Genomic DNA, 43,536 nt, shown 5'->3' with positions numbered 1-43,536 from the left:
AACGCCCGGTCCCATTCCGAACCCGGAAGCTAAGCCCTCCAGCGCCGATGGTACTGCACTCGACAGGGTGTGGGAGAGTAGGACACCGCCGTACACAATTTCACGAGAGCCCCCCGACCATCGGTCGGGGGGCTCTCGTCGTTTCCCGCCCCTCCACCCTTCCCCGGGGTGAGGGTGGCCTTCGTACGCGTGACCCGCACGAAGGCCACCGTCAGCCGGAAGGGTGGGGGCGGAAACTGCGCGTATCTGTTGGCACTGTCCGGCTGTAGCGCGGATACTGGCGAAACCGGCACGAGGGGGCACTCAGATGACGTTGACATCGAGATCCGTTCCGGAATCGCTGACGCCCCGGCCGTGCCGCGAGTATCTGATGTGTCCACCGACCTATTTCGACGTGACGTACAGCATCAACGACTGGATGGATCCCGGAACACCGGTGGATGTCGAACTCGCGCAGCGTCAGTGGCAGACGCTCGTCGACACCTATCGCGACCTCGGGCACCATGTGCATCTGATCGACCCCGTCCCCGGTCTGCCCGACATGGTGTTCGTGACCGACAGCGGGGTGGTTGTCGACGGCGTCGCGTTGGGGGCCAGGTACCGCACCGAGCAGCGCGGTCCCGAGGCGGCACACGTGCTGCGCTGGTTCGAGGAGAACGGCCTGCGGCGGATCGTCGCACCGAACTACGTCAACGAAGGAGAAGGAGACCTTCTCGTCGTCGGCGACATGATCTTCGCGGGAACCGGATTTCGAACGGACGAGCGGGCGCACGCGGAAGCCGAGTGGCATCTTCGCCGGCGTGTGGCGACGGTGAGGCTGACGGACCCGCGCTACTACCACCTCAACACCGCGATGGGTGTCCTCGACGACCACACGATCGCCTACCTGCCGTCGGCCTTCGACGACCGTAGCGTCACGCTGCTACGCGCGATGTTTCCGGACGCGATCATCGCGACCGAGGACGACACCCGTTTCCTCGGGCTCAACCTGGTCAGTGATGGCCACAACGTCGTATTGGCCTCGCAGGCAACCGGTCTCGCTGAGCAGGTGCGCTCCCGCGGGTACAACCCGGTGCCCGTGGACATGTCGGAGTTCCTCAAGTCGGGTGGCGGGATCAAGTGCTGCACCCTGGAACTTCGGGGGTGGACGCCGCCGGCCCCAGCGGAGCGGATCCAGCCGTGAGCGGCGCGGCGGCGCCCTCGCGGACCGCGGCGGAGCTCGCCCGCGCGGACGGGCACAGCGCCCACAACTACCACCCGCTGCCCGTGGTGCTCGCGTCGGCGCGCGGCGCCTGGGCCCGGGACATCGACGGCGTCGAGTACCTGGATCTCCTGGCGGGCTACTCCGCGCTGAACTTCGGGCACGCCCACCCGAGGCTCGTTACGGTGGCACAGGCTCAAGTCGGTCGGTTGACGCTCACCAGCCGTGCGTTCCAGCACGCCCTGTTCGCGGACTTCTGTGCGGCGGTCACCGGATTGTGTGGGAAAGACGCTGTGCTGCCGATGAACACCGGTGCCGAGGCCGTGGAGACGGCGATCAAACTGTCCCGCAAGTGGGGATACGACGTCAAGGGCGTCGAACCCGACCGCGCGGAGATCATCACGTTCGACGGCAACTTCCACGGCCGGACCATCGCCATCGTCGGTTTCTCCACCGACCCGGACGCCCGCGGGGGCTTCGGCCCGTACCCTCCGGGGTTCCGGACCGTTCCGTACGGCGACATCGACGCAGTCGCCGCTGCCGTCACCGCGAACACGGTGGCGGTTCTCCTCGAACCGATCCAGGGCGAGGCGGGGGTGCTCGTGCCCCCGGACGGCTTTCTCGCGGCGGTCCGTGCGCTGTGCGACGAGCACGGCATTCTGATGGTGGCGGACGAGATCCAGAGCGGGCTCGGGCGCACCGGCGAGACCTTCGCTTGCGAACACGAGGGGGTCGTCCCGGACGTCTACATCCTCGGGAAAGCCTTGGGCGGTGGCATCGTTCCGGTCTCGGCCGTCGTCGCGGACTGGCCGGTGATGGGTGTGATCGGTCCGGGCCAGCACGGCAGCACTTTCGGTGGTAACCCCCTCGCCTGCGCGGTGGCCACCGAGGTGGTGCGGATGCTCGAGACCGGCGAGTTCCAGAGCCGCAGCCGGGAGCTGGGGGAACACATGCATTCGTTGCTCGCCACACTGCCCGCGGACGTGGTGACGCAGGTGCGTGGGCGTGGGCTGTGGGCCGGTGTCGAACTGGCGCCGGGTGGGCCGTCGGCCCGGACGGTGTGCGAACGCCTCCTGGCGCGGCGGGTCCTCGCCAAGGACGCACACGAGGGCACGATCAGGCTGGCGCCGCCGCTCGTGGTCGAGCGCGACGAGATCGATTGGGCAGTTGAGCAATTGGCGGACAGTCTGCGACCGACCGGGTGAAAACCACCGTCCCCTCGGCCCGTCGGGGGACGAGGGGACGGTGGTCTCGACCGCGCGCCGCTACTTGCCGCGGATGGCGTCGAAGACCTTGGGGTCGACGAGGGTGGAGGTGTCGCCGAGGTCGCGTCCTTCGGCGATGTCGCGGAGCAGGCGTCGCATGATCTTGCCGGAGCGGGTCTTCGGCAGTTCGGGGACGACGGTGATCTGGCGGGGTTTGGCGATGGGGGAGATCTCGGTGGAGACCTGGGCGCGCAGTTCCGCGATGAGGGTGTCGCCGGTGTTCTCGGCGCCTTCGCGGAGGATGACGAACGCGACGATGCCCTGCCCGGTGGTCTCGTCGGCGGCGCCGACGACGGCGGCTTCGGCGATCGAATGGTGCCCGACGAGTGCGGATTCGACCTCGGAGGTGGAGATGCGGTGGCCGGAGACGTTCATGACGTCGTCGACGCGGCCGAGGACCCACAGGGCGCCGTCGTCGTCGTACTTGGCGCCGTCTCCGGCGAAGTACCAGCCCTCTTCGGCGTAGCGGGACCAGTAGGTGTCGCGGTAGCGGTCCATGTCGCCCCAGATGCCGCGCAGCATCGACGGCCACGGCTGGTCGAGGACGAGGTATCCGTTACCGCCGGCGCCGAGCGGCTTCGCTTCGTCGTCGACGATCTTGGCGGAGATGCCGGGCAGTGGTGCCATCGCCGAGCCGGGCTTGGTGGCGGTGACACCCGGCAGCGGGGAGATCATGATGGCGCCGGTCTCGGTCTGCCACCAGGTGTCGACGATGGGGGCGGTGCCGGCGCCGATGACGTCGCGGAACCAGCGCCACGCCTCGGGGTTGATCGGCTCGCCGACGGAGCCGAGGAGGCGGATCGAGGACAGGTCGTGGGCGTCGGGGATCTCGCGGCCCCACTTCATGAAGGTGCGCACCAGCGTGGGGGCGGTGTAGTAGATGGTGACGCCGTACTTTTCGATGATCTCGAAGTGCCGGTGCTCGGTGGGGGAGTTGGGGGTGCCCTCGTAGACGACCTGGGTGACGCCGTTCGCCAGCGGCCCGTAGACGATGTAGGAGTGGCCGGTGACCCAGCCGATGTCGGCGGTGCACCAGTACACGTCGCGCCCGGCCTTGTGGTCGAAGACGTTGTGGTGGGTGTAGGAGGCCTGGGTCAGGTACCCGCCGGAGGTGTGGATGATGCCCTTCGGCTTTCCGGTGGTGCCGGAGGTGTAGAGGATGAACAGCGGGTGTTCGGCGTCGAACGCCTGCGCCTCGTGCTCGGGCGACGCCTTCTCGACGGTCTCGTGCCACCACAGATCCCGGCCGTCGGTGATGTCGGTGTCGATGCCCGTGCGCTTGACGACCAGGACGTGCTGCACGGAGTCGGCGCCGTCGACCGCTTCGTCGACGGCGGGCTTGAGGGGCGCGGCCTGTCCGCGTCGCCACTGTCCGTCGACGGTGACGACGAGCTTGGCCTGCGCGTCGTCGATGCGTGAACGCAGGGCGGTGGCGGAGAACCCGGCGAAGACCACCGAGTGGGTCAGGCCGAGGCGGGCGCAGGCGAGCATGGTCACGATCGCCTCGGGGATCATCGGCATGTAGATGGCGACGCGGTCGCCGGCGACCAGGCCGAGGTCGGTGAAGGCGTTCGCGGCCTTCGAGACCTCGGCGAGCAGATCGTTGTAGGTCAGGGACCGGGAATCACCGGGTTCGCCTTCGAAGTGGATGGCGACGCGGTCGCCGTTGCCGGCCAGCACGTGGCGGTCGACGCAGTTGTACGCCACGTTCAACGAGCCGCCGACGAACCACTTCGCGACCGGGGCATCCGACCAGTCCAGCACCTGCGACCACGGCGTCGCCCAGTCCAGACGCTTGGCCTGGGTGTCCCAGAAGCCGAGCCGGTCCGCATCCGCCGCCGCCTGCAACTCCGGTCCGGCATTCGCCTGCGCGGCGAACTCGGGGCTCGGCGGGTAACTCTCGGACCCGTGCTCGGTGGAGTTGGTGTCGGCGGTGCTCGTCATGTCGCCCGTACCCTCATTTCGGTGTCGTAGTGCGTCCGTCGGCGCAGTTGTGAGGGTAGTCACATGGGATGACGAGCGCATCGTTGCATCCCGCTGCAACCCTCGCTCCTGCGGCGACCGGTCGGTTTCGCGCGACCGGCGGTGGCCGTTCGCGACGAGTGACCGAAACTTACAAGAACGTCCGGGGTGGTTGGGTGGGAGTATGCGACAACATGTGAACGTCATCACGCTCGGCGTCGCCGACGTGGAACGCGCGTACACCTTCTACGTCGACGGCCTGGGATGGGTGCCGACGCTGCACGTGCCGGGAGAGGTGCTGTTCCTTCAGGTGGGAGGCGGCGTCGTGCTGGGGCTGTGGTCGGCTTCGGCGATGGTGGCCGAGGCCGGTCCCACCGCACCGGCATCCGGTGAACAGGGCCGGGCTCCGATCACCCTCGGCCACAACGTCGCCGACGAGGCCGAGGTCGACGCGGTGCTCGCCGCGGCGGCCCAGGCGGGAGGTTCGGTCCTCGTACCCGGTGCCCGGCGCGACTGGGGTGGCTACAGCGGGTACTTCGCGGACCCGGACGGGTACCGCTGGGAGATCGCCCACAATCCGGGCCTCGTCGTGCATCCGGACGGTCGGGTCACGATCGGCGCGGTGGGGGAGACCGACGGCACCGGGTAGCGTTGACCGGCGTGACCGACCCTCTCCAGCCCCTGGTGGACCTGCCCGGTGTACGCGACGCCGCGGATCGTGCCCGCGATGCGCTCGGGGAGGTTCATCGGCACAAGACTAATCGTCGTGGATGGCCGACGACGGCGGCCGAGGCCTCCGTGCGTGCCGCCCGGGCGTCGGCGTCCATCGACGGCGGCAGCACCGAACTGCCCGCGGCGGGTGAGGTCGGGGACCCGATCCTGACCGGTGCGCTGCGGGTCGGGCAGGCGCTCGACGGCGACGCGCTGACGAACACGGTCGCGACGTGGCAGCGGGCACCGCTGCAGACGCTGGCCAGACTGCACCTGCTGGCCGCGGCGGGCCTGGTCGACGACGAGTCCGAACTGGGTCGGCCGAGGTCCGCGCCGGACATCGGAGAGCGGCTCGACCTCCTCGGGCAACTGGTCACCGGCGGGACGCAGGCACCCGCGCCGGTGCTCGCCGCGGTGGTTCACGGAGAATTGCTGGCGCTGCGACCGTTCGGTACGGGTGACGGTGTCGTCGCCCGCGCCGCGTCCCGGCTCGTCGCGGTCTCCACCGGGCTCGATCCGCACAATCTGGGTGTCCCCGAGGTCAGTTGGCTCCGTCGCCAGGCTGCCTACCGGGACGCCGCGGCCGGGTTCGCGTCGGGCACGGTCGAGGGCGTCGGCGGCTGGGTGATCCTGTGTTGCGGTGCACTCGAAGCTGGTGCCCGAGAAGCGCTTTCGATCGCGGAGGCCGCTGCGGGCTGACAGGTCCGTCGTCGGCGGTGGTGTGGCTCGGCGAGCGACCGTTGGTCAAAAGCGTTGCGGCACACGACGTTGCGGCCACATACGAAGCGGGCGGCGATACCGACTGTCGCCGGTCTCGTCGCCCGCTAGCACGGACTACCTGGTTACCAAGCGTGCAATATGGCCTGTGATCCGGCCTCGGCGTGGGCTCGTGTACCGTCGGTTCGCCTCTGCAACTTGTGCAAGGTTCTCGCCAACGTGTGCCCGAGTCACGCAGGCCCACAACGACTCTGCCCTTATAGTGGCTTGTGCTCCGCGTGGGTGCCTGGTGTCCGTGCTGGGATTTCCCGTTCGGGGGATCGACTCTTCTCTTCCGATTCGATCCTGGCCTCTCGTTCGTCCGTAACTCCTTTGTACCCTGTGACCGGTCGTACATCAAGAGGAAACTGCGCTTGATCCGGACTGGATTTTCGGGGTGTGTCAGCGCTTGCGGCGTAGTACTCCGTACGTAAGCGCGCCGGCGAGAACGGCGGCGACTCCGACTGCGAGGGTGGTCGTCGTGGTCGGGGACGAGGTGGCCGGGATCCGTGCGCGCAGCGGGACCGGGTTCGAGAAAGTCAGCATAGGCCAACCTTTTTCGGCTGCGATCTTGCGTAACGAGCGGTCCGGGTTGACAGCGGTGGGATGTCCTACCGCGTCGAGCATCGGCAGATCCGTCGACGAGTCGGAGTAGGCGAAGCAGCGCGTGAGATCGTATCCGTGGACGGCGGCGAGTTCCCGGATCACATCGGCCTTGCCGTCGCCGTAGCAGTAGAAGTCGAGGCCTCCGGTGAACTTCCCGTTCTCGACCGTCATCCGGGTGGCCGCCGAGTGATCGGCACCGACCATCCTGGCGATCGGCGTCACCACCTCCTCGCCGGACGCCGACACCACGACCACGTCATGGCCGCGCGCCTTGTGGTCGGCGATGAGATCCGCGGCTTCCGCGAACACGAGGGGGTCGACGATGTCGTGGAGGGTCTCGGCCACGATCGCCCGAACCTGGTCGACGTCCCATCCGGCGCACATGTTGGTCAGGTGGGTTCGCATCCGTTCCGTCTGGTCGTGGTCGGCGCCGGAGAACAGGAAGAGGAACTGGGCGTAGCTGCTCTTGAGCACCGAACGTCGGTTGATCAGGCCCTGGTCGAAGAAGGGCCGGCTGAACGCCAGGGTGCTGGACTTCGCGATGATGGTCTTGTCGAGGTCGAAGAAGGCGGCCACCGGCCGATTTGCGGAAGATACGTGCGTATTCGCCGTCACACGTACAGGATAGGCGGTTGCGGTGTCGACGCCGTCCGGGCGGCGCCGACCCGGGCCGGTCGTCGACGTTGCGTCGATCAAACACCTGGACGTACGACCAGTTGAAGTTGCGACTTTTTTCGAGATGGGGTGTAGTATCGAAAACACCTGGACGTGATCTAGGTGTGTTCAGTCCGACCCCCCGGGACTGAACTCCGAAGACCCCCGCCTCCTCCCCCCCCTGGCGGGGGTCTTCTCTGTCTCCAGCCGTGACGTGCTCTGTCGGAGAGTGCATCTCGCCGCCCGTCGACGGAGCGTCGGTAGCAGGACTCGGGCGGCCCGGCAACAGACCTCGCTGTGCTGTGGACAAACCCGAGAGTTGTCCACATTCAGGCATCCGCCCCTGTCGGGCGGCGGCGTGGACGAGCACGCTCGGTCCATGAAGACGATCACGGACGGACCACCCCCACAGGTTCTCGCTCTGATCCGGGACGCCGACCTGGCGGCCGGTGTCCGCCGGGCTGCCGCCGCAGCGGACCGCGACGTCCTCGAACTCGTCGCACCCGTACCGCGCCGGACCTGGGTCGACGCCCCGCGCATCGTGCTGGACCCGGCCTCCGCGCACGACAGCGCGGAGGCCGGCCTGCCGCGACGCGGCGCGGTCCACCTGGTCTGCCCGGCGACCCCGGGACTGATCGAGTGGCGGGCCGCCGCCGCGGTCGGTGCGGAATCCGTCCTTGCCCTGCCCTCGGGTGAGGCGGATCTGGTGGCCGCCCTCACCCGCCGAGCGGAGGGACGCGTGGACGGCCGGGGCGCGGTCGTCGCGGTGATCGGTGGACGCGGCGGCGCGGGCGCGTCCACCCTGTCCGCGGCGCTCGCCCTGACCTGCCGGTCACGCCACCCGGGGAGGCGGGCGCTGCTCGTCGACTGCGACCCGCAGGGCGGCGGGCTCGATCTGCTGGTCGGGGCCGAACACCGGCCGGGGCTTCGGTGGCGGTCCCTGGTCATCGAAGGCGGTGCGGTGTCGGCCGATGCGCTGCACGGTGCGCTGCCGAACGCGGGTGACGGGATATCGGTCCTGTCCTTCGGCCGCGGCCGCACCGCAGCCGAACCGGGCGCGGCGGCGCTGACCGCCGTCGTCGATGCCGGTCGCGCCGCCGGTGACGTCGTGGTGTGTGACGTCCCGCGCCAGGTCGACGGAATCACGCAGGTCGCGCTCGGGCTGGCCGACCTCGTCGTCGTACTGGTGCGAGCGCAGGTCCGCGCCGTCGCTGCCGCGGAGGCGTTGATCGCGACGGTCCGGGAGATCCACCCGAACGTCGTCGCGGTGGTCAGGGGGCCGTCCCCGGGTGGGCTCCGCGGACCCGAGATCGCCGGGTTGCTGGGGGTCCCGCTGCTCGCGACACTCCGTCCGGAGTCCGGTCTCGACGCCGCGCTCGAGCGGGGTGGACTGCGACTGGGCCGACGTTCGCCGCTGCGCCGGGCTGCCGGCGCGATCCTCGACGTGCTCGACGCCGGAGGGACCGCGGCATGAGCGCACTGGTCTCCGCCGAACTCCTCGACCGGGTCCGCGGACGTCTCGCCCAGAACTCCGACACCCCCACGCCGGCCGCGGTGGCCGCCGCGATCCGCGCGGAATCGTCCGGCGTACTCGGAGACACCGACCTCCTCGCCGCGTTGCGCACGCTGCAGACCGAACTGACCGGGGCGGGTGTGCTCGAACCGCTGCTCGGCCAACCCGACGTCTCGGACGTGTTGGTCACCGCGCCCGACGCGGTCTGGGTCGACCGCGGACACGGACTCGAACGCGCGGACGTGGAATTCGCGGACGAGGCCGCCGTCCGCAGGCTCGCCCAGCGGCTCGCCCTCGCCGCCGGCCGGCGCCTCGACGACGCGCAGCCGTGGGTGGACGGGCGGCTACCCGGCACTCCCGGTACCGATTTCGGGGTGCGGTTGCACGCGGTGCTGCCCCCGGTGTCGCAGGCGGGCACCTGCCTGTCGCTACGGGTGCTGCGTCCGGCCACCCAGGGTCTCGATGCGTTGCTCCGGACGGGTACGCTGACGCCGGAGTCGTACCGGATCCTGCGGTCCGTCGTGGCGGGCAGGCTCGCGTTCCTGGTCGTCGGCGGCACGGGCGCCGGGAAGACGACGTTGCTGGCCGCGCTGCTCGCGACGGTGTCGGCGCGCGAGCGGATCGTGTGCGTCGAGGATGCGGCGGAGCTCGCGCCGGCACACCCGCACGTGGTGCGCCTGGTCGCGCGTGCGGCCAACGTCGAAGGTGCCGGCGAGGTTTCGGTTCGCCACCTGGTTCGCCAGGCGCTGCGGATGCGACCGGACCGCATCGTGGTCGGTGAGGTTCGGGGCGCCGAAGTCGTCGACCTGCTGACGGCGCTGAACACGGGGCACGACGGCGGCGCCGGCACCGTGCACGCCAATTCGCCGGAAGAGGTTCCGGCCCGACTGGAGGCGCTCGCGGCGCTCGGCGGGATGGATCGCGCCGCCCTGCACAGTCAGCTCGCGGCCGCGGTCCAGGTGGTGTTGCACTGCCGTCGTGACCCGGACGGAAGCCGTGCTCTGGTCGAGATCGCCGTGCTGGAAAGACCTTCCGTGAACGAGGTGATCGTGGTACCGGCGTGGAGCAGGCAGTCCGGTCGGGGGCCGGGCGCGGATCGTCTCGACGCCCTGCTGGACCGGACGCGGTCGTGAGTGCGGCGCTCGTGGCCGTGGGGCTGGCCCTCCTGGTGGCGCCTGCATCGGCGACCCGAAAACGGCTGCAGCCGAGTGATTCCGGGCTGCGTCTCGGGACGGGGTGGCGGGCGCCGGCTCGGGTGGGAGTGCGCGCCGTCTCGGTCGCGGTGGCTGTCCTCGCCGTGCTGGCCGGGCCGGGCGTGGGCATCGCGGGCGCGGTCACCGTGGGCACCGTCGCGTATCGACTTCGGCGACGTGGCCGCGCCCGTCGACGAGATCGGGAACAGCGGGCGCTGCTCGCCGGCCTGGAAGTCGTGGTCGCGGAGCTGCGAGTCGGTGCCCATCCCGCCGTTGCCTGCACAGCTGCGGCCGAGGAAGTGAAAGATGCTGTGGCAGAGTCGTTCCGGGGTGCGGCAGCGACGGCCGGCCTCGGCGGCAGCGCGGCGGAGGGGCTGGTCGCGGGCGCCGGACGTCGTGGCCGCGACGGCGATGCGATCGCGCGCGACGTCCATCGCGTCGCGGCGGCGTGGCGGATCGCGGAGCGGCACGGTATCGCGCTGGCGGACCTGCTCGACGCGGCGAGATCGGATCTGTTGGCACGGTTGCGGTTCCGGTCCCGCGTCGAATCCGGGATGGCGGGTGCGCGGGCCACCGCGGCCGTGCTCGCGGGGCTGCCACTGCTCGGCGTGGCACTCGGGCAGATGATGGGAGCGGCGCCGCTACGGGTACTGCTCGGCGGCGGGATCGGCGGCGTTCTCCTCGTCGTCGGGACCGGTCTCGCCTGTGCCGGTCTGCTGTGGACCGACCACATCACCCAGCGGGTGACGGCATGACCGCGGCGGCGGCTCTCACGCTCGCGGCGGCCCTGCTCGCCGCACCGGGAACCGCTCCCGTCGCCGGCCGGTTGCGGGCGCGAGCAGGTGCGGTGTCCGGGCCGAGACCGGCGTCCCCGGCCCGACGGGATCCGGATCCGTTGGCGGGCGCGGGCAGCTACGACCTGCTCGCGGCGTGCATGCGGTCGGGTCTGCCGGTTCCGGCCGCGGCCACCGCGGTCGCCGAACACGCCCCGGAACCACTCGCCGGTGTGCTCCGGCAGGCCGCGAACCTCCTGGCGTTGGGCGCCGAGGCGGAGGTCGCCTGGCACCGGGCCGGTGCGCATCCCGAGACCGAAGCGCTGGCGCGGATGGCCAGGCGATCGGCCCGGTCCGGGGTCGCCCTCGCCGACGCGATGACCGAACTCGCCGCCGAGCAGCGCATCGCCGTCGAGGAACGAGGTTCCGCTGCAGCGGAGCGGGCGGGAGTCCTGATCAGCGGGCCGCTCGGACTGTGCTTTCTGCCGGCATTCCTGTGCCTGGGCATCGTGCCGGTCGTGATCGGTCTCGCGACCCGGGTGCTCGGGGACGGCCTGCTGTGAGGGCAACCGAACGTCGTCGCGGAACGGCCGCGACGAAGATGAAGGGGGAAAGCCATGTCGGACAGGGGAGTGCGGGGGACGTTCAGCGCGGGGCTGAGGGAGTTGCGCCGTCGGGTGATGGTGGCGGCGGTCACCGACGACGGCATGTCGACGGCGGAGTATGCAATCGGGACCATCGCCGCGGCGGCCTTCGGTGCCGTCCTGTACTCGGTGGTCACCGGGGATTCCATCGTCACCGCACTGACGAACATCATCGACAAGGCACTGAACACGGCGGTGTAGCCGCGGGTCGGGCCCCGGTTTCCATCGATGGTGGCGCGGTTTCCATCGATGGTGGCGCGGTTGCCGCCGATGGTGGCGCAGTCACGGACGATCGGGGCGCGGTCACCGTCGAGGCGGCGATCGCCTTGGCGTCGATCGTCGTGGTGGTGACGCTCTGTGTCGGTGCCGTACTCGCGGCCACCGCGCAGATTCGCTGCATCGACGCGGCGCGCGAAGCGGCGCGTCTGGTGGCCCGAGGCGACGGGGACGAGGCGGTGGCCGCCGCGCGGAGGGTCGCCCCCGCGGGTGCGCGGATCGAGGTCCGCGAGGACGGGGGACACGTGGTCGCTCGCGTCACCGTGGACGCGGCCCTTCTGCCCGCGCTCGACCTGTCCGCGGAGGCGGTGGCGGTGGTGGAGGGCGCGGGCGACACCGAATCGGGGGTGCGGTGAGAAGGGACGAGCGGGGGTCGGCGAGTGTCCTGGCCTGCTTCGCCGTGTTGGCGCTGATCGCGCTGGCGTTGACGGTGTGCCATCTCGGGGCGGCCGTCGTCGCCCGGCACCGCGCCCAGGCCGCCGCCGACCTCGGGGCACTGGCGGCCGCGTCGATGGCGACGCACGGGCTGGACCGGGCCTGCGTCACCGCCCGGGACGTGACCGCCCGCATGGGTGCCGCGGTGGTGCAGTGCCGACTCGAGGGCTGGGACGTGGTGCTGACGGTGACGGTGCCGGTACCGGTGGCGATCGTCGCCGACTCGGCGTCGGCGTCGGCCCGCGCCGGACCCGACGAGGGTGCCTGATCGCGGCCGATGTGCAACACGCACAGAGCGTTGTCGGGGCCCGGAACCGTCAATGGCAGGATTCGTCCTGTGAGCATTCCGGACCGACCCACGCCGCGACCACCGTGTACGTGCGGCGGACGAGGCGTGGCGTGAAGGTCGACGGCAGAGAGATCCCGGTTCACGGCAGCCTGCTGCAACCGCTGCGGCGCCGCACCAGCGACCAGCTCCGGGTGGCGTTGTCCGGGCTGTGCGTGGTCGCGGTGATCGTCGTCTCGTACGTCACCCGCGGCCGTTGGGAGTCGGTGGAGAACTCGATCTCCGACCTGATCGGGGTCGCGTCCCCGGAGTGGTCGAACCGCATCTACTCGCTCTACGGGGTCGCGATCCTGGCCCTGCCGTTCGCGGTCCTGCTCGGCATGGTCTTCGGACGACGCTGGAAGCTGCTCGCCGGATACGCGGCCGCGGCGCTGATCGCGGGGGTGGCGCTGTCGATCACCGGCAACGGGATCGCGGCACCGCAGTGGCACCTGGACCTGAACTCCCAGCTCGACACCTTCCTGTCCCAGTTCCTCGACGACTCGCGGTGGATCGCGATGCTCGCCGCCGTGTTGACGGTGTGCGGGCCGTGGCTGCCGCCGCGGTGGCGCCGGCTGTGGTGGGTGCTGCTGTTGGCGTTCGTGCCGATCCACCTGTTCGTCAGTGCCGTTGTCCCGGCCCGCGCGATGCTCGGGCTGACCGTCGGCTGGTTCGTCGGAGCCCTCGTTGTGCTGTTCGTCGGCACACCCGCGCTCGAGGTCCCCGTCGATCTCGCCCTGCGGGTCCTGGGCCGGCGTGGACGCGGCGTTCAGGAGCTGACCGTGCTCAGCCCGGCCGGGCCCGGGCCCCTGGTCCTGGCCGCGCGCTGCCGGGTCGACCGCGGGCTCGCCGTCGGCCACGGGCCGTTCCCGCCCACTGTGCAGGCCGCGGCGCCCCAGGCCACCGTGCAGGCCACGGCGCCCCAGGCCACCGTGCCGGCCGCGGCGTCCCGGCCCGACACCACCGAACCGGGCCCGCCCGATGCGGAGACGGTGCTCGTCCTCGACCTGTTCGGTCAGCACCAGCGCACCGACGGCGTGGTCCGGCAGGCGGGCCGGTGGCTGACGCTGCGAAGCTCGGAGAACCCACCGCCCTTCGCGTCCCTGCGCCGGGCCGTCGAACACCGCGCGCTGATGGCCACCGCGTTCGACGCGATCGACCTGTCGGCGGCGGTTCCCGTCACGGTGTCCGTCCTCGACCGTGGGTGGATGCTGTACGCGCACTCGACGTCACGCGGTGCCACCCTGAACCGGTACGACCCCTCGCAGCTCGATGCCGTCTGGGAGGGCTTGCGGCGCTTGCACTCACGGCAGATCTGTCACGGTGACCTCCGTCCCGAGCACATCCGGATCGACGACGGCGTGGCCCTGTTCGACGGTTTCGCTCGATCGGAGGTGGGAGCGTCCGACTCGCTGCTGCTGTCCGATGTCGCGCAACTGCTGCTGGTCACCGCCGACCTGTTCGGCGCCGAGCGGGCGGTCGCTGCGGCCGTCGACGCGTTCGGTGCGGACCGGGTGATCGCGGCGTCCGGCCGCCTGACCCGCACCGCGATGCCCAGCCGCATCCGGAAGGCGGTGCGTGAACCGTCCACCCTGATGAGCGCCACGCGCGCCGAGGTCAGGACCCAGACGGACACCGAGGTGATCCGCGACGAGCGCGTCACCCGCTTCTCGCGGAACCAGTTGATCCAGTTGGTCCTGCTCATCGGCCTGGTCTACGTCGCCTACCCGTTCGTCAGCCAGGTGCCGACGTTCGTCACCGAGATGGGGTCGGTGATCTGGTGGTGGGTGTTGCTCGGGCTGCTGGTGTCCGGCCTGACGTACATCGGGGCCGCCGCGGCGCTGTGGGCGTGTGCCACCGAGACCGTGAACTTCCGGCACCTGACGGTCATGCAGTTCGCGAACACCTTCGCCGCCACCACCACCCCCGCGGGCGTCGGTGGCCTGGCGCTGAGCGTGCGCTTCCTGACCCAGAACGGGCTCGGCGGCGTGCGGGCCACCGCCGCGGTCGCGCTGCAACAGACGGTGCAGGTGGTCACCCACATCGGCCTGCTGGTCGTGTTCAGCGTCGCCGCGGGAAGGAACGCGGACCTGTCGCACTTCATCCCCAGCGCCACGGTCATCTACCTGATCGTCGGGCTGCTGCTCGGCGGTGTCGGCGCATTCATGGTGGTGCCGAAGTTGCGTCGCTGGCTCCGCGACGAACTGCGTCCGCAGATCGCCGACCTGACCACCGAACTCGTCGACCTGGCACGCGACCCCGGACGGTTCCTCATCATCGTCGGCGGCTGTGCGGCAACCACTCTCGGTGCGGCCCTGGCGCTGTGGGCCAGCGTCGAGGCGTTCGGCGGCGACGTCGCGTTCGTCACCGTCACCATCGTGACGATGATCGGCGGCACCCTCGCCTCGGCAGCGCCGACCCCCGGCGGCGTGGGCGCGGTCGAGGCCGCGCTGATCGGTGGTCTCGCCGCCTTCGGCGTCCCGACCGCGGTCGCGGTCCCCGCCGTCCTGCTGTACCGGGTCCTGACCTGCTGGCTCCCCGTCGCGATCGGATGGCCCACCCTGCGCTGGCTGCAGAACAACGACCTCGTCTGACCCGCGCACCTTCACGAACGGCTGAAGGTCACCTTCATGTCGCTGATGCGAAGGAAGGTGCCCTTCAGCCGTCCCACGGGAAATGGCCGAAGGTCACCTTCATGTCGTTGGTGCGTACGAAGGGGGCGTTCAGCCCGGGGGGAGTGTGCCGAGGACCGCGGTGAGCAGGCGCACGGCGGCCTCCTTGTCGAGCGGGTTGTTCCCGTTGCCGCACTTGGGGGACTGCACGCACGACGGGCAGCCGGCGGCGCACTCGCACGCGTCGATCGCGTCACGGGTGGCCGTCAGCCACTGCGTCAGCCGCGCGTGGCCGCGGTCGGCGAAACCGGCACCGCCCGGGTGCCCGTCGTACACGAACACCGTGGGCAGTCCGGTGTCCGCGTGCAGCGCTGTGGAGACCCCGCCGATGTCGCCGCGGTCGCACGTCGCAACCAGGGGCAGCAGACCGATGGCGGCGTGCTCGGCGGCGTGCAGTGCCCCGGGGAACCGGTCGGGCGGGACACCCGCGGATTCGAGCAGTTCCGGTGTCGCCGTGTACATCACGGCACGCGTGGGGAGGGTCTGTGCGGGCATGTCCAGCTCGACGGAGTCCAGCACCTCACCGGACGGCAGACGACGCAGGTACCCGACGACCTGGTGGGTGACCTCGACCTCGACCAGCGCGGTCGACACCTCGCCGTGGTCGCGGTGCTCGATCACCGAGGTGACGACGATGTCGGTGGTCTCGCGGGCCGAGGTGGTCCACTCGGGGGCCTCGGCGTGCACGAGGGCCAGACCCTCGTCGAGGTCGAGGGTGTCGACGACGAACGACTCGCCCTGGTGCAGGTAGACGGCGCCGGGGTGGGTGGTGGCGGGTGCGCGGCCGCCGTCGACGGTGCCGAGCAACCGGCCCGAGTCGGCGTCCACGATCGCGACCTGCACGCCTATGCCGCCGCGGATGTCCACGGCGGCATGGGGATTGGAGTCGGCGGTGACGAACCAGCCGTGGGCGCGGCGTCGGATCAGGCCCTGTGCGGCGAGATCGGTGAGCAGTGCGCGGGCGTCGAACGCGTCGACCTCGGCGTCGCTGAGCGGCAGTTCCGCTGCGGCGCAGAGCAGCTGGGGTCCGAGGACGAACGGGTTGGTGGGATCGGTGACGGTGGCCTCGACCGGTTTGTCCAGCAGGGCCGCGGGATGGTGCACGAGATAGGTGTCGAGGGGGTCGTCCCGGGCGACGAGCACCACCAGCGACCCCTCGCCGCGGCGGCCCGAGCGGCCCGCCTGCTGCCAGAACGACGCGACGGTGCCGGGGAATCCCGCGACCACGACTGCGTCGAGCCCGGCGATGTCGACGCCCAGTTCGAGTGCGTTGGTGGTGGCCGCACCGAGGAGGGTGCCGTCGGCGAGTGCGGTCTCGAGTTCGCGTCGGTCCTCGGCGAGGTAGCCGGCGCGGTACGCGGCCACCCGTTCGACCAGTTCCGAATCGACCTCGGCCAGAATCCGTTTCGTGCCCATCGCGGTGAGTTCGGCGCCTCGCCGCGATCGCACGAAGGTGAGCGTCCGGGCGCCCTCGACGACCAGGTCGGCCATGATCCGGGCCGCTTCGCTTCCCGCGGCCCGGCGGACCGGGGCGCCGTTCTCCCCGGTCACCTCGGTGAGCAGCGGGGGCTCCCACAGCGCGACGGTCCGCGGGCCGTGCGGGGACCCGTCGTCGACGACCTCGGTGCACGGTGCTCCGATCAGCCGGGCCGCCGCTGCGCCGGGGTCGGAGGTGGTGGCGCTGGCCAGCACGAAAACCGGGTCGGCAGCGTACCGCCGGGCGATGCGGCGCAGCCGGCGCAGCACCAGTGCGACGTTCGATCCGAACACGCCTCGGTAGGAATGGCATTCGTCGACCACGACGTACCGCAGCCGGCGGAAGAAGTGGGACCAGCGCTGGTGCGAGCGCAGCATGCCGACGTGCAGCATGTCGGGGTTGGTGAACACCCATCGTGAGTTCGCCCGCACCCACTGCCGGACCTCGGTCGGTGTGTCGCCGTCGAAGGCGCTGGGGTGAACGCCGTCGAGTGCGTCCGCGGCATCGCACAGGGCGACGGTGGCGCGGATCTGGTCGGCGCCCAGCGCCTTGGTCGGCGCGAGGTACAGCGCCGTGGCCAGCGGATCCTCGGCGAGTGCGGTCAGCACCGGCAGCTGGTAGGCCAGGGACTTGCCGGACGCGGTGCCGGTTGCGACGACGACGTGCATTCCGGCGGCGGCGTGGCTCGCGGCCCGCGCCTGGTGCGTCCACGGCAACGTGATGCCCTGTGCCCGCGCGGCGCCGACGATGTCGGGGTGTACCCAGGTGGGCCAGTCGGTGCAGCGGGACTCGCGGGCGGGCAGGTCGGCGACGTGGGTGAGCGGGTCCTCCGCGGCGGGGGTGCCGGCGAGGACACGGCCGAGGAGTTCGCGTCCGTAGCTCGAGCCCTCGCCCACTTACCGTTCTCCGTGTTCTGTGTAGGCCAGGTCACACCGTCCGACCTGGGCTTTTGATGGTACTGTGGACCCCGATCAACGCCCTACCGAGGCCCCACGAGAGCCTTTCCAGCCGCTCTGAGCTGCGGTTACCGGCCGGTAGATGGCAACAAGATCATTTCTTTCTGGCTTTTCGACTGTTGCAGTCGGGGGAAGCGTGGTTGACTAAGACTCGGTCGCAGCTTCTGTGTTCGTGTACGCGCTCGCAGGACGATGTTGCGAGCGCGGTGCACGATGCTTTTCCTGAGGGGGAAATCAGCGGTACAGCGGTCGGAACCGGCCCGGTGGGCTGTGAGCGCCGTCCGCCGCATCCGGTGTTAGAAAGAGAAGGAAAAGCATGGCACAGGGCACTGTGAAGTGGTTCAACGCGGAGAAGGGCTTCGGCTTCATCGCTCCCGAGGATGGTTCCGCCGACGTCTTCGTTCACTACTCCGAGATCCAGGGCAGCGGCTTCCGCACCCTCGAGGAGAACCAGCGCGTCGAGTTCGAGGTCGGCCAGGGCACCAAGGGTCCCCAGGCGACCGGCGTTCGCGCCATCTGATTCACCCCGACTTCGGGAACGAATCGCTCGTCCCCCGCCACCATCGGTGGCGGGGGACGAGTCTTTTTCGTCGCCGGAAGCCGTGGCGGTCATCGCCTATGCGCTGAAATCCCGCCCGCGGCGGGTCTACTGTCCGAGGGATGAATCAACTGTCCTTCTTCTCCGCCGAGACGGTGCCGCCCGAGGTGTCGGACCTCGACGGCCTGCTCGCGGGGCACGGACAGATCGTCGCAGCGGCCGACCGTGCGCGGGTGTCCGCCGTCGTCGATGCCCGGTGGCGGGCCGAGGCGATCGCCGAGATGATCGAGGATGCGGGACTGGTCGCGGAGATCACCCGATCCGACGAGGGCAACCTGCTGGTGCGCACCGGGTCGGTCCCGGAGCTGGCCGTGCTCGCCGTGCGGTGGACCCGTGGCGCCGTCAAGGCCGTGCCGGACGGCTGGGTGCCCGGCGCCCGCGCGTTGCGGGCCTGGGCACTCGTCTCCGGGCGGGCCGAGAACGACGGCGACCGCTTCGTCCTCGGGCTCGATCCGCACGCGCCGGACACCCATCCGGTGCTCGCGCAGTCACTCATGAGGGCGGGCATCGCGCCGACGCTGTTCGGCACTCGCGGCGCATCCCCGGGTTTGCGGATCGTCGGGCACCGTCGGCTGCTGCGGCTGGTCGAGAGCATCGGGGATCCGCCGCCCGGGGCGGACGCGGAGGCGGCCTGGCCTCGGGTGTAGAACGGTCGACACGGGACTGATCTGCAAGGATTGATCCGCGGTGTGTCACTCTAGTAGCCAGGTGATCACCGAAAAGAGTTCGAGGAAGGTGCAGGCAGCGACGTGGCAGCTCGAGACAAGGACACGGCGGGGGACTCCACCACCGCTGCCGGCCAGACCCGCCGGCTCGTGATCGTCGAGTCGCCGACCAAGGCCCGCAAGATCGCCCCCTACCTGGGCAGGAACTACGTCGTCGAGGCGTCCGTCGGGCACATCCGAGACCTGCCGCGCGGCGCCGCCGACGTCCCCGCCAAGTACAAGGGTGAGCCGTGGGCGCGTCTCGGCGTCAACGTCGACCGGGACTTCGAGCCGCTGTACGTCGTCAGCCCCGACAAGAAGTCGAAGGTCACCGAGCTCAAGGGTCTGCTCAAGGACGCCGACGAACTCTTCCTCGCCACCGACCCCGACCGCGAGGGCGAGGCCATCGCCTGGCACCTGCTCGAAACGCTCAAGCCGAAGATCCCCGTCCGCCGGATGGTCTTCCACGAGATCACCAAGCCCGCGATCCTCGCGGCCGCCGAGGACACCCGCGACCTCGACCAGGACCTGGTCGACGCGCAGGAGACCCGCCGCATCCTCGACCGCCTGTACGGCTACGAGGTCAGCCCGGTGCTGTGGAAGAAGGTCATGCCGCGGCTGTCGGCGGGCCGGGTGCAGTCCGTGGCCACCCGCGTCATCGTGCAGCGGGAACGGGAGCGGATGGCGTTCCGCTCGGCTGAGTACTGGGACATCTCCGCGACGCTCGACGCCGGAGCGCAGGCCAGCCCCCGTACGTTCGGTGCGCGGCTCGTGGCGGTCGACGGCAACCGCGTCGCCACCGGCCGCGACTTCGGTGCGGACGGTGCACTGAAGTCCACGGGTGTCACCGTGCTCGACGAGACCGCTGCGCGCACCCTCGCGGAGGCGCTGCACGGGGTGGACCTCACCGTCGCGTCGGCGGAGGACAAGCCGTACACCCGCAAGCCCTACGCGCCGTTCATGACGTCGACGCTGCAGCAGGAGGCCGCCCGCAAGCTGCGCTTCTCCTCCGAGCGGACCATGCGCACCGCACAGCGGCTGTACGAGAACGGCCACATCACCTACATGCGTACCGACTCCACGACGCTGTCGGAGTCGGCGATCGCCGCGGCCCGCGCGCAGGCCACCGAACTGTACGGCGCCGAGTACGTCAGCCCGACGCCGCGGCAGTACACCCGCAAGGTGAAGAACGCGCAGGAGGCACACGAGGCGATCCGCCCTGCCGGTGACGTGTTCGCGACGCCGGGTCAGCTGCACAGCCAGCTCGGCACCGACGAGTTCAAGCTGTACGAGCTGATCTGGCAGCGCACCGTCGCCTCGCAGATGCAGGACGCTCGCGGCACGACGCTCACCCTCCGCATCACCGGCACCGCGCGGTCGGGCCAGGAGGCGACGTTCTCCGCGTCCGGTCGCACCATCACCTTCCCCGGCTTCCTCAAGGCGTACGTCGAGTCCGTCGACGAGGAGGCCGGCGGTCAGTCCGACGACGCCGAGTCGAGGCTGCCCGTTCTCGTTGCGGGACAGGGGGTCACGGCCACCAAGCTCGACCCGGACGGGCACACCACCAACCCGCCGGCCCGGTTCACCGAGGCCAGCCTGATCAAGACGCTCGAGGACCTCGGCATCGGCCGGCCCTCGACGTACGCGTCGATCATCAAGACGATCCTCGACCGCGGCTACGTCTACAAGCGGGGCAGTGCGCTGGTGCCGTCGTGGGTGGCGTTCGCAGTCATCGGACTGCTCGAGGCCCACTTCGGCCGACTCGTCGATTTCGACTTCACCGCCGCGATGGAGGACGACCTCGACGAGATCGCCGGCGGTCGCGAGCAGCGCGGAAACTGGTTGTCCGGCTTCTACTTCGGCGGTGAGGAGGGCCCGGAGGGGTCGGTTGCCCGCGCCGGTGGTCTGAAGAAGATGGTGGGCGAGAACCTCGAGGGCATCGACGCCCGCGAGGTGAACTCGATCCGGCTGTTCGACGACGCCGAGGGCCGTGAGGTGCACGTGCGGGTCGGCCGGTTCGGCCCCTACCTCGAGCGGATGGTCGTCAATCCCGATGACCCCGAAGGAGACCCGATCTCGCAGCGGGCGAACCTGCCCGACGACCTGCCCCCCGACGAACTCACGCCGGAGTACGCGGAGAAGCTGTTCGCGACCCCACAGGACGGTCGCCGGCTCGGGGTCGACCCGCTCACCGGACACGAGATCGTCGCCAAGGAAGGACGATTCGGTCCCTACGTGACCGAGATCCTGCCCGAGCCGGAACCCGAACCCACACCCGACATCGTGCCCGTGCCGGTGGACGGCGAGGGGGCCGTCGCGACCAAGGCGCCCGCCAAGAAGGCGGCCAAGAAGGCCGCGAAGAAGGTCGCGGGACCGAAGCCGCGGACGGGTTCGCTGCTCAAGTCGATGGACGTCGCGACGGTGACGCTCGAGGACGCACTGCGCCTGCTGTCGCTGCCGCGCGTGGTCGGCGTCGACCCGGAGTCGAAGGAAGAGATCACCGCGCAGAACGGTCGCTACGGCCCGTATCTGAAGAAGGGCACGGACTCCCGGTCGCTCGCGAACGAGGAACAGATGTTCACCGTCACCCTCGAGGAGGCGCTGAAGATCTACGCCGAACCCAAGCGGCGGGGACGGCAGGCCGCCGCGCAGCCGCCGCTGCGGGAACTCGGCAAGGATTCCGCCACCGACAGGCCGATGGTGATCAAGGACGGCCGCTTCGGTCCGTACGTCACCGACGGCGAGACCAACGCGAGCCTGCGCAAGGGTGACGAGGTCGAGACCATCACCGACGAACGTGCGTCGGAACTGTTGGCGGACAGGCGTGCTCGTGGCCCGGTGAAGAAGAAGGCTGCCGCGAAGAAGGCTCCGGCCAAGAAGGCGCCCGCGAAGAAGGCTGCCGCGAAGAAGGCTCCGGCGAAGAAGGCCGCGGCCAAGAAGGCGCCCGCGAAGAAGCCCGAGGACTGACGCCGAAACGCCGGAGCGGTCCCGGTGACCGCGGGTTGCGTTGCCCGCCACCACATCCCGGTGGCGGGTCGGCGCCGTCGGTCAGGACCGCCCGGAGAACACGCCGGCGAACATGGCGGTGACGGCGTCCGCCAGTTCGTCTCCCGTCGCCTCGAGTGCGCCGTCGAGCCACGCGGTGACGAGTTCGGCCATGCCGCCGATGAACAGCAGGCCGGCGATCTCGCTGCGACGGTCCTGCACCCCGGCGGGGCCGTGCCCTTCCACCACGGCGGGACCGTGCATTTCTTCCGCGGCGCGGTGCGCGAAGTGCCTGAGCAACTGCGTCCTGCGCTGTCGGAGCGCGGGCAGGGCGCCGGCCTCGATGATCGCGACGCGTCCCTTGCGGGGGTCGGTGGCGACCAGGTCGACGAAGGCGAGCACGGAGGCCCGGGTCCGTGCGGTGATGTCGGTGCCCGCGGCCTCGGCTGCGGCCAGTGTCGTCTCCTCGATCTCCGTCGCGATCGCGTCCATCACCGCGGTCATCGCCGCTTCGACGGTCCGGAAGCTCTCGTAGAAGTACCGTTCGCTGAGGCCGGCCTCGGCGCAGATGCGCGTCATCGTCACCCGCTCGTCGCCCGCCCACACCGCCAGGGTCGCGTCGACGAGCTTCGCTCGGCGCTGCGCGGCCCGCTCTGCCGCGCTGACGCCGCGATACGTTCCGGACTGCACGGCCATGCCGCTCAGCCTCGCACAGATCGACCTTCCACAGAAGGTTGACAGAGTGCCCTTCCTGAATGCCATAGTGGTGTCGATCACAGCCGTTCCGCCTGTTCACCAACCGGTCGAAGGGAGCGTCGACGATGGCCGAGCCCGCAGCGGCACCGCGTGTCCGGGAACTCCCGCCGATCCGGCCCGACGACACCGGCCTGCCCGTCCTCGGCCGCGCACTCGACTACGCACGCGACCCGATGGCGCTGTTCCGCAGGCAGTGGGACCACTACGGTCCGGTCGCCCCGATCCGCATCCTGAACCGCAGGGTGGTCATGGCGCTCGGCCCGGACGCGTGCGAGACCGTTCTGCGGAACCGCGACAGGGCGTTCGTCAACGGCCCCGCCTGGACGGCGGTGGTGGGACCGTTCTTCCGTCGCGGCTTGATGTTCCTCGACTTCGACGAGCACCTGCTGCACCGCCGGATCATGCAGCAGGCCTTCACCCGCACCCGCCTCGAGGCGTACAGCGCCGCCATGAACCCGGCCATCGAGACCGCCCTCGACGGATGGCGCACGACACCGGGTTTCCGCGCGTACCCGGCGCTCAAGCGCCTCACCCTCGGCATCGCCACCGACACGTTCATGGGCGGCGCCCCCGACACGTCGCCGCGGAAGATGGAGCGGATCAACCGCGCGTTCATCGACTGCGTCCAGTCCGCCGGCGCACTCGTCCACGCCGACATCCCGTTCACGCGCTGGCATCGCGCGCACCGCGGACGCCGGACGCTGGAGGAGTTCTTCCGGCACTACCTGCCCTCGCGACGCGCGACGCGGACCGACGACCTGTTCTCCGTGCTGTGCCACATCGAGAGCGAGGACGGGGAACGGTTCGGCGACGACGACGTCGTCAACCACATGATCTTTCTGCTCATGGCCGCGCACGACACCTCGACGATCACCCTGTCGACGATGCTGCAGTTCCTCGGCCAACATCCCGACTGGCAGCAGCGGTGCCGCGAGGAGTCGCAGGCCCTCGGGCCCCGGCCGAGCCTGACCGAACTCGAGGGGCTGACGTCGCTCGACCTGGTGATGAAGGAATGCCTGCGGCTGCGGGCGCCGGTGCCGGTGGTGGTCCGCCGCACCGTCGCCGACGTCGAGATCCTCGGCACCCGCGTCCCGGCCGACACCGACGTCATCGTCACGCCCCAGTTCTCGCACCTGATGGGCCAGTACTGGACCGACCCGCTGACCTTCGACCCGGAGCGGTTCGGGCCGGACCGCCGTGAGGACCGCTCCCATCACTACGCCTGGGAACCGTTCGGGGGAGGCGTCCACAAGTGCATCGGCATGTACTTCGCCGGTGGCGAGGTCAAGGCCGTGATGCACCACCTGCTGCGCAGCCACGAGTGGCGCGTCGACCCGGGGTACGTCGCCCCGATCAACAACCACTCGCTGCCGTTCCCCAAGGACGGACAGCCCATCGACCTCGTCCGTCGCTGACCCGTCGCACCCGGTCGATAGGGTGTGGGCATGGCGGGAGTGTTCGATCGGCTGGTCGGCCAGCACGATGTCGAGGTCGAGCTGATCGCGGCCGCGACCGCGGCCCGTGGCGGGGCCGAGGCGGCTGGTTCACTGATGACCCACTCGTGGCTGTTCACCGGCCCGCCCGGCTCGGGCCGGTCAGTCGGGGCGCTGTGCTTCGCCGCCGCGCTGCAGTGCACCGGCGAAGGCGGACCCGGCTGCGGGCGGTGCCACGCGTGCACCACCGTCCTCGCGGGCACCCACGGCGACGTGCGGCGCGTGATCCCGGAGGGGCTGAGCATCAGCGTCAAGGAGATGCGCGAGATCGTGCAGACCGCCGCCCGCCGCCCCAGCACCGGACGCTGGCAGGTGATGATCATCGAGGACGCCGACCGTCTCACCGAGGGCGCCGCGAACGCACTGCTCAAGGTCGTCGAGGAACCGCCCGAGCGGACGGTGTTCCTGCTGTGCGCGCCGTCGGTCGACCCGGAGGACATCTCCGTGACCCTGCGGTCGCGGTGCAGGCACGTCGGGCTGGTCACGCCGTCGGTCGAATCGATCGCGGCGGTGTTGCGGGAAACCGACGGACTGGACGAGCAGACCGCCCTGGGGGCCGCGCGGATCAGCGGTGGGCACGTCGGCCGGGCCCGCCGGCTCGCGACCGACGAGGCCGCGCGACGACGCCGCGACCAGGGTCTCGCGTTGGCCTCGGCCGCCACCCGTTGGTCCACCCGGTTCTCGGTCGCCGAGGAACTCGTCCGGGAACTCGAGGTCGAGGCGAAGGAACTCAACGCCGAGATCAACGAACGCGAAACCGAGGAACTGCGGACCGCGCTCGGCGCCGGCGGCACCGGCAAGGGCGCGGCGGGGGCCCTGCGCGGATCGGCGGGCGTGCTCAAGGACCTCGAGCGCAGGCAGAAGTCCCGCGAGACGCGGATGAAGCGTGACGGGCTCGACCGCGCACTGATCGACCTCGCCGGCCTGTACCGCGACGCGCTCGCCACCGCACTCGGGTCCACCGCGACCCTCAACCACCCCGACCGCGCCGAGCAGATCGGGAAGATGGCGAACATCGGCAGCCCCGCCGCCCTGCTGCGGTGCGTCGAGGCCGTCCTCGACTGCCGCGAAGCCCTCGACACCAACGTCAAACCCCAGTTTGCGGTCGCCGCGATGATGGCGAGGCTGGGCGCCGAACTGGGATAGGGACCCCGATTTTCGTGTTTGGGGTCGGAGCCGCTAGACTTCCGCTTGCTCGGCTGCACAGCCGGGCGCGCTGCCTTAGCTCAGTCGGTAGAGCATTTCACTCGTAATGAAAAGGTCGAGAGTTCGATTCTCTCAGGCAGCTCAGCGAAACCCCAGGTGAGAGCACGATTCGCCTGGGGTTTCTCGTTGCCTCGGGACGTGGGTCGCCGTCCTCGTATCACCTGTGCCGCTGCTTGTCCCCTCACGTGACATGCTCCACAAAGCTCTGTTAGCCACCTTGTAGCCCGATTATTGTTCGGGGGTTCCGGTCGCGCCCCGTGAGTCTCAGGGCGACCCACGGGGAGCGACCGGGACCCTGCCTGCCCGGTGTCCCGGGGCCGATGCGCACGCGGCCGCTGCGGGGAATACACAGGAAACTCGCTGGTCGTGTACTCGCGAGTCACCACCGTCGCGACGTAGTCTCGCGTCTGCGTCGTTGTCGCCCCTCCGCGCAACGGCGAAGACCCGCCGGCAATCCCTCATCGCTGGCGGGTCGCCCTGTGTCGATGCCGGGAACCCCCGGCCCGGCGACTCAGGGGGCGGAGACCGGCGCGGCCGGGGCGACCAGCTTCATCGGCTCCGCGAGCGGCTTGACGTAGTGGAAGGTGCCACCTCCCGCGTCGAAGATCCCCTCGAGGACGACGTTGGCGATCTTCACCCCGTTCCGCGTGAGACTCACCAGGGTGATGTGGTCCCAGTTGCCGTCCTCCTTGTCGGTCACCCACACGCCGCCGGTCGAGCCGAGTCGGATCCAGTCGCGGCCGTCGATGACCTCGCGCCTGTAGTTGTGGCAGTGACCGCCGAAGGCCGTGTAGTCGCGGTCCGCGAGCGCGTCGCGCAGTGCGGTGAACTCCTTGCTGTCCTTGTCCTGCCAGCAGGGGATGTGCATGAAGACGAACGTGTGCCGGACGTCCCGGTTCGCCGCCAGGATCTCGCCGACCCAGGCGAGCTGCTCGTCCGAGAATCTCGCGCCCACCGGCCCCTCGACATGGTCCTTCTGCGACGCGATGAAGTCCGCGGGGTTCTCCTGCACGTCCGTGTGCATCGTGCGGAGCAGGTCGGCGAACTCCTCGGGCGACATGCCGTGCGTCATCTCCTCGATGGACGGCGGCGGGTCCTGGGTGTCGAGCACGACGAAGAGGGCGTCGCGGTACCTCCAGGCGTAGTACAGCGCGCCGTAGCGACGGAGCCACTCCGCGCGCATGACCTCGTTGGACACGTCGTGGTTGCCGGGAGTGCGGAACAGCGGGGCGTCGAGCGCCGAGGTGATGCCCTCGAATTCGCGCCACTGGCCCCAGATCTCGTTGATGTTCTCGGTGTAACCCTCGATGGTGTCGCCGACCTGGACCACGAAGTCGGGGTTGAAGAGATTGGTCGCCTCGACGGCGCGCTCGAAGACGCCCTCGCGGGCGAAACCGGTGCGGTCGGACAGGAGCGCAAATGTGAACTCGTCGGGCCGATTCGGCGTCGCGGCCAGATCGGTGTACGGCCGCTGGTCCGGAAGCGGGCTCAGCGCGAACAGCGGGTGTGCGGGCGAGGTCTCGAAGTCTGCGGGTCGTGGTGTGGTCATGCTTCGGACGCTAAGGGGGTGCAGTGAACGGTAACCCGATTCCCTGTGAACGCGTTTCGACGAAACGAGATTTCGTCAGGTTGACCGTTCGAGGACGAGCGCGACATTGCCGTGTCACCGTCCCGGGTTCGCGGGTGCGCTGTGGACAACTCCCGAAGGTCGCGCGTCGACCTCGGACATCGGCCGGCCCGGCTCCGTTCACAGTGTGCACGACGTCGAGTTGTCCACAGGTGTGGGAAAACCATTGCCGCAGTTCAGGGGAATATCAGTCCTGTAATTCCGTCCGGTATCCCCAGGTTGTCCACAGAGATCGGGGCGATGTGCATAGGGTTGTCCACAGCTGTGCACAGGTCTGTTGTGGACAGGCTCTCCGTGGAAGGACTCCGCCTACCGCGAGATGCGGTCGAGGATCACCGCGTGCACGTGGTGCGCCTTCTCGGTGCCGCGGAAGTCCGCTTCGAAGGTGTCCGGCCCGGCCGTGAACGCGACGCTGCTCGACGAGAAGAATTCCCCCGCCCAGGACTTGTTGCTCAGCAGCGAGACCGATCGGATGTTGCGATACGGGATCGACGTGACCGCCGTGCGTTTGCCGACGAAGCTCCGGTCCTGGATCACGACGCGCAGGTTCGTCAGGCCCACGAACCCGGTGCCGGCCCCGGTGCAGTCGTACACCGCGATGACTGTCTCGTCGGCCAGTAGGTCCTGCTGGACCTGCCTGAGCTGATCCGCCTTGTCGTAGATCGGCTGTTCCGTCATGCGGACTCCTCACCCGTCCCGGTTCGAGGACGTTCTGATCGGCGACGGCCGGTGCCACGCCGCAGCGGTGTGGGCGGCATCCATCCCACACGACCATCTAACTCGCACGGTCCCGCCTGCCAAGCCGCCGTGCCGGGGCGTGGTGCGGGAATTCGCGCTACGTTCTCCGTACGGACCTCTTCCCGGGACGGAAAGGACGCTCTGCGATGACCGATCCCGACGCGAACCGATCGAACGAGCAACCCGGACAATCCGCTGGTCATCCGCCGCCGGGTCATCCGCCGCCGGGTTATCACCCGCCAGGCTATCCACCGCCAGGCTATCCACCGCCAGGCTATCCACCGCCGGGTTATCCACCGCCGTATGCCGCCCCGCCGATGCCCGTGTACCCGTACGCCTCCTGGTGGTCGCGGGTCGGCGCATACCTGTTGGACCGGCTGGTCGTGCCGCTCGTCGGCTACGTCATCGCCGGCATCGGTGCGTTCATGGCCTTCAAGGACGCCAGTTCCACGACGGTCACGTACCGCGGCGAGTACTACGTCGAGTCGACCTCCGAGCTGACCGGGGTCAGCGGGGCCGGCATCGCGGTGATGGTCGTGGGGATCCTCCTCGCCGTCGCGCTGCTGGTCTGGAACATGGTGTTCCGGCAGGGCCGGACCGGGCAGTCGGTCGCGAAGTCCTGGCTGGGCATCGCCGTCGTCCGGGAGGTCGACGGCCGTCCGCTCGGGGCCGGGATGGCCTTCGTACGGTGGCTGTTGCTGGCGGTTCTCGGTGAGCTGTGTTTCCTCAACTTCCTGTGGCCGCTGTGGGATGCGCGCCGACGTTGCTGGCACGACATGATCGTCTCCTCGGTGGTGATCCGAACCCCGTGACCGCGACCGACCGATTCACGCCCGCGGCGGCGTCCCGGAGAATCCTCCCGTCGCTGGCGGCGCCCGCGGCCGTCGCGGTGGCCGCGGCGGCCGGTGCCGCCCTGCTGTACGTGCGCGATCCGCACCGGTCCGGGTCGTACGGCTTCTGCCCGTTCCACGTCGTGACGGGTCTGTGGTGTCCCGGATGCGGTGGGATGCGCGCGGTCCACGACCTGACCCACGGCGACGTCGTGGCGTCGCTGTCCAGCAACGTGTTCGTGGCGCCGTTGGCGCTGATCCTGGTCGTGGCGTGGGTGCGCTGGGTGCGTCGGCGGTGGCGGGGCGAGAACGGGAGGATGATCGTGGTGGGGCCGGTCGCGACGACAGCGGTGCTCGGTGCACTCGCGGTGTTCACGATCCTGCGCAACACTCCGTGGGGTTCGGTGCTCGCGCCGACCTGACAGGCTCGACCCGACAGGAGGTCCGACGATGGCCATGCAGATCTTCTCGCTGATCGTGTTGATCGGCGCGCTCGTCATGCTCATTCCCGTCGCGCGCCGCGTCTTCGGCAAGCGTGACGACTGACGACCGCAGGAGGATTTCGGTGTTGGGCTCGACACCGGCGCGGGAAGGGGCAATGCTCAGGCATGAGCGAAACGCTGCGTGACCGTGTCCGTGAGAAGTTGCTTCGCCAGATCGCCGAGGACGGTGGTTCGCCGTCGGAGGGCAGCGAGGACGACGACCCCCGCCTGATTGCCCTCGACGACGATCTCGCCGCGCTCGACCGCGCCGCCGACGGCGATCCGGTCATCGAGCAGCTGGCGCAGAAGTACTGGGTTCCCTGACCTCCCGACCGGCTCGATCGACTCCACCCGCCCGCGGAACTTTCGTTCGCGTCGCGTATAAATACATCTTGTGTCTAAGTTGCCTTCAGCGTCCGAGCAGGTGTACCGCGAGGTCAAGGAGCGGATCCTGTCCGCGACGCTGCCCGGCGGCGAACTGATCAGCGAGGGTGAGATCGCGACCGAGATGGGCACCTCCCGCACTCCGGTCCGGGAGGCGTTCCTGCGGCTCGAGGCCGAGGGCTGGATGCGGCTCTACCCGAAGCGGGGAGCGCTGATCGTCCCGGTCGCCGACGGCGAGACCGAGCACGTCCTCTCCGCGCGCCGCCTCGTCGAATCCGACGCGGCGCGCACCGTCGTGCGGGCCTCCGAGGGCGTCCGAGCCCAGCTGACGACGGCGCTGCGGGCCAACCTCGACGCCCAGCGCGCCGCGGCGGAGGCCGGCGACGTCGCCGAGTTCAGCGGACTCGACGCCGACTTCCACGGGCTGATCGTCCGCGCCGGGGGCAACCCGCTCCTGACCGCCTTCTACGTGAGCCTGAGGGAACGGCAGCGGCGCATGACCGCCCGCTCACTCGCCCGCGACCCCCGGCAACTGCAGTCGATCATCGACGACCACACCATGCTCGCCGGCCTGATCGAATCCGGTGAAGCCGCGCGCTTCGAGGAGGCCGTCGACGCCCACATGCGGCGGGTGCACGGGCTGCCGCCGTCCGACGGGGACGGCGCACGATGATCGTCCGGGTCGACACTCCGGCCGCGACCGGGGCCGCGGGGACGCGGCGGATCGCGCCGTGGGCACTGGTCTGCGCCGCGATGTTCGCCGTCGCGTGGGGAGGCAACGAGTTCACCCCGTTGCTGGTGATGTACCGGCTCGACCACGGGTTCTCGTCGGTGGTGGTGGACACCTTCCTGTTCGCCTACGTCATCGGCATCGTGCCCGCGATGCTGATCGGCGGCCCGCTGTCCGATCGCCTCGGCCGCCGTCCGCTCATGCTGCCCGCGCCGTTCGTCGCGGCGGCCGGGTCGATCGTCCTCGCGCTCGGCGCCGACAGCGCGCCGCTGCTCGTGCTCGGCCGCATCCTCTCCGGGGTCGGCCTCGGGCTCGGCATGGCGGTCGGCGGCAGCTGGCTCAAGGAACTGTCGGTGCCGCCGTGGGACCCGAAAACCGGCAGCGGGTCCGGGGCCCGGCGCGCCGCGATGAGCCTGACCGCCGGATTCGCGATCGGCGCGGGTGTCGCGGGGGTGCTCGCGCAGTGGGCGCCGTGGCCGAGCGCCCTGGCCTACCTGCTGCACATCGCCCTCACCCTCGTCGCGGGCGCGGCACTGACCGCGGCCCCCGAATCGCGCCCCGCGACCCCGAAGGAGCAGCGGGCGCCGCTGCTGGACGACCTGAAGATTCCGGCCGCCGCGCACCGCAGGTTCTGGTTCGTCATCGCCCCGGTCGCGCCGTGGGTGTTCGGGGCGGCGAGCTGCGCCTACGCAGTGATGCCGTCGCTGATGGCCGAGCGCAGCGGCGGCCGCCCGGTCGCGTTCTCCGCCCTGCTCTGCGTGGTCGCGCTGGGCTGCGGGTTCGCGATCCAGGCCCTCGGCAGGCGCATCGACACCCCACGCAGTGCCCGCGCGGTGATCGTGGCACTGGCAATTCTGGCCGTCGGCATGACGCTCGGTGCGCTCGCGGCGGACCGGCTGACCATTCCGCTGGCGCTGCTCGCCGCGGCAGTGCTCGGCTGCGGATACGGGATGGCACTGGTCTCGGGTCTGCAGGAGATCCAGCGCATCGCCCGGCCCGACGACCTCGCCGGGCTGACCGCGGTGTTCTACTCGCTGACCTACATCGGATTCGCCGTCCCCGCGGTCCTCGCGCTCGCCGCGCAGACCTGGCCCGACGCGGTCGGATACCCCACGCTGTTCCTGGTCGGCGCGGCGGTCGCGGTGGCGAGCCTGGTGCTGGTGTCGACCCGGAGTCGGGCGTACCTGCCGAAGCGGTGACCCGCCGACCAGGATCACTCCACCCGGGGCCGTCGGCGGGTACGGTGGCGGCAGAGGGGACCGAGACTGGGAGAGTGCGCCGTCGATGCCGCCCGCAGCAGTGCGTGGACAGGTCGGGAACCTGCCCCATGAGGTCACCAGTTTCGTCGGTCGCCGGCAGGAGCTGACCGATGCCAGACGGTCGCTCGCCGCGTCCCGCCTCGTCACGCTGACCGGCATCGGCGGGGTCGGGAAGACCCGGCTCGCGCTGCATGTCGGGCAGGACTCGCGGCGCACCTTCCCCGACGGCGTGTGGCTCGTCGAACTCGGACTGCTGTCGTCGCCTGCGTTGCTCGAGGAGGCAGTGTCGTCGGCGCTCGGCCTCCGGGATCCGCTGCCGAGGGAGGGGGCGCTGGCGGAATTCCTCGACGGCCGGCATCTGCTGCTCATCTTCGACAACTGCGAGCACCTGGTCGACGCGGTCGCTCGACTCACGGGATCACTGCTGCGCAGTTGCCGGGAACTGCGCATCCTCGCCACCAGCCGGGAACCTCTGGGCGTTGCGGGGGAGGCGGTGCTGCGGGTGCCGCCGCTCGCGATCCCCGACCCGGACCGAACCCCGTCCGGACGTCGCGGGCAGGGGCGGTCCGAAGCGGTCACTCTGTTCGAGCAGCGCGCCGGTGCCGTCGTCCCCGGGTTCGCCGTGACCGACGACAACCGGGCCGCCGTCACCCGGATCTGCCAGCGGCTCGACGGACTTCCGCTGCCCATCGAACTCGCCGCGGCGCGCCTGCGGGCGTTGTCCGCGGAGCAGATTCTGCAGCGCCTGACCGATCGCTACCGGCTGCTGGACGTCGGCAGCCGTGGCGGGCCGACCCGGCAGCAGACCCTGCGAACGTGCGTCGACTGGAGTTACGAACTGTGCACTCCGGCGGAGCGGGAACTGTGGAGCCGGCTCTCGGTGTTCCGCGGTCGATTCGAACTCGACGCGGCCGAGGCGATCTGCGCCGAGGACCTCGAGCCCTACGAACTCCTCGACCTCGTGTCGTCGCTGGTCGACAAGTCCATCCTGAACCGGGACGAGACCGGCGGGGTCGTCGGCTACGGGATGCTCGAAACCCTGCGGGACTACGGCGCCGAGAAGCTCAGCCAGACCGGTGAGCAGGAGCGGCTGCGTCGTCGGCACCGGGATTGGTACGAGGCGCTCGTCGTGGGCTCCGAAGCCGAGTGGCTCGGCCCCGACCAGGCCCGGATCCTGACCCGACTGGACCGCGAGCGGCCGAACATCCGAGCGGCGACGCGGTTCTGCCTCGCCGATCCGGCGGAAGCCGAGTCGGGCCTGCGAATCGTGACCGCGATGTGGCCGCACGCCCTGACCCGCGGCCAGATGCAGGAGGGCAGGCACTGGATCGACCGGGCGCTCGCCCACCAGGGCGGGGTGCCGACGGTCGAGCGCACCCGCGCCCTGTGCGCGTACGCCCTGCTGGCCAGCAATCAGGGGCAGACGGACGCCGCCCGTCCCCGGATCGACGAGGCGCGGGCTGTCGCCGCGGAGCTCGCGGATCCGGTGATCGACGCGCAGGTCGCGCACGCAGCCGGGTACCACGCACTGTTCGGTGACGATCTCGATCAGGCGCTGGTGTTCTTCGGTCGCGCCCTCGACGTGCTGCGCGACGCGGATTCGCTCCGCTACGTCTCGTCGTTGCTCGGCCTGAGCCTCGCGTACGGACTCCTCGGCGACGTCGACCGCGCCACCCGCAGCCAGGAGGAGGCTCTCGCGATCGCGGAGGCGCACGGCGACACGGTGTACCGCGCGTACTGCCTGTTGATCCTCGCGTTGGCGCTGGTACGAACGGAGCCGCGGCGCGCGAGCGCGCTGCTCGAGCAGGTGGTGCGGCTCGAACGCGAGGTCGACGACGTGCTGGGCGCGGCGATCGCGGTGGAGGCGATGGCGTGGATCGCCGCCGACGCCGACGACTGGGGTCGCGCGGCTGTCCTCCTCGGGGCCGCACAGGCGCTGTGGAGGACGGTCGGCAGCGGCAGCGTGAACGTGATGACGATGCGCGGTTTCCACGAGGAATGCGTCGAGCGGACCACGAAGGCCCTCGGCGAGCGGGCCTACGGGGTCGCGTTCCGGCGCGGCGCGGACTCGACCTTCGAGGACGCGGTCGCGCATGCTCTCGGAGAGCGCTCCGTCACCGCGGTGCCGCAGGCCGGCGTGCTGACCCGACGGGAACGTCAGGTTGCCGAGCTGGTCGCCGCGGGGCTGACGAACCGCGCGATCGCCGACACGCTGGTGATCTCGCGGCGCACCGCCGAAGGTCACGTCGAACACGTACTGACGAAACTCGGGTTCACCTCACGCAGCCAGATCGCGGTGTGGGTGGCCGAACGCAAGGCCGACGACAGCGCCTGACCTGCGGTGATCGAACCGCCACGGGGGCGGGTATCACAAAACAGGTATGGCACCGGGTAGTTCGACCGTCGTCCGCGGCGCGCCGGGCGGGGATCGTGTCATGTGACCGTTCCAGCGCACCAGCCGAGGTTCGTCCGATGTACGAGTTCGAAGACCCGCGACCGCCGATCGACGGCGCCCTGATGATCCGGCGCTGCGAGGACTGCACGACACTGCTGGCCCCGGACACCACGACCTGTACGTCCTGCGGTGCGACCGACCTGACGTGGGTGCCGTCCTGCGGTGCGGGGTCGATCGTGCGGTGCACCGTCGTCGACTGCGCACCGCATCGCGGCGCGTGCACCGGATTCGTCCCGTGCACGATCGCGATCGTCGAACTCGACGACGGTCCGTGGACGTACGCATGGATCGAGGGGAAGCCGCCCGCGATCGGCGCCGAGCCGGTTCGTGTCCGCTTCGCTCACGAACAGCCGGGCGAGCGGTACCCGTACTTCGTCTGCGCCGCCTGAGTCAGACGCCCGCGCGGGGCAGCGTGGTGTCGGCCAGCCACGCCTCCCACAGCGGGCGCAGCGACCGGTCGGTGAAGTGCGCGGCGAGATCGGTGAAGTCCTCAGTGGTCACGGTGCCGTGGCGGTGTTTCGCGGTCCACCGCCGCAGGAGGGCGAAGAAGTTGTCGTCGCCGAGTTCGGTGCGCACGGCGTGCAGCGTCAGCGCGCCCCGCTTGTACACGCGGTCGTCGAACATCAGCTTCGGACCCGGATCGCCGAGCACCAGGTCGTACGGCAGCCCGGACTGGGTGCGGTGCACCTGCGCGGCGATCTCCTGCGCGGACGGCCCGCCGGAGTTCTCCGACCACAGCCATTCCGCGTAACAGGCGAACCCCTCGTGCAGCCAGATGTCGCGCCACGACCCCAGCGTGAGGCTGTTGCCGAACCACTGGTGCGCCAGCTCGTGCGCGACCAGCCGCTCCGAGCCGCGTCGGCCGTCGCAGTGGTTGGCGCCGAACACCGAGATGCCCTGCGCTTCGATGGGAATCTCGAGCTCGTCGTCGGTGACGACGACGGTGTAGTCCGCGAACGGGTACGGCCCGAACAGCCGGACGAAGGTCTGCATCATCTCGGGCTGGCGCGCGAAGTCGTGCTCGAACGGGGTCCGCAAGCGCGCCGGCAGCACCGCGTGCATGGGAACCGGGGTGTCTCGTCCGACCTGCCAGCGCCGGTACGGCCCGATCTGGACGGTCGCCAGGTAACTCGCCATCGGCTCGGTCTGCTCGTACACCCAGGTGGTCTGGCTGGCGCGGGTCTGCTTGCGCACGAGGACACCGTTCGCGACGACGAAGTACGGCGAATCGGTGGTGACGGAGATCTGGTAGCTGGCCTTCGAGCTGGGATGGTCGTCGCAGGGGAACCAGGACGCGGCCCCGTTCGGCTGGCTGGCGACGAGCGCCCCCTCCGTCAGTTCCTCCCAGCCGACCTCGCCCCACGGCCCGCGGATCGGTTTCGGGGTCCCCGCGTACTGCACCGTCACCGACAGCGCTCCGCCCGCGGGGATCTTCTGGGACGGGGTCACGGTCAGCTTGCCGTGCCGATGGGAGTACTTGGCGGCGCGGGACCCGTTGACGGACACCTTCGACACGATCAAGGTCTGCGCGAGGTCGAACGAGAACCGCGGCCGGATCGTCGTGGTGGCGGCGGTGACGGTGGCCTTGCCCGCCAACCGGTTGCTCGCGACCTTGTAGGTCAGGTCCAGCTCGTATCGCGACACGCGGTAACCGCGGTTGCCGATGGTCGGCAGGTAGGGGTCGATCGGCTCCTCGTAGAACTTGCCCTGGTCGACGGTGTCGCGGCGCTGTTTGGTCATCAGGCCCCCGTCCACGGGCCGATCGGGTTGCCCTGCCAGCGGGTGCTGGGCGGCACGACGTCGCCGCGCATCACGAGGGACGCGGGTCCGACGGTGGCTCCGTCGCCGATACCGGACGCGGGCAGCGCGACGCAGTGCGGACCGAGTGTGGCGCCTGCGCCCAGAGTGACGGTGTCCATGGCCATGATCCGATCATGGAACAGGTGGGTCTGCACGACGCACCCCCGTTCGACGGTCGCGCCGTCCCCGAGGGTCACCAGGTCGGCCTCGGGGAGCCAGTACGACTCGCACCACACGCCTCGCCCGATCGACGCACCCATGCCGCGGAGCCAGACGTTGAGGACGGCGGTGCCGGTCGCGGCCCGGGCGAACCACGGCGCGGCGACGGTTTCGACGAACGCGTCCGACACCTCGTTGCGCCACACGAACGAGCTCCACAGCGGATGTTCGGTGCGTCCGATGCGCCCGACGGTCAGCCACTTGGCGGCGACGGAGATCACACCCGCGACGGCGCCCGCGATCAGCAGCACGACACCGCTGAGCAGAGCCGCGGCCCAGAATCCGATGCCGCCGGCGAGGGCCTGCAACGCGAACAGCACGGCGAGCCCGATCCCGAACGTCACCATCACCGGCAGCAGACGGCACGTCTCGACCAGCGCCCGCGCGACCTTGAGCCGGATGGGTGGTTCGAAGGTGCGTTCGGCGTCGCCGTCGCTGGCGGCGCGGCGCAGTTTCACCGGCGGGCTGCCGAGCCACGACGACCCGGACTTCGCCTTGCTCGGCGCCGCGGACAGGACCGCGACGAGGCCGTTCTTCGGCACCCGCCGGCCGGGACCGGCCATGCCCGAGTTGCCGAGGAACGCGCGTTTGCCGACCTTCGCCTCCTGGATGTGCAGCCAGCCGCCGCCGAGTTCGTAGGATGCGACCATGGTGTCGTCGGCGAGGAACGCGCCGTCCGCGACGGTGGTGAACTTCGGCAGCAGCAGCACGGTCGACGCCTCGACGTTCTTGCCGATCTTCGCGCCGAGCAGACGCAGCCACACCGGGGTGAGCAGGCTGGCGTACAGCGGGAACAGGAAGGTGCGCGCGGAGTCGAGGAGGCGTTCGGTGGCCCACACCTGCCAGCCGACGCGGCTGCGCACCGCGTGGTAGCCCTCGCTCAGCCCGACGCCGAGCGCGCGGACCGCGGCCAGGGTCAGCGCCGCGAACACGAACAGGGCGAGCAGCGTCGCGGCTGGCAGCCAGGCCAGTGCGCGGACGATCGCGGTGCCGAGGTCGGGGGTGTCGTGGACGCCCCAGCCGATCAGGGCGATGCCGGCGGCGAGGGCGAGGATCGGCAGGGACGCGATGACGAGTGAGGTGAGCCCGTAGACCGGTACCCACTGGGTGGCGCGGCGGGGACGCTCGGCGGGCCACGGGTGCACGGCCTTGCCGACCTTCACGGCCGGCGACCCGGCCCAGCTCTGTCCGGGTTTGACCCGGCCGATCACCGCGGACCCGGGTGCGACCTCCGCGTCCTTGCCGATCCGGGCGCCGGGCAGCAGCGTCGAGCGGGCCCCGACCGCGGCGCCGGCGCCGATTCGGATGGCGCCGACGTGGACGACGTCGCCGTCGATCCAGTGTCCGGTCAGGTCCACTTCGGGTTCGACGGAGCACCCGTCGCCGAGTTCGAGCATCCCGGTGACGGGCGGCAGGGTGTGCAGGTCGACGCCGCGTCCGACCGTGGCGCCGAGTGCGCGGGCGTAGTAGATCATCCACGGCGCCCCGGAGAGGTTGGCGGCGCCGCTGGCCTCGGTGAGCCGGTGGGCGACCCACAGTCGCATGTGTTCCGGCCCGCCGCGCGGGTAGGTGCCCGGTTGCAGGCCGCGTAGCAGCAGCCGACAGCCGACCACCGCGATGCCCATACGTCCGACCGGGGTGATGAACAGCAGGACCGCGACGAGCACCGCCCACCACGACAGGGTCGGTGCCCACGGCACGTCGGTGAACCAGGCGAGGATGTTGTTCACCAGGGCCAGCCACGTCACCCACTGCAGTCCGGTGAGGGTGGTCAGCGGGACCGTCCACAGCAGTTGGCGCCACTGCGCCGACCGCGGTGTCGGCTCGACGGTGCGCACCTCGACGTCCTCGGCGGGGGCCAGGGAGTCGAGGTGTTCGGCGAGCGACCCGAGCCGCGGGTGGTCGTAGAGTTCGGCGACCGTGACCTCGGGGAACCGTTCCCGCAGGGCCGTCACCAGTTGCGCCGCGGACAGGGAGCCGCCGCCGGCGGCGAAGAAGTCGTCGTCGGGTCCGCTGATCCCGGCGCCGAGGATCGCCGACCACAGTCCCGCCACCCAGGCCGTGGTGCCGTCGAGTCCGGCGGCGGCCGCGGCGTCCTCGGGGTCGGCGCCGGGCAGCGGCCACGGCAGGGCCGCGCGGTCCACCTTGCCGGAGGTGCGGGTCGGGAGTTCGGCGACCAGCGCCAGCCGGGGGACCAGCGCGGCGGGCAACTGCTCGGCGAGCAGGGCGCGGGCGGCGGCGACGTCGAAGTTCGGATCGGTGCTGGCGAGGTACCCGACGAGGATCGAGTGGCCGGTGACGGTCGTGCGGACCGCGGCGGCGGCCCCGGCGACACCGGGCAGGTTCTGCAGGGCGTTGTCGACCTCACCGAGTTCGATGCGCCGTCCACCGATCTTCACCTGGTCGTCGGCGCGGCCCTGGAACATCAACCCGCCCGGTTCGAGCCGGACCAGGTCGCCGCTGCGGTAGGCGCGGTCCCACCCGAGGGTGGGCATGGGCGCGTACTTCTCGGCGTCCTTGACGGGGTCGAGGTAGTGGGCCAGCCCGACCCCGCCGATGACGAGTTCGCCGACACCCCCGACCTCGACGGGCAGGCCGTCGCCGTCGACGACGGCGAGGTCCCAGCCGTCGAGCGGCAGCCCGATGCTCACCGGTGCCCCGGCGTGCATCTGCGCGGCGCACGCGACGACGGTCGCCTCCGTCGGACCGTACGTGTTCCACACCTCGCGGCCGTCGACGGCAAGCCGCTCGACCAGCTCCGGCGGGCAGGCCTCGCCACCGAAGATGAGCAGCCGCACCTCCTCGAGCGCCTCGGCGGGCCACATCGCCGCCAGGGTCGGGACGGTGGAGACGACGGTGATGTCGCGCGACACCAGCCACGGCCCGAGGTCCATGCCGCTGCGGACCAGGGCCCGCGGGGCGGGCACCAGGCAGGCGCCGTGCCGCCACGCCAGCCACATCTCCTCGCAGGACGCGTCGAACGCGACGGACAGCCCGGCGAGGACACGGTCGTCGGGTCCGATCGGCGCGTCGGCGAGGAACATCCGGGCCTCGGCGTCGACGAAGGCGGCGGCGCTGCGATGGGTGACGGCGACGCCCTTCGGGGTGCCGGTGGAGCCGGAGGTGAAGATGATCCACGCGTCGTCGTCGAGGGTCGGGGGGCGCGGAGTGTTCTCGCGGGCCGGCGCGGTGCCCGGCCCGACGCCGCGGCCGGTGAGGATCGCGGCGACCTGCGCCTCCCCGAACACCAACTCGGCGCGTTCGTCGGGGTCGTCGGCGTCGACGGGCACGTAGGCGGCGCCCGCGGCGAGCACCGACAGGATCGCGACGTACAGCGAGTTCGACCCGGACGGCATCCGGACGCCGACGCGGTCGCCCGCGCCGACACCGAGGTCGCCGAGCCACTGCGCGCCGCGTTCGATCTCGTCGAGCAGTTCGGCGTAGGACAGACTGGCGTCACCGTCGTCGATCGCGGGAGCGTCGGGGTGTGCGGAGGCGGTGGCGGTCAGGATGTCGACCAGTGTGCGCGGCTCGGGGGCGACCGCCGACCGGAGGTACTCGGTCGGTATCTGCTGGGAGTCCGAGGGTGACTGCAGGTGCAACGCCGGTGTGTCCTGTCTCGAGTCGGCCGACTTTTCGCGTTGTTCTCTCACGTCAAGTTTGCGAGAGGGTGAACAACACTATCGGCTGCGACATGCGTGCAGCGTACGCCGGGTGCGAGCACGATCGGGGCCGACGCGTGCGTGTCACCGGGCGGATGCTCGTCCGGTGACCGGCCCGCGTCGGCCGACGCCACAGTGGGTGTCGGCCGGGGCGTCGGCGATCTCCTTCCGCGGTGCCGACGAGGTCACCGTCCGGCGGTGACGGAGCCGAGTGACGCGTCGTGTCGAGACTGCGGAAGGACGGGTCACAACTCGGGGTTGTCGATGATGGCCTGCACGAGCGCACCGTAGGTGTCGATGAGGCTGCCGCTGTCGATCGCCTCGGGGGCGAGGATCTCGAATGTGCGTAGTCCGCTGGCGAGGCCGAGCAGCAGGGTGACGACGAGCCGGGAACGCACCTGCCCCGCGGAATCGTCGCCGATCGAGCGGGCGATCCGGGGGACGAATCCGGCTGCCATCTCCTCGCGTGCGGCCTCGCGGTCCGGAGCTTCCTGGAGGATGAACGGCGCGATCGCCCAGTACTCGAAGTCTCCCGAGTCGCGCCGTTCGACGATGGTGCGCACCAGCCGACGCCCGGCAGGCTCGGACTGCTGGGCCTGTTCCTCGAGCGTCGGCGCCTCCGGAGCGGCGGCCTGGAACAGTTCCGCCTTGCTGCCGGTCAGTTTCATGACCAGCGCCGGGGAGACGTCAGCTGCCTCCGCGACGTCCCGGATGGTCGTCAGGGTGAACCCGCGTTCGGCGAACAGCGTCCGCGCGGCGTCGAGGATGACGTCGCGGGTGGTCCTCTCGCTCATTCGGCAGTCCTCGTGGCATCGGTCAGGCTCGGGTCGGGACGGTGGCCGCCACCGACGGTCCGTCGGCATCCACCGGGGCAGTCCGGGGGACGGGCGGCTTCGGAAGGAACACCGCGGCAAGCGTAGCGACGAGGGCGCCGACGGCCGCAATTGCGAACATCGCGGTGAACGCTCCGTGGGCGGGGAAGGCGTGGCCGGCCACTTCGACGGTGATGCTGGTCAGCAGCGCCGCGACGACCGCGCTCATGCCCGACGATCCGATCGTGCGCATCAGGCTGTTGAGGCCGTTGGCGGCGGCGGTTTCGGTGATCGGGACCGCGCCCATGATCAGGGCAGGAAGCGTGGCGTACGCCATGGCGTTGCCGATGCTCACGAGGATGCTCCCGATGATGATCAACGCGACGGTGTCGTCGAGGATCATGCGGAACAGGCAGGCCCCGATCATCACGATGCAGGCGACGGTGAGGGTGACGCGGCCACCGAACCGGGCGGTCAGTCGTGCTGCGATCGGCGCGAACGTCAACATGGCCACACCGCCCGGCACCATGCACAGGCCGGCGGTCGCCGCGCTGAGCCCGAACCCGAATCCCGTGATCTCGGGCAGCTGCAGCTGCTGGGTGGTGGCCATGGTGTTCGCGTACGCCGTGAACGCGACGAAGAATCCGGCGATGTTGGTGAGCAGGATGGGCCGGGTCGAGGAGACCCGCAGGTCGACCATCGGGTCAGCGGTGCGCAGCTCGTAGGGAACCCACACGGCGAGGGCGACGGCGGCCACGGCGAGGCTCGTGAGCGTCTGCGGACTCGTCCAGCCCCACGCGGAGCTCTTCGAGATCCCCAGCAGCAGAGCCGTCAGGGCGAGCGAGAGCAGGATCGCGCCGACGACGTCGAACCGTCCTCGGGTTCCGGAGACGGACGCCGGAACGACGACGAGGATGCCCAGCAGGAGCAGGAGTCCGGCGCCCGCGGTGACCCAGAAGACCGAGGCCCAGCCGAAGTGTTCGTACAGCACGCCCGCGGCGGGCAGCCCGAGCGCCCCACCGATTCCCATCGTCGAGCTGATCAGGGCGGCGGCGCCGGCCACCCTCTCCTTGGGCAGGACGTCCCGCAGGACCGCCATCGCCACCGGGATGAGCGACGAGGTGAAGCCCTGCAAGCCGCGCCCGATCAGCAGGGTCACGTAGGTTCCGCCGAGCGCGGCGATCAGGGATCCGGCCACCATCATCACCAGCGCGATCAACATCATGCGCCGCTTGCCGAACATGTCGGCCATGCGCGAGACGATCGGCGTGGCGACCGCCCCGGTCAGCAACGTGATGGTGACCAGCCAGGTGGCGTCTCCGTCGCTGATCCCGAGGATGTGGGGGAAGTCGGGGAGCAGGGGGACGACCAGCGTCGTCTGGAGTGCCGCGACGAGTCCCACCAGGCTCAGCAACGTCGTGATCGCGGTACTCGAAGCCCGGGTCTTGTGTGTGGTCACTCGGCACACTCCATCGCTCGCTCCGTCTCTCCATGTGGTGAACGCTGTTCACCCCAGAGCTAGTGAACGCTGTTCACCCACTCGCTGTCAAGCGGGACCGCGAATCGGGCGGACTCGCAGCGTTACGCGGGGTGGTATTTCGTGACGGTGGGGTTAAATCCCGCTCACTCGGGATGTGCTGCGGCGCATGAGGATTGGCTTTACGCAGTGTTCACAGTGCCCGCTTGCAGACGGTGAGCCATTCGTTCACTCTCGATGGACGACGATTCCCGGCATAAGACTCCGGCGTCGCTACCACCGTCGATAGCGCGGTGGACCCTTCGAACGTAAAGGTGGACCGCATGGATCAGGCTCTTGCCGCGGCCAACACCGCCTGGATTCTCGCCGCCACAGGTCTGGTGGCGTTGATGGTGCCGGGTCTGGCGCTCTTCTACGGCGGCATGGTGAGCGTCCGCAGCACCCTCAACATGATGATGATGACGTTCGGCGCGTTCGCGCTGGTCGGCGTCCTGTGGGTGCTGTTCGGCTACTCGGCGGTGTTCGGCAACTCCGTCGGCGACGCCGGGCTGCTCGGTGACCCGCTCGAGTACCTCGGCCTGAGCCAGCTGCTCGAGGCGCCCTCGGAGCCCGGGCTGCCGCCCGCGCTGTTCGCGGCCTTCCAGATGCTGTTCGCGGGCATCACCGTCGCCCTCATCTCCGGCGCCGTCGCCGACCGTCTCAAGTTCGGGGCGTGGATGGGCTTCACCGCGATCTGGCTCGTCCTCGTCTACTTCCCGATCGCGCACTGGGTCTTCGCATTCGACAGCTCCGACGGATCGGTCGTCGGCGGCTGGATCGCGAACACCCTCGGCGCCGTCGACTTCGCCGGCGGCACCGCCGTCCACATCAACGCCGGTATCGCCGCGCTCGCGCTGATCCTGGTTCTGGGCAAGCGGCACAACTTCACCAATCCGCCTCGCCCGCACAGCCTTCCGCTGACCATGCTCGGTGCAGGCATCCTGTTCTTCGGCTGGCTCGGCTTCAACGGCGGCTCCGCACTCGCCGCGAACAACAACGCCTCGGTCGTCGTGCTCAACACGATCGCCGCCTCCTGCGCGGGCATCTGCGCGTGGCTGCTCGTCGAGCGGGTCCGCGAGGGACGCTCCACCACCCTCGGCGCGGCCTCCGGCCTGATCGCCGCGCTGGTCGCGATCACCCCCGCGTGTGGTGCGGTCTCCCCGGTCGGCGCCATGATCATCGGTGCGCTCGCCGGCGCCGTCTGCTGCGTCGCGATCTCGCTCAAGTACAAGCTCGGCTACGACGACGCCCTCGACGTCGTCGGCATCCACCTCGTCGGCGGCGTCCTCGGCACCCTGCTCATCGGCTTCCTCGCCACCGAGGCGGCGCCGAACGGTGTGGCGGGTCTGTTCTACGGCGGCGGATTCGGGCTGCTCGGCAAGCAGACCCTGGCCGTGGTCGCGGTTCTCGCGTACTCCTTCATCGTCACCTGGCTGATCGCGAAGGGCATGGACAAGGCCACCGGCCTGCGCGTCCACCACGACATCGAGCGCGAAGGCCTCGACGTCGCCGTCCACGGCGAGTCGGCCTACTCGATCGAGGCCCCCGAACTCGGCGGCGCGGTCGTGACCACGGACGCGGACGACGTCAGCGCAGCCGCCGAGGCGCTGACCGGACGGGCGGCACAGAAGGTCACCTGATTCGACTTCGGGTTCCCATGGGTGAGGCCGCCGCACGCAACCGGCGGCGAGGTGGACCCGAGTACAGAGAACCCCCGGTGTCGCGCACTCCTCCTGCGCGGCACCGGGGGTTCTCGGTTGTTTCGACTACTTCTTCGGGACGCGGATGATCAGGGCGTCGCCCTGACCGCCGCCACCGCACAGGGCCGCGGCACCGACACCGCCGCCGCGGCGGCCGAGTT

35 protein-coding genes, 1 tRNA gene and 1 rRNA gene are annotated in these 43,536 nt (G+C 70.3%); 27 read left to right on the top strand and 10 right to left on the bottom strand.

All coding sequences use genetic code 11. The features are described from left to right. The 3 genes from rrf to rocD all read left to right on the top strand — a co-directional run. A 5S ribosomal RNA gene (gene rrf / locus ACFYVR_RS25590) occupies positions 1 to 94 on the top strand; the annotation flags it as partial. A 300-nt stretch (positions 95 to 394) separates the two neighbouring features. Further along, complete coding sequence (ddaH, locus tag ACFYVR_RS25585; RefSeq protein ID WP_387478736.1) at positions 395 to 1,183, top strand: dimethylargininase; 789 nt, start codon at positions 395 to 397, stop codon at positions 1,181 to 1,183. Further along, positions 1,180 to 2,406: an ornithine--oxo-acid transaminase gene (gene rocD / locus ACFYVR_RS25580; protein ID WP_387478734.1), complete on the top strand. Its 1,227-nt coding sequence runs from the start codon at positions 1,180 to 1,182 to the stop codon at positions 2,404 to 2,406. Before ddaH ends, rocD begins: the two co-directional genes overlap by 4 nt. 60 nt (positions 2,407 to 2,466) lie before the next feature. Here the strand turns inward: rocD and acs are convergent, their stop codons facing one another. Next, positions 2,467 to 4,410 carry an acetate--CoA ligase gene (acs, locus tag ACFYVR_RS25575; RefSeq protein WP_387478732.1) on the bottom strand — a complete coding sequence of 648 codons (1,944 nt, stop codon included), beginning with the start codon at positions 4,408 to 4,410 and terminating at the stop codon, positions 2,467 to 2,469. Positions 4,411 to 4,612: 202 nt separating this feature from the next. On the opposite strand from acs, the gene ACFYVR_RS25570 reads away from it, so the two are divergent. Together ACFYVR_RS25570 and ACFYVR_RS25565 are read left to right on the top strand one after the other, a co-directional pair. Further along, entirely contained in the window at positions 4,613 to 5,077 is a 465-nt protein-coding gene (locus ACFYVR_RS25570; protein ID WP_387478730.1) for a VOC family protein, read from the top strand. Positions 5,078 to 5,088: 11 nt separating this feature from the next. After that, positions 5,089 to 5,838, top strand: a complete 750-nt coding sequence (locus ACFYVR_RS25565; protein WP_387478727.1) for an oxidoreductase — start codon at positions 5,089 to 5,091, stop codon at positions 5,836 to 5,838. Positions 5,839 to 6,297: 459 nt separating this feature from the next. On the opposite strand, the gene ACFYVR_RS25560 is transcribed toward ACFYVR_RS25565, so the two are convergent. Continuing rightward, complete coding sequence (locus tag ACFYVR_RS25560) at positions 6,298 to 7,116, bottom strand: HAD-IB family hydrolase (protein ID WP_387478724.1); 819 nt, start codon at positions 7,114 to 7,116, stop codon at positions 6,298 to 6,300. A gap of 418 nt (positions 7,117 to 7,534) precedes the next feature. Between ACFYVR_RS25560 and ssd the strand changes: the two genes are divergently transcribed. The 8 genes from ssd to ACFYVR_RS25520 all read left to right on the top strand — a co-directional run bounded on the left by ssd (position 7,535) and on the right by ACFYVR_RS25520 (position 14,908). Continuing rightward, positions 7,535 to 8,629 (top strand): septum site-determining protein Ssd, encoded by a 1,095-nt coding sequence (gene ssd / locus ACFYVR_RS25555; protein WP_387478721.1) that lies wholly within the window; start codon positions 7,535 to 7,537, stop codon positions 8,627 to 8,629. Beyond that, entirely contained in the window at positions 8,626 to 9,801 is a 1,176-nt protein-coding gene (locus ACFYVR_RS25550) for a TadA family conjugal transfer-associated ATPase (RefSeq protein ID WP_387478718.1), read from the top strand. The genes ssd and ACFYVR_RS25550 overlap by 4 nt, the downstream gene beginning before the upstream one ends. Further along, on the top strand, positions 9,798 to 10,616 hold the full coding sequence (locus ACFYVR_RS25545) for a type II secretion system F family protein (protein ID WP_387478715.1): 819 nt from the start codon (positions 9,798 to 9,800) through the stop codon (positions 10,614 to 10,616). Before ACFYVR_RS25550 ends, ACFYVR_RS25545 begins: the two co-directional genes overlap by 4 nt. Next, a complete protein-coding gene (locus ACFYVR_RS25540; RefSeq protein ID WP_387478712.1) occupies positions 10,613 to 11,197 on the top strand; it encodes a type II secretion system F family protein in 585 nt (194 codons plus the stop codon). Before ACFYVR_RS25545 ends, ACFYVR_RS25540 begins: the two co-directional genes overlap by 4 nt. Before the next feature lie 54 nt (positions 11,198 to 11,251). Beyond that, positions 11,252 to 11,479 (top strand): DUF4244 domain-containing protein, encoded by a 228-nt coding sequence (locus tag ACFYVR_RS25535; protein WP_387478709.1) that lies wholly within the window; start codon positions 11,252 to 11,254, stop codon positions 11,477 to 11,479. Positions 11,480 to 11,523: 44 nt separating this feature from the next. After that, the gene (locus ACFYVR_RS25530) at positions 11,524 to 11,910 is read left to right on the top strand and encodes a TadE family type IV pilus minor pilin (protein ID WP_387478738.1); all 387 of its coding nucleotides are present in this window, start codon (positions 11,524 to 11,526) and stop codon (positions 11,908 to 11,910) included. Further along, entirely contained in the window at positions 11,907 to 12,257 is a 351-nt protein-coding gene (locus ACFYVR_RS25525; RefSeq protein ID WP_387478706.1) for an Rv3654c family TadE-like protein, read from the top strand. Before ACFYVR_RS25530 ends, ACFYVR_RS25525 begins: the two co-directional genes overlap by 4 nt. 131 nt (positions 12,258 to 12,388) lie before the next feature. After that, a complete protein-coding gene (locus ACFYVR_RS25520; RefSeq protein ID WP_387478703.1) occupies positions 12,389 to 14,908 on the top strand; it encodes a lysylphosphatidylglycerol synthase domain-containing protein in 2,520 nt (839 codons plus the stop codon). A 129-nt stretch (positions 14,909 to 15,037) separates the two neighbouring features. On the opposite strand, the gene ACFYVR_RS25515 is transcribed toward ACFYVR_RS25520, so the two are convergent. Then, positions 15,038 to 17,359: a DEAD/DEAH box helicase gene (locus ACFYVR_RS25515; protein ID WP_387478701.1), complete on the bottom strand. Its 2,322-nt coding sequence runs from the start codon at positions 17,357 to 17,359 to the stop codon at positions 15,038 to 15,040. A 376-nt stretch (positions 17,360 to 17,735) separates the two neighbouring features. Between ACFYVR_RS25515 and ACFYVR_RS25510 the strand changes: the two genes are divergently transcribed. The 3 genes from ACFYVR_RS25510 to topA all read left to right on the top strand — a co-directional run bounded on the left by ACFYVR_RS25510 (position 17,736) and on the right by topA (position 21,688). Beyond that, complete coding sequence (locus ACFYVR_RS25510; RefSeq protein WP_005515803.1) at positions 17,736 to 17,939, top strand: cold-shock protein; 204 nt, start codon at positions 17,736 to 17,738, stop codon at positions 17,937 to 17,939. Positions 17,940 to 18,079: 140 nt separating this feature from the next. Beyond that, positions 18,080 to 18,664, top strand: coding sequence for a hypothetical protein (locus ACFYVR_RS25505; RefSeq protein ID WP_387478698.1), 585 nt, complete (start codon positions 18,080 to 18,082; stop codon positions 18,662 to 18,664). Between the two features lie 102 nt (positions 18,665 to 18,766). Beyond that, on the top strand, positions 18,767 to 21,688 hold the full coding sequence (gene topA, locus ACFYVR_RS25500; RefSeq protein ID WP_387478696.1) for a type I DNA topoisomerase: 2,922 nt from the start codon (positions 18,767 to 18,769) through the stop codon (positions 21,686 to 21,688). Between the two features lie 81 nt (positions 21,689 to 21,769). On the opposite strand, the gene ACFYVR_RS25495 is transcribed toward topA, so the two are convergent. Then, on the bottom strand, positions 21,770 to 22,402 hold the full coding sequence (locus tag ACFYVR_RS25495) for a TetR/AcrR family transcriptional regulator (RefSeq protein ID WP_387478694.1): 633 nt from the start codon (positions 22,400 to 22,402) through the stop codon (positions 21,770 to 21,772). Positions 22,403 to 22,527: 125 nt separating this feature from the next. On the opposite strand from ACFYVR_RS25495, the gene ACFYVR_RS25490 reads away from it, so the two are divergent. The 3 genes from ACFYVR_RS25490 to ACFYVR_RS25480 all read left to right on the top strand — a co-directional run bounded on the left by ACFYVR_RS25490 (position 22,528) and on the right by ACFYVR_RS25480 (position 25,243). Then, positions 22,528 to 23,877, top strand: a complete 1,350-nt coding sequence (locus ACFYVR_RS25490) for a cytochrome P450 (RefSeq protein ID WP_387478692.1) — start codon at positions 22,528 to 22,530, stop codon at positions 23,875 to 23,877. Between the two features lie 30 nt (positions 23,878 to 23,907). After that, positions 23,908 to 25,101 (top strand): DNA polymerase III subunit delta', encoded by a 1,194-nt coding sequence (locus ACFYVR_RS25485; protein ID WP_387478689.1) that lies wholly within the window; start codon positions 23,908 to 23,910, stop codon positions 25,099 to 25,101. Positions 25,102 to 25,170: 69 nt separating this feature from the next. Beyond that, positions 25,171 to 25,243, top strand: a tRNA-Thr gene (locus tag ACFYVR_RS25480). 429 nt (positions 25,244 to 25,672) lie between these two features. Here ACFYVR_RS25480 and ACFYVR_RS25475 read toward each other — a convergent pair. Beyond that, entirely contained in the window at positions 25,673 to 26,710 is a 1,038-nt protein-coding gene (locus ACFYVR_RS25475; RefSeq protein WP_387478686.1) for a metallophosphoesterase family protein, read from the bottom strand. Between the two features lie 387 nt (positions 26,711 to 27,097). Continuing rightward, positions 27,098 to 27,466 (bottom strand): hypothetical protein, encoded by a 369-nt coding sequence (locus tag ACFYVR_RS25470; protein WP_387478683.1) that lies wholly within the window; start codon positions 27,464 to 27,466, stop codon positions 27,098 to 27,100. Between the two features lie 377 nt (positions 27,467 to 27,843). On the opposite strand from ACFYVR_RS25470, the gene ACFYVR_RS25465 reads away from it, so the two are divergent. The 7 genes from ACFYVR_RS25465 (at position 27,844) to ACFYVR_RS25435 (ending at position 34,055) form a co-directional block, all read left to right on the top strand. Continuing rightward, positions 27,844 to 28,338 carry an RDD family protein gene (locus ACFYVR_RS25465; RefSeq protein ID WP_387478680.1) on the top strand — a complete coding sequence of 165 codons (495 nt, stop codon included), beginning with the start codon at positions 27,844 to 27,846 and terminating at the stop codon, positions 28,336 to 28,338. Next, a complete protein-coding gene (locus tag ACFYVR_RS25460; protein WP_387478678.1) occupies positions 28,335 to 28,778 on the top strand; it encodes a DUF2752 domain-containing protein in 444 nt (147 codons plus the stop codon). Before ACFYVR_RS25465 ends, ACFYVR_RS25460 begins: the two co-directional genes overlap by 4 nt. A gap of 186 nt (positions 28,779 to 28,964) precedes the next feature. Next, the gene (locus ACFYVR_RS25455; RefSeq protein WP_387478675.1) at positions 28,965 to 29,162 is read left to right on the top strand and encodes a hypothetical protein; all 198 of its coding nucleotides are present in this window, start codon (positions 28,965 to 28,967) and stop codon (positions 29,160 to 29,162) included. A gap of 70 nt (positions 29,163 to 29,232) precedes the next feature. Further along, on the top strand, positions 29,233 to 29,895 hold the full coding sequence (locus ACFYVR_RS25450; protein ID WP_387478672.1) for a GntR family transcriptional regulator: 663 nt from the start codon (positions 29,233 to 29,235) through the stop codon (positions 29,893 to 29,895). Then, positions 29,892 to 31,151 carry an MFS transporter gene (locus ACFYVR_RS25445; RefSeq protein WP_387478669.1) on the top strand — a complete coding sequence of 420 codons (1,260 nt, stop codon included), beginning with the start codon at positions 29,892 to 29,894 and terminating at the stop codon, positions 31,149 to 31,151. The genes ACFYVR_RS25450 and ACFYVR_RS25445 overlap by 4 nt, the downstream gene beginning before the upstream one ends. Before the next feature lie 85 nt (positions 31,152 to 31,236). Beyond that, a complete protein-coding gene (locus tag ACFYVR_RS25440) occupies positions 31,237 to 33,546 on the top strand; it encodes an ATP-binding protein (RefSeq protein WP_387478666.1) in 2,310 nt (769 codons plus the stop codon). Positions 33,547 to 33,683: 137 nt separating this feature from the next. After that, positions 33,684 to 34,055 (top strand): Zn-ribbon domain-containing OB-fold protein, encoded by a 372-nt coding sequence (locus tag ACFYVR_RS25435; protein WP_387478663.1) that lies wholly within the window; start codon positions 33,684 to 33,686, stop codon positions 34,053 to 34,055. Position 34,056: 1 nt separating this feature from the next. On the opposite strand, the gene ACFYVR_RS25430 is transcribed toward ACFYVR_RS25435, so the two are convergent. From ACFYVR_RS25430 to ACFYVR_RS25415, 4 genes are all read right to left on the bottom strand, one after another. Beyond that, a complete protein-coding gene (locus tag ACFYVR_RS25430) occupies positions 34,057 to 35,406 on the bottom strand; it encodes a M1 family metallopeptidase (RefSeq protein ID WP_387478660.1) in 1,350 nt (449 codons plus the stop codon). After that, positions 35,406 to 39,287, bottom strand: a complete 3,882-nt coding sequence (locus tag ACFYVR_RS25425; RefSeq protein ID WP_387478657.1) for a Pls/PosA family non-ribosomal peptide synthetase — start codon at positions 39,285 to 39,287, stop codon at positions 35,406 to 35,408. Before ACFYVR_RS25425 ends, ACFYVR_RS25430 begins: the two co-directional genes overlap by 1 nt. A 305-nt stretch (positions 39,288 to 39,592) precedes the next feature. Then, positions 39,593 to 40,141, bottom strand: coding sequence for a TetR family transcriptional regulator (locus ACFYVR_RS25420; protein ID WP_387478654.1), 549 nt, complete (start codon positions 40,139 to 40,141; stop codon positions 39,593 to 39,595). Between the two features lie 22 nt (positions 40,142 to 40,163). Continuing rightward, positions 40,164 to 41,618 (bottom strand): MFS transporter, encoded by a 1,455-nt coding sequence (locus tag ACFYVR_RS25415; RefSeq protein WP_387478651.1) that lies wholly within the window; start codon positions 41,616 to 41,618, stop codon positions 40,164 to 40,166. Positions 41,619 to 41,959: 341 nt separating this feature from the next. On the opposite strand from ACFYVR_RS25415, the gene ACFYVR_RS25410 reads away from it, so the two are divergent. Further along, positions 41,960 to 43,315, top strand: a complete 1,356-nt coding sequence (locus ACFYVR_RS25410) for an ammonium transporter (RefSeq protein ID WP_387478648.1) — start codon at positions 41,960 to 41,962, stop codon at positions 43,313 to 43,315. The last annotated feature ends 221 nt before the right edge of the window (positions 43,316 to 43,536 follow it).

The organism is Rhodococcus sp. NPDC003318 (genome assembly GCF_042879035.1).
Taxonomy (GTDB): Bacteria; Actinomycetota; Actinomycetes; order Mycobacteriales; family Mycobacteriaceae; genus Rhodococcus_G.
This window is presented reverse-complemented; position numbering and strand designations above follow the sequence as displayed.

Excerpts from the sequence above, each read along its gene's own strand:
- ACFYVR_RS25540 (WP_387478712.1), top strand. The coding sequence starts at position 10,613 with ATGACCGCGGCGGCGGCTCTCACGCTCGCGGCGGCCCTGCTCGCCGCA.
- ACFYVR_RS25490 (WP_387478692.1), top strand. The coding sequence starts at position 22,528 with ATGGCCGAGCCCGCAGCGGCACCGCGTGTCCGGGAACTCCCGCCGATC.
- ACFYVR_RS25470 (WP_387478683.1), bottom strand. The coding sequence starts at position 27,466 with ATGACGGAACAGCCGATCTACGACAAGGCGGATCAGCTCAGGCAGGTC.
- ACFYVR_RS25505 (WP_387478698.1), top strand. The coding sequence starts at position 18,080 with ATGAATCAACTGTCCTTCTTCTCCGCCGAGACGGTGCCGCCCGAGGTG.
- ACFYVR_RS25550 (WP_387478718.1), top strand. The coding sequence starts at position 8,626 with ATGAGCGCACTGGTCTCCGCCGAACTCCTCGACCGGGTCCGCGGACGT.
- ACFYVR_RS25465 (WP_387478680.1), top strand. The coding sequence starts at position 27,844 with ATGCCCGTGTACCCGTACGCCTCCTGGTGGTCGCGGGTCGGCGCATAC.
- ACFYVR_RS25510 (WP_005515803.1), top strand. The coding sequence starts at position 17,736 with ATGGCACAGGGCACTGTGAAGTGGTTCAACGCGGAGAAGGGCTTCGGC.
- ACFYVR_RS25440 (WP_387478666.1), top strand. The coding sequence starts at position 31,237 with ATGCCGCCCGCAGCAGTGCGTGGACAGGTCGGGAACCTGCCCCATGAG.
- ACFYVR_RS25435 (WP_387478663.1), top strand. The coding sequence starts at position 33,684 with ATGTACGAGTTCGAAGACCCGCGACCGCCGATCGACGGCGCCCTGATG.
- ACFYVR_RS25485 (WP_387478689.1), top strand. The coding sequence starts at position 23,908 with ATGGCGGGAGTGTTCGATCGGCTGGTCGGCCAGCACGATGTCGAGGTC.
- ACFYVR_RS25455 (WP_387478675.1), top strand. The coding sequence starts at position 28,965 with ATGAGCGAAACGCTGCGTGACCGTGTCCGTGAGAAGTTGCTTCGCCAG.
- ACFYVR_RS25475 (WP_387478686.1), bottom strand. The coding sequence starts at position 26,710 with ATGACCACACCACGACCCGCAGACTTCGAGACCTCGCCCGCACACCCG.
- ACFYVR_RS25570 (WP_387478730.1), top strand. The coding sequence starts at position 4,613 with ATGCGACAACATGTGAACGTCATCACGCTCGGCGTCGCCGACGTGGAA.
- ssd (WP_387478721.1), top strand. The coding sequence starts at position 7,535 with ATGAAGACGATCACGGACGGACCACCCCCACAGGTTCTCGCTCTGATC.
- ACFYVR_RS25410 (WP_387478648.1), top strand. The coding sequence starts at position 41,960 with ATGGATCAGGCTCTTGCCGCGGCCAACACCGCCTGGATTCTCGCCGCC.
- ACFYVR_RS25430 (WP_387478660.1), bottom strand. The coding sequence starts at position 35,406 with ATGACCAAACAGCGCCGCGACACCGTCGACCAGGGCAAGTTCTACGAG.
- ACFYVR_RS25445 (WP_387478669.1), top strand. The coding sequence starts at position 29,892 with ATGATCGTCCGGGTCGACACTCCGGCCGCGACCGGGGCCGCGGGGACG.
- ACFYVR_RS25535 (WP_387478709.1), top strand. The coding sequence starts at position 11,252 with ATGTCGGACAGGGGAGTGCGGGGGACGTTCAGCGCGGGGCTGAGGGAG.
- ACFYVR_RS25495 (WP_387478694.1), bottom strand. The coding sequence starts at position 22,402 with ATGGCCGTGCAGTCCGGAACGTATCGCGGCGTCAGCGCGGCAGAGCGG.
- acs (WP_387478732.1), bottom strand. The coding sequence starts at position 4,410 with ATGACGAGCACCGCCGACACCAACTCCACCGAGCACGGGTCCGAGAGT.
- ACFYVR_RS25420 (WP_387478654.1), bottom strand. The coding sequence starts at position 40,141 with ATGAGCGAGAGGACCACCCGCGACGTCATCCTCGACGCCGCGCGGACG.